Source organism: Acetobacter sicerae, assembly GCF_011516765.1.
In the GTDB taxonomy this organism is placed as follows: Bacteria; Pseudomonadota; Alphaproteobacteria; order Acetobacterales; family Acetobacteraceae; genus Acetobacter; species Acetobacter sicerae.
In genome coordinates, this window is sequence record NZ_JAAABN010000017.1 from 1 (window position 1) to 48297 (window position 48297).

The following is a 48297-nucleotide window of genomic DNA, read 5'->3' on the forward strand; positions in this document are numbered from 1 at the left end:
CAGACAAGTGTCTCGGGGGCATGCCCCCGAGACACTTGTCATCCCATCAACCCAAAGCCATAAAAAACGGGAACTCTCCTTTTGAGTGGTAACAAAAAGGGGGGCACGTCAGCCCCAATACGGTGTGACGAGGTATATTAATTGGTTCTCCAGTTGTTTTACTATACGGAGCAGAGTAATCTGGCATATCGGAAGAATATAGATGATAATATCCTAAGGTTAGACGAGTTGGAGTTCCTAGCTGTCAGGTTGTGAGACGTCATTGGCATAATCGAGGATTTCGTCGACCTGCTTCATGATGTCACGATTGGCTGGTTTGATGTAATCAGGATTACGAGACGCGGGATGTTTTTCAAGCCACGACATGATGCATTGGGCGGGAGTTATGCCGCCCAGAACACGCTGCGGGCGATGATTGTAAGCGAAACAGAAGCCTCTGAGCAGAATTTCCAGATCCTTATGGCTTGAGACACAGACCGGCAACACCTCTGTCGCGACACGGCCATTGAAGCGTTCGACCATTCCATTGGTCTGAGGAGAGTAAGCTTTGGTCCGACGTCGGTCGATTCCCATATCATGACAGGCTTTTTCGAAGGCATCCGCCGTAAAGCAGGAGCCACGATCGGTCAGAATATGGGTGATCCGGAAAGGAAAGGCGGTTTTGACAGCTTTGAGGAAATCGACGGAATTATCGGCATTCTCCGCGTCATAGACGGCCAGATGGACCGAGCGGGAGCATCTATCAATGGCAACATAGAGAAAACGTTTCCGCCGGTCTCCATCTGCTGTCTGCAATTTTGGCAGATGTTTCACATCGATATGGACATAACCTGGATCGTAATCCCGGAACTTTCCCTGTCCACGCACAGGTCCGGCTTTTTGTGCAGGAGGTAACCTGTTAAGTCCAGCATCTTTCAGAATACGCCAGATAGTGTCCCGTTTGAGATGCGGCAGGAAACGCCGCACGACGAAGGTCAGATCATCCAGACCAAAACCGGTCGAATGCCGAAGCTGACAGACAATGGCGCGCTCTTCCTCCGAGGCTTTCCAGGCCAGTTTCCAGGGACGGCTGCTGCGGTCCTGGCAGGCATCTGAACCACGCCTGCGCCACTTGCGGACAGTTTCATCGCTGATCCCGTAGCGTCTGGCGAGCACGGATGTCGGTTCTGACGAACGCGCTATGTCAGCCCGGACGGCTGGTGTCGTGCGTGCCTGTGGATGGATCTGAAGCATCATTCGCTCTCCTTGCAGACGGAAGAAAACCATGGAGCGTAACGCGGTATCGCCCACGCTACACCATCCCAATGACGTCTCACAACCTGACAGATACGCCCAGTCGTATAAAGGACCTTCTCCCGGGTCGCGAAGATCATGCCGGTGGGACGGCTGCGGATAACCGTCTGTTTATCGAAGCCGTGCTGTATCGTTATCGTGCAGGCATTCCCTGGCGTGATCTGCCTGTCCGGTTCGGGGGCTGGAAGAACGTGCACCGACGGCTGCGTCATGGTGTGAAAGCGGTATGATTGAACGGATTTTCCGGCATCTGGCAGCTGACCATGACAACGCATACATGATGATCAACAGCACGATTGTCCCTGCTCATCAGCATAGTGCGGGCGCCCGTAAAAAAGGGGCGCGGATCAGGACATCGGACGGTACCGTGGCAGACTGACCACCAAAATCCATGCCATTGTCGATGCTGCGGGAAAGACTGTAGCCCTTTCCCTGACTCCCAGGCAAAGGGCCGACATCATTGAAGCAGAGCCGTTGCTCGATGAAGTCGATCCCGAGGCCTTCATCGCCGACAAGGCTTACGACGCCGATCCCCTCATCGAAAAGCTTGAAGAACGGGGAATCACACCGATTATCCCATACAAGAAAAACCAGCGCAATCGCCGGAAAATCCTGTTCCCACTTTATAAAAAACGAAATGCCATCGAACGCTTCTTAGCCAGACAGAAGCAGTCAGAGGCATTGCAACGCGCTAAGACAAGCTGAAAATCAACCTTCCTCGAAGCTGTGCAACTTGTCTCCGCTATCATTGAAATTAACTGACGACACGCCCAAGCATCGCAGATCTGTCCCGCTCCGACACGAGGCAACGTCCGGCTCATTCTGTGTGATAATAAGGCCAACGCCCAAGAACATCTCGAAAGCAGCCTTGCAGCGAATTGAGCACAAATCAAATAAGGTAATTGGGCTCATGGGGAGAGCACGGACAAAACGTGTATACCATGCGAGCCCATCCGCAGCAAAGCTGCAGTAACAGTCTTGGGTCTCCTTTATGAGTCAGCCGCAAATTTCGACAAAAAATGCCCCATTCATCGACAGCCAAGCGAACAACTTCTTTCGTTGATCCCTTCCGGATAGCCGCCACTCAACTCCCCCCATGCAGTCGTCCCGCTACCTTCTGAGGCTTACTGTTGCAATGACTACAATTACATGAGCCACCTTATGATGACTCATATCATGCAGCAAAACCTAATCCCTCACAGTGTGAGAGCAGTTAACTGACGTTCGCCCTCAAATTCGTACAGAAGCGATATAGACTTGTAACGCTGTATTTCTGGAACCGGACCCTGCTAACCTCTGATAATGACGATAGAAACCCGGCATTTGCGCTATGCGATCGCAGCCCTGGAGCAAGGGAGCATCAGAAAAGCCGCCCTGAAACTGGGCGTGCGGCAGATGACGGTTGTGCGGCACATCGAGGCGCTTGAGACCCATGTCGGCTATTCCCTGTTTACAAGGAGACGAGACGGCGTTCACCCCACAGATGATGGCACCACTTTCATGCAGGCCGCACGACGTATCCTTCAGGACATGGAGAGTCTGACTGCCCATACGCGCTCCAGCCGCCATAAAAGAAGCGAGCGCATTGCCATAGGATTTTATACCTCTGTTTCGACCGGTAACCTGCGCGCCACACTGACCGAATTCCGCAGTCGTTACCCGGACCTCCAGTGGCGGCTGGTTGGGGGCACCCGGCGTGAACTTCTGGCGGCACTTGAACGGGGTCATATTGACATTGCCATCGTAACAGCCGGTGAATTGAACTGGCCGGAAGGGTCTCTTCCGCTGTGGCCAGAGCGATGCATTGCCGTCTTGCCCGCGAAACACCCTCTTGCTGGCGAGGCGGTGCTCGAATGGATGATGCTGAAAAAGGAGCGTTTTCTGGTCAGCAGTCTGGATCCAGGTCAGGAGCTGACACGGATCATTCGTGCATGTCTGGGCCGCGGCAGTCATCATCCGACCCTGATCGAGCATGATATCCCGTTGGCGTCTCTGCGACCTTTTGTCAGTGAGGACCGAGGGATCATGATCGATTGTGAAAGCAGCACAGGCGAGACATTGCCGGGGATCGTCTACCGGGAACTGCGTTTCGAAAACGCGCCGAGCGAGTTACGATTTGCCGCCTGCTGGTTGCGAAGCAATCCAAGCCGCCCCCTCACCTCCTTCCTCTCCCTGCTCAGGGAGCGTTACCCGGACCTGATCCCGCCGACTTCGTCCGAGCCACCCGTGAATGGCGCTGTTTCTGGAACGCCCGATCCGTCTCCATGAAACGTCCAACCATGAGCGGCACCAGTCTGGCCGCATCAGTTACGGCGTCCGTGGGCTCGCCGACAGTGCCCGAGACCAGTTCGACATAGAGCAGCAGATCCCGATGGATCTCCGCCGGCAATTCGATCGTCAGCTTCACGGGCCGACTGTCGGGGATGGCACTGATACGGAGTTTGGTCATGGGGATGCTCCTTCCTGCGGATGCCAGGGTTTGAGGACAAGATCGCGATTGACGATCAGGGTGAACGGAAGCCCAGGCCGGTCAGTCAGCGTGGGCTGCACGTCAATGCTGCGGTCGATCAGACGATTCCCCACCATGGAAAATCCGTTGCTGGCCCCGCTGCGGATCGCCTGAAACAGGTTGTTCTCGCCCCATGATGTGCCGGCTTCGGAACCGACGCTAAGCAGGGTCGTGACCAGAGCGGCCTTGAAGAGTTGGCCCCAGTGCTGGTCCACCAGATCCTTCAGGCCGGTCTGGCCAATCGCATCCGCGCCGGGCATCCTGTCGAGCACGATGCTGTCGCCATCAGGCCGGATAAGTCGCGTCCAGATGACCTGTGTGCGCTGCTGCCCGAACGAAATGCTGCTATTGTAGCTCCCGAACAGCGTGCTGCCTTGGGGAACCAGAAGATAGCGTCCGGTTGGACTGTCATAGACATTCTGCGTCACATGCCCAATGAGCTGGCCAGGCAGGTCGGAACTGACTTTGGTGTTCAGCGCGCCCGCAATCACTGTCCCAGCCTGAATCACGTAGGGGGAAGCCGGTGGCGTCAGACGATCGGGACTGACCGTGACACGATCAGGTTCTCCCGCCAGAAAGGCACGGTTTGCAGCCTGACGGTCATTCGCGCCAGATTGTGCAGCCGTTGCGTTACCCCCTGTTACTGGTGCGACGATGGGGTGTTCATTGTCCTGTCGCCCGCCATCACGTGTCTGCACGAACAGCTTGCTGCCGATGGCAGCCGCGACTTCCTGTTCGGCGCGATGGTCGCCCATGCCGGAGACAGGACCAGCCCGTCCTTCCTGCTGCGCTTTCAGGATCGGTTTACCCAGATCGCCAGGCAAGGGCGGTCCCAGTTTCGGTACTCCCGTATAATCCTTGGGCAAAGCATCCAGCCCGTCGGCCGAGGGACGCGCATCAGACTCCTGAACGGCTGACCCTGCCCCCTGACGACCGGAATTCTGGAGCGCATAACCGAGTGCCAGACCAATTCCGATCATCGCGGTGCCGGCCAGCCCCCAGACGACATAGCGCGACAGCCGGACGACCTTTGGCCGTTCCGCCCGCAGACGGAGGTCTGGCGTGGATGGCGGAACCGCCGGGCGCCTGCTTTCCATTCCCTCTTCCCGTCCGGCATCACGGTCCGCGTCCTGCTCGCCCGTCATGAGCGCCGTCCATCGGTACGGACAATCCGCACGCGCTGTTCAGACTGTTTGTCGCCCAGCCGCAGTTCAGCGGCGGCGAACAGACGGTCCACGATCATCCAGTTCTGGCGCACCCGGTAATTGACCAGTTCCGGTCCGCCATCGGCCCCCAGCACGAACAGTGGCGGTAGCTCGCCCTGCCCGATCCCCGATGGGAAAGCGATATAGACCTTATGCCCATCATCGAAGGCCCGGCTGGGAAGCCAGGGCGGCGTGCCGCCTTTGACCGGCTGGATGGCATAACGGAAATTCAGGGCGTTCAGATCCAGCCCCGCATCCACCGACGCAGCTTCATCGGCAGCGCTATCCTGCCGATGCAAAGCAATCAGATCGTCTTCGGGATAGTCCCAGGAGACCGATGCCATATAGGTAGCTGGCGTTGATCTCAATTCGGCAAGGTAGGTCCGTCGGTCGGTATTGACGATCAGATTGGTCGTAAGATCCGGCCGTGTTGGCTTCACCAGAATATGGATGCGTTTGGTCGCCCCTGTCCCACTCTCGGTATCGCCGATGATCCAGCGCACCGTATCCCCAGCGGCAACCGGCCCCGTGCCGACCAGTTTTTCGCCCTGCTGGAGCATGATGTCGGTGATCTCACCCGGCGCGGTGTAGACCTGATAGAGTGCGCCCGGACTGTAGGGATAAACCTGTACGGCATTGATAAATCCGGCCCGCGTGGGCTGAATGCGCGCTGCCAGATTGGCCTGCGTCACACGCGCAGTCGGGTCGGCGACTTCGGGGGACGGATGGACCGCTCGTCGTGATGGCAGAGGCTTGAGTTGCCCGGGCAAGGGAAGCGGTTTCGGGACTTCAACCACCTGAACCGGCTTCGACGGATCCGGCAGACGTGTCGCCTGCACGGCATCATCATAGCGGATAACGGGTGGATGATACTTCTGCGCGCATCCAGCCAGAGGCAGAACAAGCAGCGGCAGGACACGAAGAGCACGACGGATCATTGGTCCAGCTCCTTCGACCAGTTGATGGCGGAGACGTAAATCCCCAGAGGATTTTTTCGGAGGTGGTCGGCGTCACGCGGCGTGGTGAGCGTGATCACAACAATGGCGGTCCATCGCTCTGTGCCAACGAAAGCCCCATCGCGATAATGCCGCTCGACCCATGCAATCCTGAAACTCGTGGGCGACGCACGGATGACCGATGAGACATCCAGTTCAACCTGCTCACGCCCGACCCGGGCAAAAGGGTCATTCAGGCGCGCATAGTCATTCAGTGCGACGGCACCGGACGTTGTGGTGAAATCATACGCACGCAGCCAGTTCTGCCGCACCACCACGGGATCGGAGGACAGACTGCGGATATCCTCGATGAAGCGGGCCAGATACCAGGCAATCTGTGGATCGGTGGGCCTGTAGGACGTTGTTGCAGGGGCGACGACCTGTGCCTCGCCCAGATGATCTACCTGCACGACCCACGGCGTGACTGTGCCGCGCGCGGACTGCCAGACCAGTCCGGCGCCGAGTCCGGCGGACAGGAACAGCGACCCGAACGCCATCAGTCGCCAGCTCCGCGCCTGGACGCGGGCGGACCCAATGCGCTCATCCCAGATCTGCGCCGCTTTTTGATAAGGTGTGACCGGCTCGGGTGTTGCCCCGTAGCGCGTGGTGGAGCGACGGAACATCGTCCTTATTCCTTTTCTGACAGATCAATGGACGCCGATCCGCCTCCGCCATCGGCGGCGCGGATGACATGGGCCGCCTCGGCAGCATGGGTGGCGGCGTTGCCACGCTTCATATTGTGCGCCCAGCCCGGCGGCTCACCATCGGTGCGACCGGAGCCAGCCCCGCCCTCTCCACCACCACCTCCTGACGGACCGGTACCTGCCGGGCCACCACCGGCCGGAGAACCTCCTCCTGAGGGATTATCCCCGGATGGCGGGGGGCCACCGCCGTCAGAACCACCGGTTTCACCACCCTTCCCGCCCCCCATGCCCTGCGCGGCCCATTGGCTGCCGGCGGCGTAACTTTCCTTGAGAGATGAGCCTGCACGCGAGGCCGCCCCTCTGGCGGCATTCGCGACATTCCCGCCGACAGCCCGGCCCATACCTCCGATCCCGGCAGCCATGCTGCCCGCGCCACCAGATGCACCGGCCGCTCCAGCCGAATAGGCTGACGTGGCGGCCCCGGCGATCGTAGCCCCGCCACGTGCAGCAGCGGCGGTCGCGCCAACGGCTGCGGCACCGCCAGAAGCGACGGCTCCAACGCCCGCTACGGCAGCAGCACCCATGGCGCCCACCGCCATACCGGTGCCGACGGCAGCCCCCGCGCCAAGCTGGGGTGCGCCGGAGATCAGCCCATTGGCAATGCTGCCGCCAAAAATCGACAGGCCGACAATCGCGAGCGAGGCCAGCACCACCGAGGTCGCCTGTCCGACCGTGGGAACAGCATCGCCATAAGACGTTGCAAACTGCTTGAAGAGCACCGATGCGATGGCGGAGATCACCGCCAGCACCATGATCTTCACGCCCGACGAGACGACATTGCCCAGCACCTTCTCCGCCAGAAAGGCCGTGCGGTTGAATAGCGCAAAGGGGATCAGCACGAAGCCTGCCAGCGTGGTCAGCTTGAATTCGATCAGGGCGACAAAAAGCTGAACCGCCAGAATAAAGAACGCCGCCAGCACGATCAGCCAGGACAGGCAGAGCACGAAGATCTGGATGAAATTCGTAAAGAAGGCGACTGGGCCGAGCAGAGTGTGGGCAGAGTCCAACAAAGGGCGGGCGGCATCAAAGCCGGTGGACGCGAGGCGGCCAGGACGAAGAAAGTCCGCAAGAGCCAGCCTGCCTCCGCCTGCCCTCAGACCAAGCTGGGCAAAACTGTCAAACACCAGCTTTGACAGATGGTCGAAATTGTTAATCACGAAGGCGAAGAAACCGATATACAGCGTCTTCTTGACTAGGCGCTGGATGATGTCCTCATCCGCCGCCCAGGCCCAGAACAGCCCGGCCAGGGCGATATCCAGCGCGGAAAGAGATCCGGCCAGTGAGATGACGTTTCCTTTCACCAGACCGAACCCAGTATCGATCGTGGTGGTGAAGGTGTTCAAAAAGGTGTCGATCACCCCGACATCATTGGTGGCCATGGCGGTCAGTTCCCGCTGCTGCCGAACATCGACACCGTGCCGGGCACGTAGGCGTCATGCTGGGAGAAATGCTGATATTGCGCCTCGCTCTCCGCTTCCGTCGCGGCATCCCGCGCCTGCTGCAGGGCGGTGGCGCGACCGTTGGCGGCAAGTTCAGCCTGAATGTCGGATAGCTGACGGGATTGCAGAGCCAGAAGCTGGTTTCCAGCCTGCGCGGCCTGCAACGCGCCTGTCGAGGTCTGGCTGGAGGACACGAGCTGGCTCATGGCCGAACTGTCGCTGGGGATGTTGCCCACCACCCGCGCCTGCAGCTTCAAGGCATCCTCAAACCCACCCACGGAATTCTGCCAGCGGATCTGCGCCTGAGAAAACAGGGCGCTGTCGGACATGCCAGAAGAGACGGACGTATACGCCTGCTGGTATTGCTGCTCGACGGACTGGACGCTGTAAGCAATGTTCTGCGCCTGCGCGAGGAGTGCCGTCGTCTGGGAAATTGTTGATTGCAGCGTCGACAATGTCGAGAGTGGCAGGCTTGCGAGGTTCCGCCCCTGATTGACCAGCATCTGCGCCTGATTGGCGAGAGAGGTGATCTGGTTGTCGATCTGCTGGAGTGTTCGGGCCGCGATCAGCACGTTCTGGACGTGGTTCGCCCCGTCATAGACCGCCCATTGCGCGTGCGCCGGACGCAAGGCAGAGAACGTCCCGCAGACCGTCAGCAGTGCAGAAGTGAGAAGGACACCTCGGCGGAAATGTTTTTCGTGAGCGCGACCGAAAAATTCAGTCCAAGGCCGGAAAATTTTTTCCGTCATGGCACGCCCTCCGATCGGAGGGCTTCACGCAAAAGATCCGCCGCCCATGACACGCCACGCGCCTCAAACCACGCGGGGAGAAAACCGTCGCGGTCGTGTTCCGCCAGAACCGCATCGATCAGCCTGTGGTCGTCTTTGCCGGACGCGGCGCACAGGGCCAGAGCGACGGAACCGAGGCCGAGTTCAAACAGTCGGTTGCCACGCTGGGTCTGGCAGTAATATTCCCGCTTCGAGGCCGCGCGGGCGATAATGGCGATCTGCCGATCGTTCAGGCCGAAATCGCGATAGATGGCCATGATCTGCGGCTCGATGGCCCGCTCGTTGGGCAAGAATATCCGTGTCGGGCAGCTTTCTACCACCGCAGGCGCAATAGGAGAGTTCGCGATGTCCGAAAGCGACTGCGTGGCGAAGATGACACTGGCGTTCTTCTTGCGCAGGGTTTTCAGCCATTCCCGCAACTGACCGGAGAAATTCCCGTCGTCCAGAACGAGCCATCCCTCATCGATGACCAGCAGGGTCGGGCGGCCATCCAGCCGTCCTTCGATGCGATGGAACAGATAAGACAGCACAGATGACGCCGCGCCAGAGCCGATCAGACCTTCGGTTTCGAAGACCACCACATCCGCATCACCCAGCCGTTCGGCGTCCGCATCCAGCAGGCGACCATATGGACCACCCAGGCAGTATGAGGCCAGCGCCTGCTTGAGGGCGTTGGACTGAAGTAATGCCACCAGCCCGGATAGGGTTCGCTCCTGCATGGGTGAAGACGCCAGGGAGTTCAGGGCTGACCAGAGATACGCCTTGACGTCGGGCGTCAGCGTTACCCCCTCGCCGGCAAGGATCTGTCCCAGCCATTCGCTGGCCCATTTGCGCTCGTCTGGATCATCGATCCGCGCAAGCGGCTGGAGTGAGACGGCAGGAAACTGAGAATTATCATCCGTCAGGCCACCACCGAGATCATGCCAGTCTCCGCCCATACCAAGCGCGGCCGCCCGCATGGACCCGCCGAAGTCAAAGGCGAATATCTGCGCACCTACATAGCGACGGAACTGCAACGCCATCAAAGCCAACAGCACCGACTTACCCGCCCCCGTCGGTCCCGCGATCAAGGTGTGACCGACATCACTGGCATGAAGCGAGAACCGAAACGGCGTGGCCCCAGCGGTTTTGCCGTAGAACAGCGGTGCGGCCTTGAAATGTACGTCCTGATCCGGTCCCGCCCACACGGCGGAAAGCGGGATCATATGCGCCAGGTTCAACGTCGAGACCGGGGGCTGACGGACATTGGCGTAGACATGACCTGGCAGAGATCCCAGCCACGCCTCTACAGCGTTCAGGCTTTCCGTCATGCAGGTGAAGTCGCGGCCCTGAATGATCTTTTCCACGAGACGGAGTTTTTCAGCAGCAATACTGGCACTGCCATCCCACACCGTGACGGTGGCGGTGATATATGCCTGCCCGACGTCATCCGCACCAAGGGACTGGAGCGCCAGATCGGCATCGACTGCCTTGTTGGCGGCATCATTGTCCACCAGAACGGATGCTTCGTTGGTCATGACTTCGCGGACAATGGCCGCAATGCTCTTGCGCTTTGCAAACCACTGGCGACGGATCTTCGTCAGAATCTTGGTGGCATCGGTCTTGTCCAGCAGGATCGCGCGGGTGGACCAGCGATACGGCATGGCCAGCCGGTTCAGGTCATCCAGGATTCCGGGGAAAGTCCGGCTGGGGAAACCTGTGATGGTTAGAGTTTTCAGGTAGGCATCGCCGAGTTTCGGTTCCAGACCGCCCGAAAGCGGCTGGTCCACCAGCAGCGCGTCGAGATGCATGGGGATTTCCGGCACCCGGACCCGCTGGTTTCGGGTGGAAATGGTGGAATGGAGATAGGTGAGCGTCTCGCCGTCGTTCAGCCATGCGGCCTCGGGCATGAATCCGTCCAGCAGAGCAAGCAGCCGATCACTGCGATCGATGAAGGCATGGAGCATGCCATGCGGATCCGGTCCGTCACGTTCCCGCCCCTCATAGAGAAAGCGCGCTGCCCGGTCAGATGATTCAGCAGGCGGTAGCCAGACAAGCGTGAGAAAATACCGGCTCTCGAAATGCGCGCCCTCGTCCTCAAACTGCTCCCGACGTTCCATATCCACCATCTGACTGGCAGCGTCTGGGAAATCGCTTTCTGGGTAAATCGTGGCCGGGACGCGCTGCGCCTCCACGAACACCGCCCAGCCTGAACCCAATCTCCGCAAGGCATTATTGAGGCGTGCCGTCACACCCACCAGTTCAGCAGGCATTGCACTATCGAGATCGGGACCACGTATTTTTGCGGTGCGCTGAAAACTGCCGTCCTTGTTCAGAACGACACCACCCCCGACCAGCGCCGCCCAAGGGAGAAAGTCGGACAGGAGGGAATTCCGATTGCGATATTCACCAAGGGACATCATGGCCGACCTCCCTATGCCCGCAGCCAAGCGGGATAGCGAAGATGCCGCCGCCCCACCTCGATGAACAGCGGATCACGCTTGGCGCCCCAGACCGCGAGCGTGTGTCCTACAAGCCAGAACACCGTCCCGATCAGCCACAGCCGCAGACCCAGCGCGATAGCCGCTGCCAGTGTGCCGTTGGCAATGGCCACGGCACGGGGTGCCCCACCCAGCAGGATTGGATCGGTCAGGGAGCGATGCACCGGGACATGAAATCCTGGCACCGCGTCATCATCATATCCCGCCATCAGATTAGTGCTCCGCCCGAGAAGGAGAAGAAGGACAGAAAAAACGAGCTGGCCGCAAAAGCGATGGACAGACCAAAGACGATCTGGATCAGGCGACGAAAGCCGCCCGAGCTTTCCCCAAATGCCAGCGTCAGGCCGGTCACGGTGATGATAATCACCGAGACGATCTTCGCGACCGGTCCCTGCACGGATTCCAGAATCTGGTTGAGCGGCTCTTCCCATGGCATACCGGCCCCCGATGCCCAGGCCGATGACCCGAAGCAGAACGACAGCAGCATCGCTGTGCCGATCACACGACTATCGGGCAGGCTGCGAGCAGACCGGGCGACGGACTGGAGGCGTGAACGGGCCATCATGATGTCTCTCCCTTCCCGGAGAACGCTGTTTCGGAGGATGACAGGCTGGCCGGACGGATGCGGTAAGCGTCTGTCGCGGGATCAAGACCGTCGATTTCGGCCAGTTCGCTCAGGCGACGGGCGGTACCGCGCCCTGACAGCACGGCAATCACGTCAATGGTTTCGGCAATCATCGCGCGTGGCACGGTGACGACGGCTTCCTGGATCAACTGTTCCAATCGATAGAGGGCAGCCAGCACCGATCCGGCATGCAGAGTGCCAATTCCGCCCGGATGGCCGGTTCCCCAGGCCTTGAGCAGATCAAGGGCCTCGGGACCACGGACCTCGCCAATCGGAATACGGTCAGGGCGCAGGCGGAGTGCCGATCGCACCAGTTCGGACAGTGTAATGACACCATCCTTTGTACGCATGGCGATCAGATTGGCCGCCGTGCATTGCAGTTCGCGCGTATCCTCGATCAGGACCACGCGATCCTCTGTTTTTGCGACCTCGGCCAGCAACGCATTGGTCAGTGTGGTCTTGCCGGTCGATGTGCCACCGACCACGAGGATATTCCTGCGGGCCATGACCGCAGTGCGCAGCCAGTCCGCCTGCGCCTCTGTCATGATGTTGGCCGCGACATAATCCCCGAGCGTGAAGACCGCGACCGCCGGTTTTCGAATGGCGAAACTCGGCGCTGCAACAACTGGCGGGAGCAGCCCTTCGAACCGCTCACCCGTCGGCAGTTCAGCAGAAACGCGGGGGGCACCGGAATGTACCTCTGCTCCAACATGGTGGGCGACCAGACGCACAATGCGTTCGGCATCAGCGGCGGAGAGAATTTCCCCCGTGTCGGTCATTCCGCCTGCCAGACGGTCAGTCCACAGCCGACCATCCGGGTTCAGCATGACCTCGATCGTGGCAGGATCGGAGAGATGCGCGGCAATGGCAGGCCCCATCGCCGTACGCAGCATGGCGGAACTTCGCACCGTCCCGGGGGACAAAGGCTGATGAACTGTCATGAAAATCCCCGCTTTTTCAGAAACCTGGACACAGATCACAGGCGCGGGAAGTATTAAGAAGGGACCATTCCGCCAGTTTTCAACAGTGTTTCATCGGGCTGCGTAACGGGGCGCAACGAGGCGTAAAATTATCGGCGGGAAGCAACAGTCCGACAGATCCAACGACATAAAAAGTCAGTTCTGCCGTAATCCGAAGAGACATATCTCTGAGTCGATTCAACCTCAGGCGTGCCTTCAAATTCAGCCGTAAGCACAGACGCTGTTTCCGTTACGATGGATCTGGCTCCCCTCCGGCGGCATTGGACGGAAGAACATCTTCATGCAGGCGCCGGCCGGTTGCCAGACGCCTGCCGAGTGCTTCGATGAAGCCTTCATAACGCTCGGCCGCCTGCGCCCGTGCAGCAGCAGCCAAGCTTTCCGGCAACGCGGGCGTCATGATCATCCAGAAACGAATGAACTGGGCCAGCGTCTCGACGGTAATCCCGGTATCGCGCTCCAGCCGTGACAGGCGTTTATCGACACGGTCCAGCCGTCGGGTCAGTGCGGCCTGCCCAGTCCCCTCTTCAGGAGAGAAAAAGACAGACAAAGCCGTCTCGACCACGAGGGAACCGGACTGACGGCGGCGGATGGCCATCTCGCTGACAGCTTTGAACAGATCGGGATCGAGATAGACCGTCATCTGCTGCTTCTTGCGGGCACGTTTCATGGTCCACCGATCTCCATGCCATCATCGCGGTCAATGGCAGCCAGCCGGGCGACTTTCTGCAGATCGAGAAAGTCCCGGTCCCACCGTGTGCCGCGCTGGCTGGCCTCGGGTGGTCTGGTCTGTTCGCGCTGCTCATCCGTCTCATCATGGGGTGGAATATCGGCGGGGTCGGCATCCGGAGTGCGCTTGTGCCCGGCCCCCAGAGGTGTTTCCTCTTCCTGCGTTGGCTGTGTGGGAGCTGAGCCGTGTCCGGCTGTTTCAGGCAAGGGGCGCAGGGTCCAGTCATCCGGATGCGTTGGTGTTGACGCCTTTGCCTCGCCCGACTTGGGCGGTGGAAGCAATCGTTCCTTGAAGCGCGTATCAGCGTAATAGCGTGCCTTCTTGGCCCGGACAGGCGGGGTGCCAGCCGCCATGACAATTTCATCGGCTGGTGGAAGCTGCATGATTTCACCGGGCGTCAGGAGCGGGCGCGCGCTTTCCTGCCGCGAAACCATCAGATGCCCCAGCCAGGGGGACAGGCGATGCCCGGCATAGTTTTTCTGGGAGCGGATTTCGGTGGCGGTCCCCAGCGCATCCGAGACCCGTTTGGCAGTCCGCTCATCATTGGTAGCGAAGCTGACCCGCACATGGCAGTTATCGAGGATCGAGTTGTTCTGACCGTAGGCTTTCTCGATCTGATTGAGACTCTGGGCGATCAGAAAAGCCTTGATGCCGTAGCCTCCCATGAACGCCAAAGCGCTTTCAAAGAAATCGAGACGCCCGAGTGCGGGAAATTCATCCAGCATCATCAGCAGGCGATGATTATGCTTATGCGCGTTCAGATCCTCCGTCAGCCTGCGCCCGATCTGGTTCAGCATCAGACGGATCAGCGGTTTGGTGCGACTGATATCCGAGGGTGGCACGCTGAGATAAAGCGTGGAGGGCCGATGCCCTTTGACAATATCCGCAATCCGCCAGGCACAACGCGAGGTAACTTTCGCAACGACCGGATCGCGATACAGGCCTAGAAACGACATGGCGGTGGAGAGCACACCAGACCGTTCGTTGGGAGATTTGTTCAGCAGTTCACGGGCAGCGGATGCAACCACCGGATGCGGGCCATCCATGCCCAGATGCTTCGTCTGCATCATCGCAGCAAGCGTGGCTTCAATCGAGCGTTTCGGATCGGAAAGCAGGTTGGCAACACCGTAGAGCGTCTTGTCCTTCTCGGCATACAGAACATGGAGGATGGCACCCACCAAAAGGGAGTGTGATGTTTTCTCCCAGTGGTTCCGGCGTTCAAGCGATCCTTCGGGATCGACAAGCACGTCCGCGACATTCTGGGCGTCGCGTACCTCCCATTCCCCTTGGCGAATTTCAAGCAGCGGGTTGTAGGGATCAGAAGCAGGGTTGGTCGGGTCGAAGAGGATAACCCGGCTGAAACGCGCACGAAAGCCCGCAGTGATCTGCCAGTTTTCACCCTTGATATCATGGACGATAGTTGATCCGGGCCATGTCAGAAGGGTGGGAATAACAAGCCCGACCCCCTTGCCAGACCGGGTCGGCGCGAAACAAAGGACGTGCTCAGGACCGTTGTGGCGGAGATAGTCACGCCCATACTGCCCAAGAATGACACCGTCAGGATCGAGCAGTCCGGATTGTTGCAATTCCTCTCGACTGGCCCAGCGCGCACTTCCATAAGTCGCCGCCCGTCTCACCTCACGGGCACGGCGAACCGACAACGTGATGACAGACGCCAGTGCCAGCACACCACCACTTCCTGCGATCCACCCGCCCTGCTCGAAGATATCCGGGGCATACGCATCATAGGCGTACCACCACCAGAAGATCATGGGCGGCCAGTAGACGGGCCAATGATGCGCAAGCGTGAACCAAGGGAGGCCGAGTTGGGCCTGAAAGCCCAGTTTCCACGCCACCCACTGTGTCGCCCCCCACCACGAAGCGAGGATAATCAGAAGGGCGAGGCTAACCTGTCCCCATAAAATCCTCGATCCAGACATCACAATTTTCTCCTAACACACGACCGGAGAAATAGAAAATCTGAGTCGGACATGTTTTCAACAACGAGTGTCTCATCTGCGTAGTCGGGCGCAAAAATTTCGGCATATTATAAAATACATAATAAAGAATTATTGATTATGGAAATTTTTTACTTATATTCGGCAAATCGCTCCACATAGCATCAAATTCGTCTCGAAATAGAAGCGGGTCAACTTTTGAGATGACATCTGGAAACATCTTTGATGCAAATGGCAAAGCTGACAGGCCTTTTCTGTTTTCATGAGTCACTTTTTCCATCACGGATTGAATACCTATGTTGCCAATCACTTGGCTCAGAATCTCGAATTCGGACGCCGATATAACTGAATAAGGCGTCGTAATTAAGATATCATCCGCAATACCCTCTTCACTCAATAACCTGACAACGTGACCACGGAGCATTTCGGGAACGACTGAGCTAACAAAAAACCAGTCTTCAAGCGTAAGAACAATTGCATAAGTAGGCAGTCCATCGCGCTGCCACCGTGTAAAACCTTGGTAAGCACGATGAATGTTTTGATAATGCTGCACAATACCCGTTGCCATAATATGCAAATCTTCATCTAAGGTAGCGGTGTCCAATTTTGTTTTAGCTTCCAACCTAAGCCTTTTTGTTTTAGCTTCTATAAAGACGTGCCCTGTATTGTCTGACAACGTCCAATCAATACCATGCATCTTGTTACAGCCAATGGTATATGGCTCTTCATCCAAAATTGAAAAACGTTTATTCCCACAAGTTTTATTAAGAACTTCGCCGATGTACTGTTCAAAGGAATTTCCGTAAGGGTTACTAAAATCGGCTTCCTTAACTAAATCATAAAATACGCCAACCGTTATCCGTCGTTGTAAATGCCACGGCACAGGGCAGATCAATCGCTCAGGAAACATTTTATCGTAGCTTATAAGCGGTGTGTTAACCAATGGATTCCATGTATATACCCAATCTTGGTCATAACGTTGCTCATGACGCAGGTTTTCTTTTAGATCCTTTGTGGTAATTAAGAGGCGACGAAAAAATTCATTAGATGAGTCCTGATTAATACCCAGAAAAGAATAATCCTGATCACGACTCCCGTAGTCCCTGTTATGAAAAACTCCAGAAACTGCAACTCCTAGACGTATGAGTCTTTGCATATCCATACCGAGCTTACGAATTACAATTTCATTGACTTCATCATAACCATAAATTTTGTAGGCTCGAATTATGGGAGCTGCGCCGTCATCTATTTGCCATACAATCTGTCTATGAGCTATACGGTGTAATTCTAACATCGCATCAATGCTTCCCGTGGGATTACTATCAAATGCGACATCGTCCAAATGACGGAGCATATTGACGGCTTTCCCAAGATCAGACCAATTAGATAAACTCAAAGAACTGTCAGTGCTGCTGTTTAGAATTAACTCACGCACCAGAATATCCAACTCCCATGGAAATATGTGACCCTTTAAATCTCTACGGTGGCTAGGAATTTTCAAGAAATAATCCGACGGAAGCGGTTTATTATATAGTAAATTAAGATAAAATTGGCGAATATTAAGAAGCCCCGGTAACAAAGAGAATTTTCTCATATAATTTCTGAAAGGCTTATATTCGTCGTAAAAATTCATCTGCAAATCGGCCTTTTAATCATAGATACTTTAATTAATAAATTTATATATATTATTAATTTATTTTTTCAAACATCTCCATAATATCATGACTTGACCATTTGCCAAACATAAGTTTGACGGCCTAATGATTCCTTAAATGATCCTCCCACCTAATATCTGCATCAACAGATAATTTTAGTAGAGATCTCTGAATCTTCAGAATTCCTGTTCCCGGCACCTTCATCTAGATATCCAGTTTATGTGGCTGTGTCAGGATCACCGACATGGCCCTTGGGTGGATCGCACCGACTTCCTGATTAGCTTCTGTGGAGAGGAAGCCGAACAGGTCAACCGTCGTTTCGACTTCAGACAGTTTCCGCACTGAAGTCCATCAGCATCAGGTTCTGACAAAAAAGGCCTGCGGTTCTCCATCATTTCGCACAAACCACATGGGCCGCGATTTCCCGTCAGACGAGCACCCGGCTCCGAAAACACCGTTAGCGGTATCAGACAGCGATGTTTTACGCTTTCCCAGCGGGGCCACCACATCGAGAATGCACTACTGCCCTTGTTTGCAGCGACAGAAGTAACGCTGGAAGCAAAGGAGCCAGATAGCTGCTCCAGTTCATACGCGATGGCGTAGAGGTGGTACAGGATTATAAATAACACACTGCATTGCGGCAATGACCTGAACTCCGAACCGATTGCCATACGATCCCGGAATTTTCATTGACGCCAATCAGTCTGGTCGTTTCCAAAGCCGCGGATACCATCAAATCCCGATCCCCATGTCCCGCTTCCGTCCGAAGGACCAGTCCACGCCCCCGTCCTCCCGTGCAACACCGGAGACATGACGCCCGATCTGTTTCTCCAGCGATGGCGTCCAGGGGACAAGCTGGAACCCGAGGCCGCCGTCAATCATGGCGAAGCGCCCCGAGGCGAGAGTCAGCCGCTGCCGGTAAGTTCCTGTGACATACTCGCCGGCCTTGGCACTCTGGATGGGCTGACCAGTTTCGCGGGCCAAACGTTCGGCCACGTCCCGCATCTCCCGCGCCTGCATGGAGGCGACCATGCCACGCGGGTAGCGCACGCGCGCTCCGTCCTGTTGTGCGATCCCCTGCTCAACCAGATGAGCACTACGCTGGCGTAGCGCGTCACGGACCTCCCCCCCGAAACCACCCTTTCCCAGCGCTACCGGTTCGCGTGCGACAAGCTGGCGATCCAGCCATGTCGCGCCCCGCGCCCGCACCTGCTCGCCGATCGACAGATCGGAGCGCACCGCAAGTGTCGCCCGCCTCTGCCCCTTCGTATCCTCATAGGTCCGCAGTTCAACCAGCCCACCGTGCGGGACATCTCCGGCGGCTTCCAGTGATGGCAAATGGACATGATGCGTGCGCCCGTCCACGCCGTCGATCACCGCATAGGCACTCCCCTTCAACTCATCATCCAGACCACGCGCGACCAGACGTCCGATCACCGGCTCGGCCAGTTCTTCCCCAGCCAGTATCCATGACGACGAGGCCCGTTCGATCCCCTGTTCGCTCAGACCACGGTGCATACGTTTGATGATGTCATTGCGCTGCCCCATTTCGCGCAGGGTGGTTTCCGCCGTTTCATCCAGCCGCCATTGTCCACCCCCAACCTCATGGGCAAGGCCCATCCGTTCCAGTCGCCGCAGCCGTCCGACCTTCATGACCGCGAATGCGTCAGGCTGCCGGTCAGGCGACGGCGCCATGTCGATGATGCCGTGCTGGTTCGCGTCCTGCTGCAACTGGCGGTCCAGTTGGGTCCAGCGTTCCGCCTCGACCTGACGCTCGACGTTGCGGTGGATTTCATGGTCGGTGCGCGGCCCGAGTTCGAGCGTGACCAGGTTCTGGGCGCGGGCACGCAATCCCTCGCGGATGTAATCCTTCGAGATGACCAGATCCTCGCCGTCCTGATCCTTGCCCCGCACGATGATGTGGATATGCGGATTGTCGGTGTTCCAATGCGACACGGCAACCCAATCCAGCTTCGTGCCAAGATCCTGTTCGGCCTGGGTCATCAGTTCCCGCGTGAAGGTTTTCAGGTCCGCCATCTCGGCCGCATCCTCAGGTCCCACGATGAAGCGGAAATGATGCCGGTCGTCCTGACACCGCTCGGCGAATTCGCGCGCGGGCACATGGTCGCGCTCGGCCCCGAACAGCCGGGCCTTCTCTCCGTCCTTCGTCACCCCTTCGCGCTGGAGATAGGACAAATGGGCACGCAGGCTCGCCCGTGCGCCATGCCGGACCACCCGTGCCTTGACGATGGCAAGCCGGGTGCGCCGGGACAGGAGACGGTTGGCGCAGGTTGCCGCGCCCCTGCCCCGCCCGAAAGTGGACGGTCCCTTTACGGGACGCCCCGAGCTTGGACGGCCCATGCCTCCCGCCCGGTTGGTGGCAGCCAGCACGTGCCCGATGAAAGACCGCCTCTGGCGGGCACGGGGGGAGCGGATGCGACCCGGCCGGACCCGGAAATCGTCATCGCGGGCCATGAAGACCGCTACCTTGCGCTAACACATTGAAAATACTTACTTCACGCTGTCTGAAACCTTGGGATGGGAAAATGACCTTGTGAAAAACCCTGAAAAACCGCCCTCCCCAACCATGCCGCACCTTGCGGCTTTTATCTTGCATTAGCCCCCAAAGACCCGATCCCCAGCACAATCGCCGTTCCCCCGTCTTCCCGGCTCTCCGCGCCATCGGCATTGGCGCGTGCCCGATCATGGCGCCTGCTCCATGGAAATGGCCACGAACAGCGCCTCCGACGTGTCGCCCGATGCCTGAGGCATGTGCGGGAAATGGCCGGCAAACAACGTCTCGTTAGGCTGTTCGCGCGCAACGGAGACGCTGCTTTCGTGCAGACCGTCCGCAGGAAACGTGCGCCGGTCGAGCAGGTGCGCGACAGAGGCGACGTAGTCCCGTGTCTCGTGTGGGAGCGGCCGGCCCGTTGCAAGGTGGGCCTCATAACGGCCCGGTCCTGCGTTATAGGCCGCCAGAAATCCTGCATCCCCATAGCGGTCGTGCAGCAGGCGGAGATAGCTGGCACCGGCAAGGATGTTGTCCTGCGGGTCGAAAGGATTGCTTCCGAGCGCGAGATCGCGCCGCAACTCCTGCCATGTCGCAGGCATGATCTGCATGAGGCCCATCGCCCCTTTGGCGGAGATCGCATGGCTATCACGACCGCTTTCGACCTGCATCACCGCACGGATCCATTCGGGTGGCAGGGCAACCCGCTCTGCTGCCTGGCGGATCATTCCCTCGATGTCCTGCGCGCTGGCAGGATGCATCAAAACCACCAGCGAAGCCGTAAGCCCTGCACAGCACAACCGGGCGAAACTGGACCAGGTGCGAGCACTGGCATTGCGGTCACTCCGTCCCGCTCCTGCAATCAGGCGCATCATTCGCGTGCTCCCTGACGTTTCTGCGGGCGGTTCCAGACAAGCTGCCAGACCCGTCCACCCCGGCCCGACTGGAACAGGCTCGCGCGCAGGCCCTGTGCCAGAGAGGGATCATCGACCACCACGACGATATATTCGCCAGCGCGCTCGCCGGTGCGTGTCCAGCCCGCGCCAACTTCCGGGCCTTCGGCACTGTCACCGAGATGGATGCGATAATCCGGCGCGTTGCCGCCGTCCGGTGTCTCCACACGCACCAGCGTCAGTTCGGCATCCAGTGCGAGTGTGCGCAGACGTCCGGAAAAGCCATCAGTCGTGCGCGTGAAGAGTCCAATCTGCGCCATGTCAGTGATCCTTTGAGGTATGAGAAGGAGGCGGGCCGTCGGCAGGCGCAGGGCCTGCACCAACCCAGAGCGGCGTCGCGCGTCCGATCACGCTGCTGACCGGCAGGGGGCCGAAATACCGCCCGTCGAGACTGCGAGGTTCGTGCGCATTCATGACGAAGAGTTCGCGTACACCGAGACGGTGACAGCCCTGCCAGACGGGCAAGGGACGGCGCCGATGATCGGCAGGCAACGCGTCACCTGTAGCCCGACCATCGATCGTGATATGACTGCCGGCGCGGCAGACTGTCTGTCCGCCGACGGCCGCCACCGGTTTGAGCAACGGCACACCGCGCGGCAGATACCCGCCACGCGCCAGCATGTCGGCATCGCGTTCCGGCAGGTGGAGTGCGACCAGATCCCCGACTTGAGGAGCCCGCACCGGGTGCAGACGATACAGCCCTACGGGCACGCTGGCGGTCGCGTTCCAGATCAGCCGCGGCGTCGGATGCTGCGCCATCGACAGACCGACGCCAAATGCTGCGAAATACGTAGTGAAGAACCAGCCCCGCCGCGTCATGACACGATCCTCCGGCGTAGCCACGCAGCGTGTCGGGTTGCGGAATAGCTGGGAATATTCTGACCATCTGGTCGTGACCGCCCGAGCTGTCGCCAGTATTCCGGATCAACATCGACGGGATTGATGCCCTGCCGTTCCACCGTCTCGATCACAGACAGCACGGCGCGCACCTGCGGCCAGCCCGTGAACAGCAGCAGACGCTCCGCACCTGTGGGCACGAACGGCAGGCGGTCGCGCGGCTCGCCAGCCAGCGGCGCCCTGATGATATCGATGCAGCAGGTTGTCGTCCCGCAATCCGCCTGCGTCCAGCGTAACAGGGCGAAGACCGCACCGGGCGCAAAGCTCAGACGACGGCGATAGCGATCGATCGGGTGTGTTTCCAGAGCGTGCCCGAAGCGAAGCCACTGTTCGATGCGCTTCTCAAGCCAGGTCAGTTCGAGATGCGTCAGCACCTCGCACGATGGGTGCATCATGCGCGTTCTCCGGCAGGGAATGGAAGAAGGGATGCGAGACGATCAAGGGCGCGCTGCGCCATCTCGGCGTCGATCTCACAACCGACGTAGCGGCGACCGGCAAGACGGGCCGCGACACCCGCCGCGCCCGATCCGGCAAACCAGTCCCCGACCAGGCCATTAGGCGGGCAACTGACCCGGACGATCAGATCCAGCAGAGCCACGGGCTTCTCCGTGGGATGGATCGCGCGGCCATGTACGTTGCGGAAGCGTTGCACCGACCGGGCCAGACGGGGGCCGCCATCGACGCTGCGATACGATGCCGCACCGATCGCGCCGGTATGGGTGGGGCGCATCTTGCGGCGCACCACCCGCCCCCGCGCGTCGTCTGTCGTGGCAACGACGTTGTAGATGTCGCGCCAAGGGCTAGCCTCCGGATGGAACTGCACCAGCAGTTCATGCACGCGACGGAAACGATCTGCATGAAAGACGCTGCCGTTCTGCTTCTCCCAGACGATCTCCTGAGCCTGCCTCAAGCAGGCCGCCCGGAAATCCGGCGCGGTAGCCATGAAGCTGCGCAGAGAGCCGAAGACCCAGAGCGAGCCGTGAGGCTTCAATGCCTTTGCCGCCAGCGGCAGCCATCCACGCACGTGCCGATCCCACGCCAGCGATGTCTCGCCATAGGGCGGATCAGCGATGATCAGATCAAAAGGCCCGTGATCAGGCATCAGGAGCCGGCAATCGCCGCAAAGGAGGGTCATGACCAAATCCCCCGCTCCATACCGCCGCATCTGCCCGCCGCCATGGACCACTGCGCAGAACTGTCGGAAAATGTCGCGACAGAATCGTCGGTTTTTATGATAGTCGAAGACTCACGCACGCGCTCCAGCGCGGTGTACAAGTACAGAATAGTTATAATATTTAGTACCTTTAGAGAGCGCGAATTTCTCCTTTTATTCCAAATTGTTAGAGGGATTTCCCGTTCCTGATAGGTCGAGAATCCGATTCCTGATAGGTCGATGGGCATCAGGAGTCCTCCACATGGTTATCCACAAGCTCTTGTGGGTAAGTTTCTTTGCTGGGATCAGGGGAGAAGCGGAGAACCGGCACATTGCTGGCATCGGTCTCCAGACGCAGGCGGTAGCCCGGCAGGGTGTCCGCCGCGATAAGGCGACGGATTTCGAAAACGAACCGGGGATAAGGAGAGCGGGATGCGGATTTACGGTAAAGATGGGGCAGATCGAACGCCCAACCATCGGACTGCCGACCGGCATGACGGCGAACGAGGAGATACAGCCAGCGCTCGAACCCGCCGGTCAGGGCGAAGTAACGGGGATCAAGCGTGAGCACGCCCCGTCGACCGATGGCATCGCAGAGCCATTGGGGCAGGATCAGGTCCAGTTCTCCACGCCGTTCCTGCCAGGCTATCAGCCACGAGAAGCTCTGCGCGCCGTCACGGGTCTGGCGCAGCGATGTCGTCACTTGGGTTCCGTGCAGCCGGTCCAGCGCCGTCCGAAGGCGCTCATAACGAATGGCAGCCGGGTCGCGCCCGGTGAAGCGCAGCACCTCACTCATGCTGCCCTGCACGCGCGGTGAGACCGGAATACCCTGCCTGCGCGCGGCCACCAGCCGGGACACAGCCCAGATCAGGATATCGGCATCCCATATGGTTGCCATCGGACCGTCATCGCGACCTGACACCAGCATGGTGACACGCCCCATGATAAAGCTGACAGGCACATGCCGGGGGGATTTGCTCAGGCTGAAGAACGGCCATGACATGAGATCGATCAGCAGGCAGGGCGAGAGAACCGGTGGCATCGGACGCGCACTCATGGCCGACGCTCCAGCCTTCGGCTTCCGATCACACGGGCTTTTTCATAGGACTCTTCGGATGTGGATTTGCAGGCGACATTCTCGATCCAGTGCCGGATGTCGTTGACATGATAGAGAACCCGGCCGCCCATCTTGCGAAAGACGGGCCCACTACCCCGGCAGCGATAGCGCTCCAGCGTTCGTGGCGAGATGTTCAGCCGGTGGGCGGCCTGTGGGGTAGTGAGCAGTTGTTCGTCGAGAAAATTGTCCTGACGCGGATGTGACGGCGTCATGCTGGCCTCCGTCGGTTCGGGCGTGACTGGGCGCAGCGTGGACGGGAACTGTCGTGGCGGGGACGTACGCAGATTGGGGCCGTCTATGGGCGTACGTGCCGGGCGGCATCGTCCGGACGGTGAAGCAATCTACCGGGAGAGACGGAAACGGGCTGGTCTGAGAAGGGTGAGATATTCGCGCTCTTCGGCAAGCCGTGTTGCCTTACGCAGCAGGCGCCCAACACGTCCACGCTGGGAAGAGGTGTCCCATTGCCGTGCGTTCATGTGTCTTACGGACGGATCAAGAACCACACCGATATCGCGATGGGAGGCACCAGTTCGTCGTCCGGCATAGGCACAGATGGCATCTGCGATAAAACGCGCACGGTAAAGCGGCAGCCCCAGCGCCCGGGATAAAGGCGGAACGGGCATTCCGGAAAGATAGCGAATGAACCTGCGCACTTCTGCAATCCGCAGTTCTTCACCTCCGTCCAGAGGAATGAGGACTGCAGCGCGATCACGTGCTTTCGCATCACGGATCTGGACACGGTAGGTGTTTCCGTCGTGATGCAGGGCGAAAGATTTGCTCTGTAATCCCTGTCGTTCTGTGGCCATGGACGCAAAGAGAATGACTGGCAACCTACGGGAATCAAAGCCAGTAGGTGCTTCCACGATGACTGTGACACCGGGATAAAATTCCGGAGCCCAGAGCGCCGGTTCTATCCATGCGGGGATTTCCGGTTCAGCCGGTACAGGATAACCCCCAGTGGCGAGCAAACTGCTCCACCAGTTCATGTCGCGAACGAATACTCCTAAGCATCCCGAGTTGCCGACCAAGAGACTGATATCCCGTGACGTAAGCAGGAATCCGGCGCAACAGTTCATGCGCAAGCCCGGGCGCATCGAGGTGGTGCAGATGTGAGCGAAAACGTGGATCGTGCCAGTCGGGCTGTTTGTCCATGGCAGTTCTCTCCCATTCCCCGCCAGAACTACCGAGATGGCCAGAGCACGTCATAGATGCCGCGAGGAAAGCGCTGCATCCCGAGATGATGCATAACCGGAATGTTTTTAATAGACCTTCCTTCGATTTGCCAACGAGCACGACTGTTTTTCGATAAAAGCTCACTATTTTCAGGTGGATCTGTCAGCCGGGTTGCCTTTGGTACGCGTGTTGGAAAACGAGGCAGTGCTTCCTTGAATGATGGCATCATGACGATATCGTGAGCACTGAAAGCTGGGCTCACCACAAGAAGAAGGGCTGCGAAGCCCCCCGTCAGGCGGGGGGCTCTGCATCGCGTCGGGCAAGCGCCTCATTGAGTTCGCGCTCGATCTGTCGGCGCTCGCGACGGCTCAGGTGAAAGCTGGTCAGTTCGGCGCGCAGCATCTGGATATGGTCGTGATGCGTGGTCATCGTCCTGCTCCTTTCGTTTCTCGAAGACAGGACGGACGGCTCATGCCGGGGCGGACCGGGTCAGGGATCGCCGCAGGCGACCGGCTTGCCGGCGCGTGGGGGAGCCGATTTTGTTCGGTGCGCCCGGCACGGGTGCGCCGGGCAAAATTGGGGGGACCACGCGTCCTTGACCCGGTTCGCCCTCGCGCATGGTACAATGGGAAGACTGAGGGAAAGCCTCATGTTCCTCCTGCGTCTCACGTCGGGCGACCAGCGCTGCCGCCCGCGCTCCGGAAAAGCACGTGGGAAAAGAGGCCCGGAAGGCCCCGCCCGGGGAGACCGGGCGGGGTTGGTGGTGGGGAGCTTACTCCCCGTTCCGGCTGCGGGGCCGGGTCCAGATGAGGGTGTAGCCTTCCCCTTCCTCATCGGTGAACAGATTGGCGAAGATCGGGGCGGCGAAGGAGGGATCGTCCAGCTTCAGGCTCAGATAGGTGCGGCCTTCGCTGGAGCGGCGGGTCCATGCGGCGCCGAGTTCAACCCGTCCGAGGTAGACGCGGTAGTTGGGGGCGTTATCGTTGGCCCGGTTGGTTTCCGCCACCAGGCGGACGTTGCGGGCCTGCAGGGCCAGGGTGACGATTTCGCCTTCGAAGCCTTCGCCCACCTTCTTGAAGGAACCGATGTTAGCCATTGTCGTATCTCCATGCTGTTATCGGGCCGCGACCACCGTGGCCTCGATGGCGATCGACCAGCCGGAGGCGAGCGGCAGAGCACCCTTCAGGGCCGTAGCGCAGCGGAGGACGGCAGGGCCGGAACTTTCTTGTCTCGCGAGGAATGACGGCGCCCTCGGGGTCCTCATGCGGCCTGCCGCATGGGGTGGGGGTCCGTCAGGGGAAGAAAGTTTTGGCACGCCGTTGTGGCCAGCCGATCGAGGCGCAGCCGGTCTTCGGCTAGATCAGCCATCCGACCGAGGCCATGGTGTGCGGACCCGCCAGCCCCATGGAGAGACGATGCCGGCATGACCGGTCCGAGAGGTGGGGAACGTGCGACACAGGAGAATATCGCGCTCGCCCGGTGCGACCGTCTTCCATGCTGGTGGCGCGGATGCGGCCAGACACCCGCCCCCGACTGCCACGTCCCTGCTGCGAACGGTTCGGGCCGCATCCTCTGGACCCGTCGCTCCAACGAAGGCTGGCCAGCCGGTTGCCCGCTGGACGTTCCCTCCTTCGCCATTGCTGTTTCGATCTGTTCACTGATGAGGAAGGGGACCACCGCTCCCTCGTCCGCCGGTCTCGCGGTTGGAATGCGGTGAGAGGTCACACTCCCCGTCCCCGATCTCTCCGGGTGGGGCCTTCCGGGGCGCGGTCAATCCCGTTTGCTTCGACTGGCAGCGCAGGCAACGGGGAGCCCGACGGACAGTTCTGATCGATCGTTACCACGCGAAAAATCGGTTGTGGTACTGATCGTTTTCGGGATGCATAGAAAAAGACAATGGCGCTTACGCGCCACTGTCCTTGCGGAACCTCCAGACCGGGATACCCATCTGTTTGGCCTTGTCAGCCAGATTGTCCTGAATGCCCGATCCGGGGAATACCATGACCCCGACGGGCTGGACTTTCAGCAGAGCGTCGTTGCGCCGGAACGGGGCGGCCTTGCCGTGCCGGTTCCAGTCCGGCTTGAAAGCGATCTGCGCGACCTCGCGATGATCGGCCCAGCGGGAAGCGATGAATTCCGCTCCTTTCGGCGAACCGCCGTGCAGCAGCACCATGTCAGGGTGCTTCTCTCGCACCTTGTCGAGACGGTTCCAGATCAGGTGATGATCCTCGTAATCGAGCCCGCCGGTGACCGCGACCTTTGGTCCGGGAGGCACGAGCAGTTCGGTTTCGGCCTTGCGGCGGGCGTTGAGGAAATCGCGGCTGTCGATCATCGATGCCGTCAGGGTGCTGCGGCTGACCAGCGAACCAGAACGCGGTCGCCAGGGCGACATGGTCAGGCGCTCGAACTGGTCGCAGGCGAGGTCGCGGAAGATCTCGTAAGCGTTGCGTCGCTCCAGCAGGGTCAAGCCCTCGGCGATAAGGCGTTCCAGTTCCACGGAGCGAATCTCGCTGCCATCCTGTTCCTGCTGGCTGCGTTTCTGTGCCGCCTCGTTGCGATCCAGATCGCGCTCCACCTGCCCGACCATGCGGTGAAAGACGTTGACCGTGGACCAGAGCAGCGGTTCGAGATCGGGTTCCAGCCTTGTGTCGGTCAGCGTGGCGGACAGGGCGTCGAAGATATCGGCAACCGCACCCTCGATCTGGCTGGCGTCAGGCAAGGGCCTCGGGTCCGGCTCGTCCTCGAAGGGACGGTGGCCATAAAGCTGGAGTTCCGCCAGCACATGGGCGGTGGAAGAGGTGGCGTGTGCGGGTTCGAAATCGTCCTGTGTGCGGGTCATGGGTCTGTCCTCCGGTCTTGGCCGCGCCCCTCGCGGCCTTTCCGGGGGCGGAAAGCGGCAGACGAAGGCCGGGCCGGAACCGCGCAACGCGCGGCCGGAACGCAGTGGAGGATGGTAGGGAGCCGGCTATTTTGTTTCGCGATGCAAAGCGCAGCACGCGCGGCGGAAAATAGCCGGCTCCGCCATTGCAGGCCCGGCCTGGCTGACGCCCGCTCCCCTCCAGAAAAGGCCGCGGGCGCGCCCCATCCGGAAACAGGACAGCCCCGCACCACACCGGAAAGAAGATAACCCGCACACCCCCTTCCCGGCCCGCCTCAGTGCGTGAACGAATGCAGGAACTGCGCCACGTCCTGCGGGGCAAGCTGGGGATGCAGGATCGCCCGCATCGCCCCGCGCCCGAGATAGCGCAGATCATCGTTGAAATCCGCCAGACGCGGTGACAGCACGAGGCAGTCGATCCCGGCCTCCTGCGTCCGGGCCATCAGGGTCGCCGCCGCATGGTCTCCGGCCGGGTCGTCATCGCGCATCACGTAGAGGCGGCGCAACGTAGGCGGAAATGTCATGGCGGCGAGATGGGCCGAGGACAGGCACGCGGCCAGCGGCAGATCGGGCATGACGTCGTGGAGCGAGAGCACCGTCTCGATCCCCTCGCCTGCCGCCAGAACGTCGGACACCGTGCCAAAGCGCACGGCATTACCGCGCAGGTCGCCCATGGCCCGGCGAGGCATTTCGACAGGCGCCTTGCCGCGTCCATCGCGCGCCAGCCAGGTGCGATGCACACCGGTCACACGGCCTTCGAGATCGGCGACAGCGGCGATCATGGCAGGCCAGGTCTCGGTCGGGCTGTCAGCATCGGCGCGATAATAGCAGTCCGGGTGGAAACGCAGCGACGACAGGTCCGTCAGGCGGGTGAGATCACGATGGCGCAGCCAGGTTTCCGCCTGCGTCCCGGCAATCGGGCGGGACATGGCCCAGAGCCTTCGTGCCGCATCAGCGGTTCCTGATGCCTGCGGGGAAGCGTCATGCCGCCCGAACGCATCGGAACGACCGCGATCAGAGGTCGGTCGTGGCTGTGGTTGCGGCAGGCAGAGAAAGCGCCGGGCCTCGTCGGCGACATCACGAAAATCCAGCAGCCCGAGGCTTTCGCGGATGATGTCGAGCAGATCGCCATGCTGCCCTGTCGCGCCATCCGTCCATTTTCCCGCACGGCCCCGGCCGTCCGGTGCCCCATGCAGACGGACATAGAGCGACCGTCCCGGCGTGTTATGAACGTCGCCGACCAGCCAGTAATTGCCATGCCGTCGCCCGGCCGAGAGGTAATGGCGACACACCGCTTCGGCGTTCTCGGCCAGCCTGCGGGCCAGATCGCCAGCGTCCCATGCGTGCGCGTCTGTCATTGCACCCTCCCTGCAGGCTTGAAGACGCCATAATTCCCCCGTAACGGCAGGAGCAGCGGGTTTCGGCCCGACAGATAACGAAGGATAGTCCCATGAAGATTGCCGATCTGGTCGATCATATCGCCACCACCACCGACACGAGCAAGACCGATACCCGCAAGGTGCTGGACGCGCTGATCGAGACCATGACCGCTGCTGCCAAAGCGGGTGACGAAATCACCCTGCCGAACTTCGGCAAGTTCAAGATGAAAGAAGTCGCCGCTCGTGAAGGCCGCAACCCGGCCACGGGCGCGACCATCCAGATCGCGGCCTCGCGCAAGCTGGCCTTCACGCCTGCCAAGGCGCTCAAGGACAGCCTGAACGACTGACCTGCCGACAGGCAAAAGGCGGCGGACCTCGTCCGCCGCCCCTTCCCCATCATGCCGGTTTCTGATGATGGGCGCGTTCATCCGACCTTCTCCATCAGTTTGCGCGCCCTGCCCTCCAGATCGAGCCGTGTGTCCTGGTTGGTCTTCGTCCGCGCCAGCGCCGTAATCCCCTGCACGAAATCAAACACGCTCTCGGGCTTGCGCCCTTCCTCGTTCAACACCGTCTCGATGATTTTCGCGGTTTCCGGTTTTGAGAACCCGCGACGACGCAGGAACGTTTCACGATCATCATCGTTCTTCGCCACCAGAGCGCGACGCGAGGCCTGAATGCCCGAGATGAACGAGGCCGGACTGGCCGTGGCGAAACTCCGGAGCGCCGGCGTGGCCTGGTGCACGAAACGGGATGCTGCAAACTTACTATGCCGGATCGTGATCTGTTCGAAATTTTCCACACCCCACAGCATGCGGTTCTGGCATACTCCACGCAGATAGAATGACGCGATGCCGAGGCTTTTGCTGCCGACCTCGCTGTTCCAGGCATAGAAGCCCCGGAAATAGAGATCAGGATCGCCATTGGGCAAACGTCCTGCCTCGATCGGATGCATATCATCGACCAGAAACAAGAACACGTCCCTGTCTGACGCATACAGCGTCGTGGTTTCCTTGGTGATATCGACGTAAGGATTGTGGGTCATGGTCGCCCAGTCGATGACACCCGGCACCTTCCAGTTGGTATCGCCCGTACCATCGCCCGCGATCTTGCGCACCGCGCCCACCAGTTCGTGGTCCCAGATGCGGCCGTAATCGGGACCGGTTACGGCGCGCAGCTCGACGCGCCCGTCTTCGGTTTCCAGCGTTTTCACCAGCTCAGCCCGATGCGACAGCAGGCCATGCTGCAGGTTGATCGCCGCGAGTGGCGCTGGAAGATTGCGCAGGTAGGACGAGGGTGCGCCGACAAGGCTGCACATCTGGCCGAACGACCAGTGTGTGGGTGCGATCGGCTCATTCTGCCCCGGCACGGTCAGGGTGAGACGTTCGGCTTTGTCGCGGCTGGCCTCGACGCGGATGGCACGGCTTTCCACCGTGCGGGCCGTGGCGCGCTCGGCACGGGCAAGTGTGGCGGCGTGCAAATCGGACAGGGACAGGTAACGCTCGTCATCGGGGCGCGAGAACCACTCCGAAGACACGCGGGCATTGCGGCCGCCACGGGAGGGATCGATCCGGAAGCCACCGGACGCGGCGCCACGGGACGCAGGGGGCAGGATGGTGGTCGTGGTCATGGAAAACTCTCCTCTATGCCGGTTATTCGGCACAAAAGGCGAAGCCGCCCTCTCCCTCTTTCCGGGGCGCCGGACATGAAAAAAGCGGCTTCCGGGCACCGGAAGCCGCTGTCTCAAAGTTCCAAACCTCATAAAGGCTACTCGGCAGCGATAGCGTCCATCGTTGCCGTTTCAACCGGCACCTGCTCTGCGCCTCCTGCCGTGCGCAACGTCTCAGACAGCCAGCCCGAACCATCAAGCAGTCGCTCGGCCTCGCGGGCCATGTCGGGCTTCTTCAGATGCGCAATGCGCTCGACCGCCTCATCGCCGCGCGCTTCCCGCACCGCCTGCAGGATACGCGTCTTAGTCACCCGGCCGAGATAGTTCTCGACGGTCGGCTGCCAGCCCGCCTCCACCAGATCAAGGCTAAGGGCCGATGCCAGGCGGTCTGCCCGTTTGAGGCGCTCGGTCACGCTGCGCTGGGACACCGCGCCATAGGAGGGCATGCGCTCATAAAGCGCGTTAACGCCGAAGGACAGGCAATGGGCCAGCAGGGCGATGCGGCTGGTATCATCAAGCCCGGCAATCCAGCGCCACAGCGCATCCTCGTCCTCAGGCAGATCGTGCTTCCAGCCCTCGTTACGCTGACGCAGCGCATGGGCTGGCACACTGCCCGGCATGTCAGGTGAATGAACGGGCAGCGGGATTTCCCGGACATAGGCTTCAAGGCAGTCAGCCCCCGGTGTCTGCCAGTAAACATCGCGTACCAGTGTGTGCAGGAATTCGGTCAGGGCGATGTGCGGATTGCTGGCAAAGGCATCCCGCAGGGCCAGCGTGCGCCAGGCCGTCAGTTCGGTGAGAAGCCGGTCAGGCAGTGGTTTGATCCCGTCTTCTTCCTCGGGCTCAACGTCGGGAGAAGTGCTATCTCCCCCTCTGCCCCCGTCACCGCCATCATCAGCAAGACGTTCATCCCGCCCATTATACGCAGCATGATCGGTCTCTTCGGGCTCGGTCGGCATGTCCTCGGGCAGCACGAAGCCCCGCTCCACCTGCAATGTGCCATCGCTGGCGAGGCTGACGAAAGCGCCTGCCCGCGCCATGTCGGCAGGATCGAACGCCAGAGGTCGTTCCTCCAGGACAAGGATGGCCTGTTCGATCCCGCCCAGCCTTGCATCCACCTCGTCTGGATATTCATCGGCCTGGGCATATTCGGCCTCGATGGTTTCCTGCTCCGCACGCAGGACTTCGAGACGGGCGGCTTCCTCGTCGGAGAGCGACACTTCCGTGCCATCAATTTCCGCGAACTGCCGTGTGTGCCCCCACGGTAATGACAGGGCCGTCTCCACCCATTTCCAGCCCTCGGCACGAATATCTTCGGCGGCAGCGTGCAGTTTTTCCATGACCAGCCGGTCCAGAATGGCCGGATCCTGCAGCCAGCCCCCGTCGTCTGCCTCGAACAGGTCGCGCATGATGTGGCCACCGGCCGTGACATAGGCGTCCAGCCCGACGAAGCGGGCGCGCGCGTCCGATGCCCGGACGGTCTTTTCCGTCAGCATGCGGCGGATGACGTAGGGCTCGCGGTTATGGCTCTGGGACACGATCTCCCAGACCTGTTCCTGGCGGACATGATCATCGCTGATGGAAAAGGCCATCAACTGTTCCAGCCGCATCCCGTCCTGCTCATAGATTTCAAGCAACCTGTCGGACACGGTCATCAGCCGCAGACGCTGTTTAACCACGGCCGGTGCGACGAAGAACGCTGCTGCGATTTCCTCCTCGGACATGCCCTTCTCCAGCATGTCACGAAAGGCCCGGAACTGGTCCAGCGGATGCAGGGCCAGCCGCTGGACGTTCTCGGCCAGAGAGTCCTCCTCGGCGAGAATGGCCGACCCGGCCTCGCGCACCACGCAGGGCACCGGGGCGGTCTTCGCCAGTTTCTTCTGCTTCACCAGCAGTTCGAGCGCGCGAAAGCGCCGTCCGCCGGCTGGGACTTCGTAAGTGCCGGTCTCGGCCCCTTCGCCATCAAGCATGGGACGGACATTCAGGCTCTGCAGCAGCCCGCGGCGCTCGATGTCGCGGGCGAGTTCCTCAATCGACAGGCCGGACTTCACGCGTCGCACGTTGGACTGGGACAGCACCAGCCGGTTGAACGGGATGTCGCGGGACGAACTCAGGCTGATTTTGGGAATAGCGGTCGCCATGGCGAAAAGCTCCATGACGGGCGGACAGGAGACTCTCCCCTACCCTCTCAACCCGTCACGAAAATTCGCGCAGCCCTCTGACTCTGGTGTTCACACCGAAACAACCCCCCACCCACTTTTCCGGTAGGATAAGGTCAACAACCATCCGTGCTATGTGCGCAAAGGCGACAGAAAGCGTAAAGCACAGGTAAACGACCTGTAGTTAAAACAGTCCAATAAGTAGTCTACGACCCCAGAGCCAATTTGCCTTAGCCTCTCAAAAGGAAGATAAAAACATCGAATTCTTCGAAGTCAATCTTCTATTTCAAACAAAAATCCGAAAAAATTTTCCATCAGCGAATATACTCTTTGGCATAAAATACCGATATCCGTCTATTTTCCGTGCATAGGGTTGAATGCATCCGTTTCGACTTAAATATCCCCCCCCTCACCACTTATGTTCTCTGCTGTATTCATTTCAGTGATGCCGTTCAGCGAACTGTCAGCTTCATCTGGTATGATATCGGACATGTCGCAGTTTTTTTCACGTGTTAATACATACAGGCAGCATAATTTTATGTGTGATCGTGATGTTTATTATCTGGGTTCGCGCTCCAGATCAAAAAAAATGAGAAAAAATATAAAACATACATATATATATTATATCTTATTTATTTTACTTTCCCCTATTCTACTTTCAGAAGCGAAAGCAGAAAATATTACGTTCGCCCAAGCTGTTGAAGCAGCGTGGGCTGCCGATCCCAGTCGGACTGAACTGAATACAAACTATCGCTCAGCAGCAGCAAGAGCAGAAGCAGCCGGTTCCTGGTTTGCCGGCGGCCCAACTGTCTCGGGTCAGTATTTCGATGATCATGCCATAGGCAGCAACGAAGGATACACAACCTACCAGGGTGGTGTGTCTGTTCCTTTTTGGCTTCCTGGACAAGGTAGCGCAACTGTGGGAGTTGCCAGAGCAGAAGCGCTTACCATCCAGGAACGGCTGCATGTGGCGCGAATGGCGGTGGCCATGAGAGTTCTGGATACATCAGCCAACGTCGTTATGGCTCAGCGCCGACTGGCAATCGCACGCATCCAGAAAGACACACTGGAAAAAATCCGGGCCTCAGTAATCCATGGGAAGCACATCGGGGAGATGACTCTTGCCGATCAGCAGATCATCGCTTCTGAAATCGCAAATGCAGCCAATGAATATTCCCAGTCTGAAGAGCAGGTCGAGACAGCGACCTCAGCGCTTCGTATCTTGCTGGGTCGCCCGGCCGTCCCCGATATCCTCTCATTTGACAATGTGGCGTTAGCGCATCACGGACTCTTCTCTGCCGAAGCCCTCGAAAATAATGATCCTCGCGTCAGAGCCGCCCGTCAGGCCGTGCATACAGCAGAAGCTGGCGTGCATCTCGCCAAAACCTCTTTCATGCCGAACCCTGAAGTTGGCGTAGCTGCAGTTCACGAAAAACAGTATGGCAGCCCGTGGGACGACCGCGTGGGGGTAACAGTTTCCATCCCGCTTCCCAGCGATGTCCGCAACGTTCCCATGGAAGCGGACGCCCGCAACAAGCTGGCAGCGGCTATCAGTCAGGAGCAGCAGGCTCGCCGCAATGTCAGGCAGGAACTTGCTCAGGTTTTTTCTCACCTGACGGCCACGAAAGATATGTTCAGAAATTCTGTTCTGTCCGCTGAGAATATGAACAGGCGCGCAAATGAGATGAATCGATCATGGCAGGTCGGTGAGACATCATTGGTCGAACTGTTACGAGCCAGATCCGCTGCCAGCAGGGCTTTGCAGCTCCGCAATCAGGCGGAAGTTGCCTGGCACGCTGCCATCATACGAACATTGATCGCCGCAGGAGAATTCCAGTGACTATTTCATCTGTCTCCATGAAAGACTGGAAATATTTACTCTGTGTCATGATTATTTTTCGCATTACTGAGCCGCCTGCACGAGCCGCCGGCAGTGCGCCGATTGTCGTAATGGGAGAGGCGGCGCAGAAGAATTCTGCTCTGGTAATCTCGATCGCAAGGAGTGGTACACTCGCAAAAAATCTGGATGCAATGGGAACCGTCACAGCCGAGGCGGGGCATGTCGTCCGTATTCACCCAGCAGGGTCCGGTAAAGTTCTGAATGTTGCTGTGGTACCTGGTCAGCATGTGCATAAAGGAGAGACGCTTCTTACCTATCAGGATCATTCATTACATCTGGTCCGCCTTGAAATGACAAGAGCACAGGCGGCACTGACGACAGCGTATGCGGCCTCTCAGAATGCAGCGTCAGCCTACCACCGGGGGTATGAACTGGAAGGCACAACAGTTGCAGCAGGAGAGACCAGGCGTCGCCTGGCCATATTCCAGGCAGCAAAAGACGATGTTATAGCCCGACAGGCTGATGTCGATACGCTGAAGCATCAACTTGAAGAAGAATACAACTCCGTTACGGAATCAGATAAAGCCCAGACCAGTCCGCTGGACGAGACATCGTCAATCATTGCCCCGACCACAGCAGAAGTACAGAGTGTGTTCGTTGGCGTTGCTGACGACATTTCCCCTGCGACGGAACTGATAGGCCTGACAGACATGTCATCGGTATGGATTGTTTCTGACATCCTGCCTCAGGATGCCGCTCAGGTGGTCCAGGGCGGCGAGCAGACCACCGAACTTACATCGGACACAGGGACGACATTACTGAAATCGAAAATAACTTCGGTAGGGAGTATGGCGGATCCGGTCACAGGCCTCGTCCGCGTCATAAGCACGGCCCCCAATCCAGATGGCAGTCTTCATCCAGGCATGTTTCTCAATACCCATCTGCCAACACGCGAAAAGACGGCAGGCATCATTGTGCCGGAGAACGCTGTCACAGAAATCAACGGCGTAAGCACTGTATTTGTGCCGGTGAGTCCAAACCGGTTTCGAGCACAGGACGTGCATGTTGGTGCTACGGGCAATGGACAGAAAGTCATTACCTCTGGCCTCTCCGCAGGTGAGCGGATCGTAACGCAAGGCGCATTCGCCCTGAAGGCGGTGATGCTGGTGTCAGATATGAATGATGGAGACTGAAAGCGTCATGCGTAGCGTTCTCTCCGCCCTGCAGACCCGACGCTGGCTAGTCCTTGGGGTAATCTTCCTGACATTCATCGCCGGGTGTATGATCGTGCGTGGCCTTCCCGTGGAAGCCGTGCCCGACATTTCGCCCCGGCAGGTGCTCGTTTCCGTTGTTGCTCCCGGCCTCGCTACGGAAGAAGTCGAACGGCTGATCACCTTTCCGATCGAGGCCAGTATGGCCGGCATCCCGGAGATGACAGATCTACGGTCGGTCTCCCGTTCAGGAGTCTCGGTCGTTTACATCCAGTTCGCGGATGAGACGGACATCAATCTTGACCGTGCTCGTGTGGAAGAACGGATTCAGCAGGCCAGAGGCATGATATCTGTGCCGGGAGTCAGTGTGAATATCGGGCCTCTGGCAACAGGGCTTGGTGAAATCATGCAGTTGCAGATCAAAGGCGACGGTTATTCGCTGATGGATCTGAACCGTCTGATGACATGGACTGTCGCACCGCAGTTGAAACTGGTTCCGGGCGTCGTGGACGTGAACGTGAACGGTGGTGCCGAACAGACATTTCAGGTCGCTCTCGATCAGGCCCGCCTTATGGCACTGGGTGTGTCAGTTGATGACGTCTTCCGGGCGGTGGATGGCAATAACTCCGCATCAGGAGGTGGATGGATTGAGCATGGTGAAGAACAGCAGATCGTTGTCGGACGCGGCCTGATCGGTTCACTTGATGACTTTGGGTCCATTCCCGTCCGGGCCAACACTAACGGTTCCGCCATTTTCCTGCGGGATGTCGGGCACATTTCCATGGGACCGAGAACACGACTGGGTGCCGTCACCCGTGATGGTCAGGGCGAGGTTGTCATTGGCGTCATCATGATGCGCATGGGAGCGAGTTCCGACACCACCTTAGCCGCCATCGAAGCAGCACTTCCCGGCATTCGTCAATCTCTTCCTAAAGGTGTGACGCTTGACCCTTATTACGTGCGTTCAACGCTGACAGACAGCACCATCAGGACCGTGAAAGAAAATCTTGTCGTTGGAGCACTCCTGGTCATCAGTGTTCTGATCGTGGTGATCGGTGACTGGCGGGCGTCACTGGTCATCGCGTCAGTCATCCCGTTTGCGCTCGTCTGTGCAATGGCTGGCATGCGATGGTTCGGAATTTCCGCCAATCTACTCAGTCTTGGCGCCATCGATTTCGGCATGATCGTCGATAGTTCTCTCGTCGTGGTCGAAAATCTCATGACCCATCGCGCTTGTGACCGGGCCAGTGGGCAGAATACACCGCTGGCTTCCCTCGCAGTCTCAGCGGCAACCGAAGTACTCCGTCCCGTAAGTTTCGGCATTCTTGTCATTGTGATGGTCTACCTGCCGATCCTGACATTGCAGGATATCGAGGGCAAAATGTTCCGCCCCATGGCGCAGACGGTCATCATGGCGCTGTTGGCCTCTCTGCTCTATTGTATTGTCGGGATACCGGTGATTGCGGCTTTGGCGATGAGGTCTGCAAGCCATCATGACGATACCCGTCTGGTTGCTTTTCTTCGTCGTGGTTATGGTCCCATGCTGAACTGGTGTGAAAACCGACCACGGACCCTGTTTGGCACAACTTTCACGATTTTTGCTTTTTCTGTCTATATCGGTCTGCATCTGGGTGGGGAGTTCATTCCATCTCTGGACGAGGGTGCCCTGACTGTGACAACGACGCGACTGCCCGGTATTTCACTGCCCGAGGCTCTGAAGGAAGTCAGCCTTCAGGAGCGTATCCTGCGTCGCTTTCCCGAGGTCACCAGCGTTGTCAGCAATACAGGAACATCAGCCATTCCTACTGATCCGATGGGCGTTAACGAGACAGACAGTTTCATTTTTCTGAAGCCACCATCACAGTGGACCACGGCGCATACGCAGGAGGGGCTCGTTACGGCGATGAGTCAGGTGCTGAGCACTGAACTGCCCGGAATGGGGCAGTCATGGAGCCAGCCAGTGCAGATGCGGATGGATGACCTCCTGTCCGGTGTCAGGACCCAGATTGCCGTTTCGATCTATGGGGATGATCTCGCTACGCTGGCGCGGCTGGGGGACAGGGTAGCGAGTGTCATGAAAACCATTCCCGGTGCGGCTGACGTGGCTCCACAGGGAGACGGCACCGTTTCTTTCATCCATATCGACATTGATCGTCGAAAGGCGGCACGGCTGGGTATTTCCCAGCAGGAACTTCTGAACGTGGTCGAAGCAGTCGGTGGTCATATTGGACGGCCGGTCACAGTTGGTAACGCCCTGATCAGCACGCAGGTCCGTTTCGATCCAGCCCAAGCAGGCACACGTGACCAGATTGCCCGCCTGAGGGTACGCCGCGCCGATGGCCGTGGAGCGGTCCTGCTTTCAGAAATTGCGGAGGTCTCTGTAAAGGACGGTCCTCCCCGCATCAGCCGGGATAATATCCGCCGTCGTCTGATCGTGCAGGCCAATGTTCGTGGGCGAGATCTCAGTTCCTTTGTTGCCGAAGCACAGAAGACAGTCAGCAGAAAAATCACCATGCCTCCCGGTTATCGCATCGTGTGGGCGGGTCAGTTCCAGAACCTGAAGTCAGCCATGGCACGTCTGGGAGTTGTCGTGCCGATTGCATTGGTATTGATTTTTGCCCTGCTTGTCGTTGCGCTGAATTCCGTCTGGCTGGCCGGGCTTGTTTTCGTCAATCTGCCAGTTGCCGCGACAGGTGGCATCCTGGCCCTCGCTCTGCGTGGCCTGCCATTCAGCGTCTCCGCGGGGATCGGTTTTATTGCGCTGTTCGGTGTGGCGGTTCTGAATGGCGTGGTACTCGTCACCGCCATTAATTCCCTGCGCGTGGCAGGCCGGGATGCTGCTCGTGCCGCGTATGAAGCCGCGGAAGAACGTTTCCGGCCGGTCATGGCGACAGCGCTGGTCGCCAGTCTTGGTTTCATTCCCATGGCAGTCTCGACCAGTGCCGGTGCCGAAGTTGAACGCCCTCTGGCGACCGTCGTCATTGGTGGTCTGATCTCCTCGACACTCCTGACATTGCTTGTGCTGCCCTCTCTCTACGCACGTATCATGAAAAATCGCATCGCATGAAAATCCTGATTATCGAAGACGAACCCGCTCTGGGCTCGGCCGTAAGAGACCGCGTCCGCCAGGCCGGACATGTCGTCGACTGGTTCAAAACCCTGACCGATGCCCGGGCAGCCCTGATTGCCTCTTCTTATGATTTCCTACTACTGGATCTTGGTCTTCCAGACGGTAATGGTCGGGATCTGCTACGGGAAATCCGGCGGGACTGTTCATCTCTGGCCATCCTGATCACCACAGCTCAGGATCAGGTCAGTGACAGGATCGCGGGGCTGTCAGAAGGCGCAGATGATTATATTGTCAAACCTTATGATCTCGACGAACTCGTTGCCCGTATCGACGCTGTTGCCAGGCGTTACGCGGCCCTTCCAGACAATGTGGTCATGGTGGGCACTATCAGAATAGACCTCGCGCGCCGTCAGCTTGAACGCGATGGCCAGACAGTTGATCTGTCTGCGCGTGAATGGGCTATTGTCGAACTTCTTGCGCGCCGGCCTGGAGCAGTCTGCAGTCGTGAGCAGATTGAAGACGCCCTTTATGGTCTTAGTGACGATGTGGAAAGCAACGCCATTGAAGTTTTCGTCAGCAGGATAAGGAAGAAAACCGGACCTGGTCTGATCATGACAGTCAGGGGTAGAGGCTATTGTCTCGCGGAGAACACGTCCCGATGAAGCGCTGGAGTCTGGCGTCCCGTATCGTGTCCGGAACACTGATCATCGTGCTTGGCGCACTGGTGCTTCTCAGTATTCTTGTTGCGGCCTTTACCCGCTATGAAGTTACGGAGCGTCTTGACAACTCGTTACAGGAAGTGGCCGAGCGTCTGGAGTTTGTCATCAGTGAACTGGACAAAACCGACAGGGCTTCCGTCACCCCAGGTGGTCAGATTGCGCAACTCCCCGGGGTGAACCGGCGAACGCTGGCCTACCAGATCACCACATCGGACGGTCGCCTTGAGGTCAGGTCACAGAATGCGCCGGAGACACTATTCGTACCACGTCTGAAGTCAGGATTTTACAACATCTCATTATTCAGAGTGTATGTCGTACCATCAGCGTCTGGTCGCCATTACATTCTGGTGGGTGAGCCGACTTTTCACAGAAATGAAGCTGTCAGGCGGGCTATTCTGATTTCAGTTCTGCCAATGGTAATATTTTTCCCGGCGATCTGGGTTCTGGTCCGCTGGCGTGTCCGTCGCGCCATGCGTCCTCTGACCAGCCTTCAGCAGGAAATCAGGAGCCGGGGAGGATCGAATCTGGCCCCCGTTCCCCCATTGGATCTCCCCGAAGAACTGGTGTCCATTCACTCGGCCGTCAATCTTCTGCTTGAACGTCTGAAAATGGCGCTTTCGACAGAGCGCGCTTTTGCGGCCAACGCAGCCCATGAACTACGCAATCCAGTAGGAGCGCTTCTTGCACAGGTTCAGGTTCTCAGGAATTTTCTTGTAGGGTCGGACTATGAAGAGCGTGCAACGATCATCATGCAGCAGGCCCGCAGAATTGGCCGGATGATGGAAAAGCTGCTTCAGCTTTCAAGAGCGACATCAGGGATCGCTCTGACCGGGAACATGTTCGATCTGGTGCCTGTCATTCGATTTCTGGCAGAAGAACTTGAGCGGGAAAAAAACCAGCCGATTGAATTTTCTGGAGCATCTCATCTCATGATCCGGGGCGATATGGATGCAACAGGTATCCTGTTTCGCAATCTTCTCGAAAACGCCGTTCTTCATGGTTCATCTGCGCAAGCCGTCAGTGTGATCATCACGCAAGATCATAAAGTCCTGATCTGCAATGATTGCGAACAGCTGCCATCTGAAATTTTGCGGGATATGGAAAAGCCTTTCGTCAGAGGAAAGACCGATGCCGAAGGCAGCGGCCTCGGCATGGCGATTGCGCGACAGATAGCTCAGCAGCTGCATGCCGACATGGTGGTGAGTTCGCCTATACCTGGAACGGACAGAGGCGTCCTGGTGACAGTTCGATTGCAGATCAGCGAGATCGAGGAGTGCATCTGAACAGACCAGAAACTCTGAGGCTCTATCCATCAAAATCCCGGAAAGAAAATCTTTTTTCTCCATAGTATATGCAGACTCGAGGTCGTGCAGTGCGCCATAAGATTAGGTCGCATCAATTATGACCGTTTGTGGTTCAGCGGATTTTTTCGCTGTCTCGGCAATCATCCGAACAAATATTCCCAGACGCCCCAGCGCTTGCCAAGTATTGCACCAGAATACTGAAGACGAAGTATCCACACCGCGCATTTCACTTTGACCGTAGAGTCCATGCCTGACTTTTCACTACGCAGCTTGTCCCAAAACAATTCCTCCCACTGCACTGATAGCGACCACGACCAGCGGGGGCGCCCGCCAGACTGTCAGTAAAACAAAGCCGACAAGCACAAGCCCGAAATCGCCCGACGATTTGACGGCGCTCGTCCAGACCGGCGTGTACAACGCAGCGCCCAGCAGGCCCACCACAGCGGCATTGACACCTCGCATGATCGCCTGTGCTGCTGGACGACTACGCAAGGAATCCCAGAAGGGTAATACCCCGATGAGGATCAGGATCCCTGGCAGAAAGATGCCGAGCAGAGCCAGGAAGGCACCCGCTACACCGTGGGGTGGCAACTTGACGATCACACCGAGATAGGCGGCAAACGTGAAGAGTGGTCCCGGAACCGCCTGTGCAGCGCCATAACCGGCAAGAAAGGCGTCGTCACTGACCAGACCTGGTGTCACAAAGGCTTCATGGAGCAATGGCAGCACCACATGACCGCCGCCAAACACGAGCGCGCCAGATTGGTAGAAGGCATTGAACAATGAAAGTCCCCCCGGCGCACCATGCTGGCCGAGAACAGGAGGAGCGAAGAGCAACGCTCCGAAGGCCAGAAACGCGGCCATTCCGACACGGCGCGACACAGGCATGGCGACATGTCCGCTATCCGATGGCGAAATGGTGCGACAGAGCCACAGGCCGACAACGCCCCCGAGGGCAATAGCGCCGATTTGGGCAAACGGCGAGGTAACAAACAGAATAATGAGTGCGGCTAACACCGCGATAGAAGCACGCACCCGATCCGGACAAAGAGTTCGAGCCATGCCCCACACGGCCTGTGCAACGATGGCCACGGCGACGAGTTTCAATCCATGCAAAAGACCGAGGCCAATCGGTCCCCCGAGTGCGCCCGCGCTATAGGCGAAGAGAACAAGGACGAGCGCCGAGGGCAGAGTAAAGCCGGTCCACGCCGCGAGGCCACCGAGATAGCCCGCCCGCATTAGACCGATGGAAAATCCCACCTGGCTGCTCGCCGGACCGGGCAGAAACTGACAGAGCCCCACGAGATCCGCATAGGCGCGTTCATCAAGCCACCGCCGTCGGACGACAAACTCATTGCGGAAATATCCGATATGCGCGATTGGGCCACCGAAGCAGGTAACGCCCAGTCTGAGGAAGATGAACAGAACTTCCCATGCTGCGGCCGTCCGTTGACGTTCTGGCGCTGCGCCAAAGGGCACGATGGTCATCGGGTTGGGCCCTTTGTCTTCCGGACAAGTGCGAGACAGGTATCATGCGCACTTTAAGAGCATCATGCTGGCATGATCGACTTCATCAATCAAAAAAGGCTGTATAAATCAAGCGAGGAATCATAATCATCCCTCCCTCAATAAGGCGGAACATAACCCGGCGCTGTCGGGTAGGCAGGCGCTGCGGAACCAACGGTCGCTGCGACAACCCCTGCGATAAGACCGGTTGCTGCGGCCATCAGAAGATACTGTCCGCCTGACTGCATCCAGTAGTAACCCGCGGGAGGTGCCCAGAGCCCCCGCCGCCCGCGCCAGTCACTGACCATCCAACGCGGCTCACGCGGACCGGAATAATAGTCGCCTCTCCGCCAGTGTTTCATGTGGCCATAGCCATGTCCACCGCCCCCACCATGGTGGTCATGCTCGCCGCGTGCCCAGGGAGGGTCTGCGTAGGCAGCGGAACAGGTCATAAGCAGACTAACTGACAGGAGAGTTGTCGTGAATCGTTTTGTCATAGGCACCTCCATATGAAGCTCAGGAAGAAAGCGCGGCCTTACGGCTTTTGTGTGGACAGAGGATTGGCGGCTTGATCTCCACGCAGAAGCATGCGTCCTAAAACCCCGTCTTTCAGAATGACCTGATGGAAAATCGCCGCCATGCCATGGCCTGTGGCAATCGTGACAATCAACCACGCATTCCAGTGATGGATGTTTTGAATCCAATGGAGAAATGGCGCGGGGAAGCGGACAAATGGTGAGGGCATAAGAAAGCCGAAAAAACTCATGGCCTGCCCTGCCCCCCATCGCCAGAGGTAGCCGAGCACGATTTCAGCCAGAAGCAGCACGTAGAGCGTATATTCCACGCCCAGCGCAAAGAAACGGTCGAGCGGCCGCAGCAGGTCCGATAGATGCCGGCCTTTCGTCAGGCGCCAGGCAATGCGGAACGCCATGATTGCCGTCAGCAGGATGCCCGCTGTCAGATGCGCAATGACCATCAGATGATGAACCGGTTTTGCTGGCCAGCCCCAGCTTTCGCCAAGAGCGAACTGAAACAGCACCAGAAAGGCGGTTGCCCAGTGAAGGGCAATCGTCGGCCTGTCATAGCGCTGGGTATGCGTGATATCCGGCATCGCGTCGGGCATGCCTTTCTCCCAGATAACGGTGAAGAAACTGTAATTCATATCACACCAAACCTGACGGGAACCTGAACAAGAAGTCATGATAAATAATAAATTCCATTGAAAATAACTCGCAGTATTAGAATTAATTATTTGTTGTCATGCGGAAATTGAAGACCTATTCCTAAACACAATTCAGATTGCCAATGGATAATCTTATGTCGCGACTTCATCCTCTCGCTGAACGTCATGCTGTCGAGAAACTGGGCTGGCTGCGCGCGGCCGTCCTTGGCGCCAATGATGGAACACTCTCCACCGGAAGCCTGATTGTTGGTGTTGCCAGTTCTCACGCGACACACGGCAGTATCCTCATCGCAGGATTATCCGCGCTTGTGGCTGGCGCCCTCTCCATGGCGGCCGGGGAATATGTTTCGGTCAGCTCCCAGCGGGATTCTGAACAAGCCGACATCGCCCGTGAAAAACAGGAACTGGCCACGGACTGGGACGGAGAAGTGACTGAATTGGCAGGGATCTATCAGCAGCGTGGGCTGGATGCAGATCTCTCCCACAAGGTGGCCGTCGCCCTCATGCAGCATGATGCCATCGGCGCTCATGCCCGAGATGAACTGGGCCTTTCGGAAGCCACAGCGGCCAGACCCATCCAGGCGGCCTTCGCCTCGGCTTCTGCCTTTTCGTCAGGGGCGGTGCTGCCAGTTCTGGCGGCTGTTCTGGCCCCCGTGGCCTGGGTGTCCTGGAGTGTCTCCCTGACATCCGTCGTGGTTCTCGCCGTTCTAGGTATCGTTGGTGCAGTCGCCGGTGGCGCAGCCCCTTTGCGCCCGGCGCTGCGCGTGACGTTCTGGGGTATTATGGCAATGATCGTCACCGGCGGCATCGGACACCTGTTCGGCGTGTAACGCAGAAACAGGTGTCAAGTGAGACCTGTGTAGCGCCCTTGACCCCGCCCAATATATCCATGATAGTTGATATATGGATACCGATTCTGCCATCGCCGCGCTCAATGCCCTCTCGCAGTCTACGCGACTAGAAATTTTTCGTCTGCTGGTGCGCCATGAACCGGACGGCCTGCCTGCCGGTGAAGTCGCCCGTCAGCTCGATCTGCCGCAGAACACCATATCGGCCCATCTCGCGACCCTGACGCGCGCTGGTCTGCTGACCTCGCAGCGCCACAGCCGGCTGATCGTCTATCGCGCCTGTCTTTCCCGCCTGCGCGACCTGATGCTCTTCCTCGTCAGGGATTGCTGCGCGGGCAGCCCCGAACTCTGCGCGCCCTTGGTCGCAAACCTGTCCTCCTGCTGCCCATCTCCGGAAACCTGCTTATGACCGTCACGATCTGGCACAACCCGGCCTGTGGCACGTCGCGCAATGTACTCGCACTCATCTGCAACAGCGGAGAGGAGCCCCGGATTGTCGACTATCTGAAAACCCCACCCAATCGCGCCGAACTGGTCGATCTGATCGGCCGCATGGGGGTGCCGGTGCGCGCGATCCTGCGCGAAAAGGGTACCCCCTATCACGAACTCGGCCTTGATGATCCAGCCCTGAGCGACGATGCGCTGTTCGACGCCATGATGGCGCACCCGATCCTGATCAACCGGCCCATCGTCATCACCCCGCTCGGTGTCGCGCTCTGCCGCCCGTCTGAGACGGTGCTGGATATCCTTCCTTCTTCGCAGCGTGGCGCATTCGCCAAAGAGGATGGGGAGAAGATCGTGGATGAGGCCGGAAAGCGGATCGTCTGATGCTAGCCCTTGTTATTTTCATTGCCACGCTCGTATTCGTCATCTGGCAGCCGCGCGGTCTGGGCATCGGCTGGAGTGCGATGGCTGGTGCCACTGTTGCCCTGGCGACAGGTGTGATCCACTGGCATGATATCCCCGTCGTCTGGCACATCGTCTGGGACGCAACCTTTACCTTTATCGCGCTGATCATCATCTCGCTGCTGCTGGATGAGGCCGGGTTCTTCCACTGGGCCGCCCTGCATGTGGTGCGCTGGGGCAAGGGGCGGGGCCGCACGCTGTTCCCGCTGATCGTGGTGCTGGGTGCGGCCATCGCGGCCGTGTTCGCCAATGATGGCGCGGCCCTGTTGCTCACGCCCATTGTCATCGCCATCCTGACCCAGCTGCGCCTGAGCCCCGCCGCTGCCCTGGCCTTTATCATCGCCACGGGCTTCGTCGCGGATACGACCAGCCTGCCGCTGGTGATTTCCAATCTGGTGAACATCGTCAGCGCCAATTTCTTCGGCATTCCGTTTGACCACTACGCCGCGATCATGGTCCCGGTCGATCTGGTCGCCCTTGGTGCAACACTTGCCGTGCTGTGGCTCTCTTATCGGCAGCAGGTACCCCAGACCTACCCCGTTACCGAACTGCCCGCACCCGCCACGGCCATTCGTGACCGCCATGTGTTCCGGGCGGCTTTTCCCCTGCTGGCCCTGGTTCTGGCCGCCTATTTCCTGACCGCCCCGCTGCATATCCCGGTCTGTATCGTGGCCTGTCTGGCCGCCGGCACCCTGCTGGGGCGCGCGGGATATGGGCGGGTCATTCCCATCCGCCGCGTACTGCGCGGTGCGCCGTGGCAGATCGTGATTTTCTCGCTGGGCATGTATCTGGTGGTTTACGGGCTGCGTAATGCCGGGCTGACCGATTATCTGGCGACAGCCCTGGTCTGGCTTGGCCACCGGGGGCCGTTTATCGCCACGATCGGCACCGGCTTTGTGGCGGCTATCCTGTCCTCGGTCATGAACAACATGCCCAGTGTGCTGGTTGGCGCACTGGCGATCGGGCAGGCGCAGGACATTACGCCACTGACCCGTGACCTGATGGTTTACGCCAACGTCATCGGCTGCGATCTCGGCCCCAAATTCACCCCGATCGGCAGTCTGGCAACATTGCTGTGGCTGCATGTGCTGGCCTCCAAAAACTATCGGGTCACATGGGGGCAATACATGAAGGTCGGGCTGGTCCTCACGCCGCCCGTCCTACTGATTACGCTTGCTGCGCTCGCCTGCTGGCTGCCCGTCGTGAAACAGCCATGACGATTAAAGGAACCGATGACGCTATGACTGCTCCTGACCTACCTGCCCTTAATTCAGATTATCTTAAGCAGGTCGATTTTGCTCAACTTGAGCCTCAGCCACGTGTTGAGCATCCACCACGTATCCTCCTGCTTTATGGCTCCCTGCGCTCCCGCTCCTTCAGTCGCCTGCTTGTGCTGGAAGCAGAACGTATCCTGAAACTGCTGGGAGCAGAGACGCGAGTGTTCAATCCGACTGGCCTTCCGGTGGCGGACGCAGCACCCGTCACCCATCCCAAGGTTCAGGAACTGCGCGAGCTTTCGATCTGGTCGGAAGGGCAGGTCTGGTGCAGCCCTGAACGACACGGTACCATCACGTCTGTTTTCAAAAACCAGATCGACTGGCTGCCCCTGTCCGAAGGGGCTATTCGTCCGACGCAGGGGCGTACGTTGGCGGTCATGCAGGTCTCCGGCGGATCGCAGAGCTTCAATTCGGTGAATGCCCTACGGGTTCTGGGACGCTGGATGCGGATGTTCGCAATTCCCAACCAGTCCAGCGTGCCGATGGCCTATACGCAATTCGCCGATGATGACCGCATGATACCGTCACCACTCTACGACCGCGTGGTGGATGTCATGGAAGAGCTGATGAAATTTACGTGGCTGCTGCGGGATCGGACCGATTATCTAACCGACCGCTATAGCGAGCGATGCGAAGCTTTCAAACTGCCGGAAAAGCTCTGAAAACTGGAAAGATGAGCATCCTATTTTTCCAGCATTTCTTGCGCGATCACCCAAATCGAACAACATTGCCACCATCAACGATCAGTGCATCGCGACGTTCAAGACGGAGCTACCCGAAGACGATCCGGGTCGACCAGGGCTCGGAATTCGTTTCGCGCGATCTGGATCTAGGGGCTTATGTCAACAATGTCACGCTGGACTTTCCCCCGACCCGGCAAACCGACGGACAATGCGTTCATTGATACATCACGCGAACGTGAAAACCGACAAAAACGCGCCTGATTACTTTTCCGTCTGTTTCCTATGTGTTTCCTGCGGTGAATTTTAGGCACAAAAAAAGCCACCTGATTGGGTGGCTTTTCTTCTGTCTTTTCAGACGAATAGTGCGTGGTTGCGGGGGCAGGATTTGAACCTGCGGCCTTCAGGTTATGAGCCTGACGAGCTACCGGGCTGCTCCACCCCGCGGTGGTTTATGTGATGTGTTGATTGATGTGGATTGGAAGACCTGGCGGCGACCGACTTTCCCACG

At 58.7% G+C, this 48297-nt stretch carries 47 protein-coding genes, 1 tRNA gene and 3 pseudogenes; 15 read left to right on the forward strand and 36 right to left on the reverse strand.

Features of this window, described 5'->3' with window-relative positions:
- Positions 1-237 precede the first annotated feature (237 nt).
- Positions 238-1233: an IS481 family transposase gene (locus tag GVI59_RS14760; RefSeq protein ID WP_173574959.1), complete on the reverse strand. Its 996-nt coding sequence runs from the start codon at positions 1231-1233 to the stop codon at positions 238-240.
- Between the two features lie 71 nt (positions 1234-1304).
- Here GVI59_RS14760 and GVI59_RS14765 point away from each other — a divergent pair.
- A pseudogene (locus GVI59_RS14765) lies at positions 1305-1998 on the forward strand (IS5 family transposase).
- Positions 1999-2595: 597 nt separating this feature from the next.
- A complete protein-coding gene (locus tag GVI59_RS14770; protein WP_173574928.1) occupies positions 2596-3561 on the forward strand; it encodes a LysR family transcriptional regulator in 966 nt (321 codons plus the stop codon).
- On the opposite strand, the gene GVI59_RS14775 is transcribed toward GVI59_RS14770, so the two are convergent.
- The 27 genes and pseudogenes from GVI59_RS14775 to GVI59_RS19080 all read right to left on the reverse strand — a co-directional run bounded on the left by GVI59_RS14775 (position 3470) and on the right by GVI59_RS19080 (position 26424).
- Positions 3470-3742 (reverse strand): DUF2274 domain-containing protein, encoded by a 273-nt coding sequence (locus GVI59_RS14775; protein ID WP_173574929.1) that lies wholly within the window; start codon positions 3740-3742, stop codon positions 3470-3472. The two genes, GVI59_RS14770 and GVI59_RS14775, sit on opposite strands and share 92 nt — an antisense overlap.
- Positions 3739-4899 (reverse strand): TrbI/VirB10 family protein, encoded by a 1161-nt coding sequence (locus GVI59_RS14780; RefSeq protein ID WP_173574960.1) that lies wholly within the window; start codon positions 4897-4899, stop codon positions 3739-3741. The genes GVI59_RS14775 and GVI59_RS14780 overlap by 4 nt, the downstream gene beginning before the upstream one ends.
- 44 nt (positions 4900-4943) lie before the next feature.
- Positions 4944-5945, reverse strand: coding sequence for a P-type conjugative transfer protein TrbG (gene trbG, locus GVI59_RS14785; protein WP_173574930.1), 1002 nt, complete (start codon positions 5943-5945; stop codon positions 4944-4946).
- Positions 5942-6625: a conjugal transfer protein TrbF gene (gene trbF / locus GVI59_RS14790; protein WP_173574931.1), complete on the reverse strand. Its 684-nt coding sequence runs from the start codon at positions 6623-6625 to the stop codon at positions 5942-5944. The genes trbG and trbF overlap by 4 nt, the downstream gene beginning before the upstream one ends.
- 5 nt (positions 6626-6630) lie before the next feature.
- Positions 6631-8085 carry a P-type conjugative transfer protein TrbL gene (gene trbL / locus GVI59_RS14795; protein ID WP_173574932.1) on the reverse strand — a complete coding sequence of 485 codons (1455 nt, stop codon included), beginning with the start codon at positions 8083-8085 and terminating at the stop codon, positions 6631-6633.
- A 5-nt stretch (positions 8086-8090) separates the two neighbouring features.
- Positions 8091-8894, reverse strand: coding sequence for a P-type conjugative transfer protein TrbJ (gene trbJ, locus GVI59_RS14800; protein ID WP_173574933.1), 804 nt, complete (start codon positions 8892-8894; stop codon positions 8091-8093).
- The gene (trbE, locus tag GVI59_RS14805; RefSeq protein WP_173574934.1) at positions 8891-11335 is read right to left on the reverse strand and encodes a conjugal transfer protein TrbE; all 2445 of its coding nucleotides are present in this window, start codon (positions 11333-11335) and stop codon (positions 8891-8893) included. The genes trbJ and trbE overlap by 4 nt, the downstream gene beginning before the upstream one ends.
- An 11-nt stretch (positions 11336-11346) precedes the next feature.
- Entirely contained in the window at positions 11347-11622 is a 276-nt protein-coding gene (locus GVI59_RS14810; protein WP_173574935.1) for a VirB3 family type IV secretion system protein, read from the reverse strand.
- Entirely contained in the window at positions 11622-11978 is a 357-nt protein-coding gene (locus GVI59_RS14815) for a TrbC/VirB2 family protein (RefSeq protein ID WP_173574936.1), read from the reverse strand. Before GVI59_RS14815 ends, GVI59_RS14810 begins: the two co-directional genes overlap by 1 nt.
- The gene (gene trbB / locus GVI59_RS14820; protein ID WP_173574961.1) at positions 11975-12931 is read right to left on the reverse strand and encodes a P-type conjugative transfer ATPase TrbB; all 957 of its coding nucleotides are present in this window, start codon (positions 12929-12931) and stop codon (positions 11975-11977) included. The genes GVI59_RS14815 and trbB overlap by 4 nt, the downstream gene beginning before the upstream one ends.
- Positions 12932-13247: 316 nt before the next feature.
- A complete protein-coding gene (locus tag GVI59_RS14825; protein WP_173574937.1) occupies positions 13248-13685 on the reverse strand; it encodes a CopG family transcriptional regulator in 438 nt (145 codons plus the stop codon).
- A complete protein-coding gene (locus GVI59_RS14830) occupies positions 13682-15685 on the reverse strand; it encodes a conjugal transfer protein TraG (protein ID WP_173574938.1) in 2004 nt (667 codons plus the stop codon). Before GVI59_RS14830 ends, GVI59_RS14825 begins: the two co-directional genes overlap by 4 nt.
- A 136-nt stretch (positions 15686-15821) precedes the next feature.
- Positions 15822-17336, reverse strand: a complete 1515-nt coding sequence (locus GVI59_RS14835) for a hypothetical protein (RefSeq protein WP_173574939.1) — start codon at positions 17334-17336, stop codon at positions 15822-15824.
- Between the two features lie 229 nt (positions 17337-17565).
- Positions 17566-17870 (reverse strand): annotated as a pseudogene (locus GVI59_RS14840) (SOS response-associated peptidase family protein); the annotation flags it as partial.
- Between the two features lie 220 nt (positions 17871-18090).
- Complete coding sequence (locus GVI59_RS14845; protein ID WP_173574940.1) at positions 18091-19833, reverse strand: relaxase/mobilization nuclease domain-containing protein; 1743 nt, start codon at positions 19831-19833, stop codon at positions 18091-18093.
- Positions 19834-20061: 228 nt separating this feature from the next.
- Positions 20062-20742, reverse strand: coding sequence for a lytic transglycosylase domain-containing protein (locus GVI59_RS14850; protein WP_173574941.1), 681 nt, complete (start codon positions 20740-20742; stop codon positions 20062-20064).
- Positions 20739-21080 carry a DUF736 domain-containing protein gene (locus tag GVI59_RS14855; protein ID WP_173574942.1) on the reverse strand — a complete coding sequence of 114 codons (342 nt, stop codon included), beginning with the start codon at positions 21078-21080 and terminating at the stop codon, positions 20739-20741. The genes GVI59_RS14850 and GVI59_RS14855 overlap by 4 nt, the downstream gene beginning before the upstream one ends.
- A gap of 1 nt (position 21081) precedes the next feature.
- Positions 21082-21639 (reverse strand): S26 family signal peptidase, encoded by a 558-nt coding sequence (locus tag GVI59_RS14860; RefSeq protein ID WP_173574943.1) that lies wholly within the window; start codon positions 21637-21639, stop codon positions 21082-21084.
- A complete protein-coding gene (locus tag GVI59_RS14865) occupies positions 21636-22112 on the reverse strand; it encodes a DUF2840 domain-containing protein (protein WP_173574944.1) in 477 nt (158 codons plus the stop codon). The genes GVI59_RS14860 and GVI59_RS14865 overlap by 4 nt, the downstream gene beginning before the upstream one ends.
- Entirely contained in the window at positions 22109-22852 is a 744-nt protein-coding gene (locus GVI59_RS14870) for a DNA-methyltransferase (protein ID WP_173574945.1), read from the reverse strand. The genes GVI59_RS14865 and GVI59_RS14870 overlap by 4 nt, the downstream gene beginning before the upstream one ends.
- Positions 22853-23117: 265 nt before the next feature.
- A complete protein-coding gene (locus tag GVI59_RS14875; protein WP_173574946.1) occupies positions 23118-23927 on the reverse strand; it encodes a replication initiator protein A in 810 nt (269 codons plus the stop codon).
- Positions 23924-24199, reverse strand: a complete 276-nt coding sequence (locus GVI59_RS14880; RefSeq protein WP_077929770.1) for a helix-turn-helix transcriptional regulator — start codon at positions 24197-24199, stop codon at positions 23924-23926. Before GVI59_RS14880 ends, GVI59_RS14875 begins: the two co-directional genes overlap by 4 nt.
- 129 nt (positions 24200-24328) lie before the next feature.
- Positions 24329-24973 carry a DUF2285 domain-containing protein gene (locus GVI59_RS14885; protein WP_162993472.1) on the reverse strand — a complete coding sequence of 215 codons (645 nt, stop codon included), beginning with the start codon at positions 24971-24973 and terminating at the stop codon, positions 24329-24331.
- On the reverse strand, positions 24921-25193 hold the full coding sequence (locus GVI59_RS19455) for a transcriptional regulator domain-containing protein (protein WP_406586838.1): 273 nt from the start codon (positions 25191-25193) through the stop codon (positions 24921-24923). Before GVI59_RS19455 ends, GVI59_RS14885 begins: the two co-directional genes overlap by 53 nt.
- 258 nt (positions 25194-25451) lie before the next feature.
- A complete protein-coding gene (locus tag GVI59_RS14890; protein ID WP_173574947.1) occupies positions 25452-25589 on the reverse strand; it encodes a hypothetical protein in 138 nt (45 codons plus the stop codon).
- Between the two features lie 343 nt (positions 25590-25932).
- Entirely contained in the window at positions 25933-26256 is a 324-nt protein-coding gene (locus GVI59_RS14895; RefSeq protein ID WP_077929768.1) for a DUF736 domain-containing protein, read from the reverse strand.
- Between the two features lie 18 nt (positions 26257-26274).
- Positions 26275-26424, reverse strand: a complete 150-nt coding sequence (locus GVI59_RS19080) for a hypothetical protein (protein WP_242013136.1) — start codon at positions 26422-26424, stop codon at positions 26275-26277.
- A gap of 159 nt (positions 26425-26583) precedes the next feature.
- Between GVI59_RS19080 and GVI59_RS14905 the strand changes: the two genes are divergently transcribed.
- Positions 26584-26877: a hypothetical protein gene (locus tag GVI59_RS14905; RefSeq protein WP_173574948.1), complete on the forward strand. Its 294-nt coding sequence runs from the start codon at positions 26584-26586 to the stop codon at positions 26875-26877.
- Positions 26878-27063: 186 nt separating this feature from the next.
- On the opposite strand, the gene GVI59_RS14910 is transcribed toward GVI59_RS14905, so the two are convergent.
- Together GVI59_RS14910 and GVI59_RS14915 are read right to left on the reverse strand one after the other, a co-directional pair.
- The gene (locus tag GVI59_RS14910; RefSeq protein ID WP_173574949.1) at positions 27064-27999 is read right to left on the reverse strand and encodes a DUF2493 domain-containing protein; all 936 of its coding nucleotides are present in this window, start codon (positions 27997-27999) and stop codon (positions 27064-27066) included.
- Between the two features lie 314 nt (positions 28000-28313).
- Entirely contained in the window at positions 28314-29396 is a 1083-nt protein-coding gene (locus GVI59_RS14915; protein ID WP_173574950.1) for a DUF7146 domain-containing protein, read from the reverse strand.
- A gap of 74 nt (positions 29397-29470) precedes the next feature.
- Between GVI59_RS14915 and GVI59_RS14920 the strand changes: the two genes are divergently transcribed.
- Positions 29471-29764 (forward strand): HU family DNA-binding protein, encoded by a 294-nt coding sequence (locus tag GVI59_RS14920; RefSeq protein ID WP_173574962.1) that lies wholly within the window; start codon positions 29471-29473, stop codon positions 29762-29764.
- Positions 29765-29841: 77 nt separating this feature from the next.
- On the opposite strand, the gene GVI59_RS14925 is transcribed toward GVI59_RS14920, so the two are convergent.
- Together GVI59_RS14925 and GVI59_RS14930 are read right to left on the reverse strand one after the other, a co-directional pair.
- Complete coding sequence (locus GVI59_RS14925) at positions 29842-31044, reverse strand: DUF932 domain-containing protein (protein WP_173574951.1); 1203 nt, start codon at positions 31042-31044, stop codon at positions 29842-29844.
- A 137-nt stretch (positions 31045-31181) separates the two neighbouring features.
- Positions 31182-33224, reverse strand: coding sequence for a ParB/RepB/Spo0J family partition protein (locus tag GVI59_RS14930; RefSeq protein ID WP_173574952.1), 2043 nt, complete (start codon positions 33222-33224; stop codon positions 31182-31184).
- 436 nt (positions 33225-33660) lie between these two features.
- Here GVI59_RS14930 and GVI59_RS14935 point away from each other — a divergent pair, with 436 nt between their 5' ends.
- Genes GVI59_RS14935 through GVI59_RS14955 form a run of 5 tightly spaced genes read left to right on the forward strand, consistent with a single transcriptional unit; the run spans position 33661 to position 41365 of the window.
- Positions 33661-35082, forward strand: a complete 1422-nt coding sequence (locus GVI59_RS14935) for a TolC family protein (RefSeq protein WP_242013137.1) — start codon at positions 33661-33663, stop codon at positions 35080-35082.
- Entirely contained in the window at positions 35079-36275 is a 1197-nt protein-coding gene (locus tag GVI59_RS14940) for an efflux RND transporter periplasmic adaptor subunit (protein WP_338422109.1), read from the forward strand. The genes GVI59_RS14935 and GVI59_RS14940 overlap by 4 nt, the downstream gene beginning before the upstream one ends.
- Positions 36262-39360, forward strand: coding sequence for an efflux RND transporter permease subunit (locus tag GVI59_RS14945; protein WP_242013138.1), 3099 nt, complete (start codon positions 36262-36264; stop codon positions 39358-39360). The genes GVI59_RS14940 and GVI59_RS14945 overlap by 14 nt, the downstream gene beginning before the upstream one ends.
- Positions 39357-40025 (forward strand): response regulator transcription factor, encoded by a 669-nt coding sequence (locus GVI59_RS14950; RefSeq protein ID WP_035379714.1) that lies wholly within the window; start codon positions 39357-39359, stop codon positions 40023-40025. Before GVI59_RS14945 ends, GVI59_RS14950 begins: the two co-directional genes overlap by 4 nt.
- Complete coding sequence (locus GVI59_RS14955) at positions 40022-41365, forward strand: sensor histidine kinase (protein ID WP_173574953.1); 1344 nt, start codon at positions 40022-40024, stop codon at positions 41363-41365. Before GVI59_RS14950 ends, GVI59_RS14955 begins: the two co-directional genes overlap by 4 nt.
- 282 nt (positions 41366-41647) lie before the next feature.
- Here the strand turns inward: GVI59_RS14955 and chrA are convergent, their stop codons facing one another.
- The 3 genes from chrA to GVI59_RS14970 all read right to left on the reverse strand — a co-directional run bounded on the left by chrA (position 41648) and on the right by GVI59_RS14970 (position 44054).
- A complete protein-coding gene (chrA, locus tag GVI59_RS14960) occupies positions 41648-42874 on the reverse strand; it encodes a chromate efflux transporter (RefSeq protein ID WP_173574954.1) in 1227 nt (408 codons plus the stop codon).
- Between the two features lie 137 nt (positions 42875-43011).
- Positions 43012-43389, reverse strand: a complete 378-nt coding sequence (locus GVI59_RS14965; RefSeq protein ID WP_237596164.1) for an RcnB family protein — start codon at positions 43387-43389, stop codon at positions 43012-43014.
- Between the two features lie 38 nt (positions 43390-43427).
- On the reverse strand, positions 43428-44054 hold the full coding sequence (locus GVI59_RS14970) for a cytochrome b (RefSeq protein WP_173574956.1): 627 nt from the start codon (positions 44052-44054) through the stop codon (positions 43428-43430).
- 155 nt (positions 44055-44209) lie between these two features.
- Between GVI59_RS14970 and GVI59_RS14975 the strand changes: the two genes are divergently transcribed.
- From GVI59_RS14975 to GVI59_RS18800, 6 genes and pseudogenes are all read left to right on the forward strand, one after another.
- Positions 44210-44905: a VIT1/CCC1 transporter family protein gene (locus GVI59_RS14975; protein WP_077929756.1), complete on the forward strand. Its 696-nt coding sequence runs from the start codon at positions 44210-44212 to the stop codon at positions 44903-44905.
- Positions 44906-44978: 73 nt separating this feature from the next.
- Complete coding sequence (locus GVI59_RS14980; protein WP_173574957.1) at positions 44979-45332, forward strand: ArsR/SmtB family transcription factor; 354 nt, start codon at positions 44979-44981, stop codon at positions 45330-45332.
- Positions 45329-45751, forward strand: a complete 423-nt coding sequence (gene arsC, locus GVI59_RS14985) for an arsenate reductase (glutaredoxin) (protein ID WP_086898150.1) — start codon at positions 45329-45331, stop codon at positions 45749-45751. The genes GVI59_RS14980 and arsC overlap by 4 nt, the downstream gene beginning before the upstream one ends.
- The gene (locus GVI59_RS14990) at positions 45751-47046 is read left to right on the forward strand and encodes an arsenic transporter (RefSeq protein WP_277876407.1); all 1296 of its coding nucleotides are present in this window, start codon (positions 45751-45753) and stop codon (positions 47044-47046) included. The genes arsC and GVI59_RS14990 overlap by 1 nt, the downstream gene beginning before the upstream one ends.
- A 23-nt stretch (positions 47047-47069) precedes the next feature.
- A complete protein-coding gene (gene arsH / locus GVI59_RS14995; RefSeq protein WP_173574958.1) occupies positions 47070-47768 on the forward strand; it encodes an arsenical resistance protein ArsH in 699 nt (232 codons plus the stop codon).
- A gap of 110 nt (positions 47769-47878) precedes the next feature.
- Positions 47879-48026: pseudogene (locus tag GVI59_RS18800) on the forward strand (IS3 family transposase); the annotation flags it as partial.
- 130 nt (positions 48027-48156) lie between these two features.
- Here GVI59_RS18800 and GVI59_RS15000 read toward each other — a convergent pair.
- A tRNA-Met gene (locus GVI59_RS15000) sits at positions 48157-48233 on the reverse strand.
- Positions 48234-48297: the final 64 nt, after the last annotated feature.

Excerpts from the sequence above, each read along its gene's own strand:
- GVI59_RS14760 (WP_173574959.1), bottom strand. The coding sequence starts at position 1,233 with ATGCTTCAGATCCATCCACAGGCACGCACGACACCAGCCGTCCGGGCT.
- GVI59_RS14770 (WP_173574928.1), top strand. The coding sequence starts at position 2,596 with ATGACGATAGAAACCCGGCATTTGCGCTATGCGATCGCAGCCCTGGAG.
- GVI59_RS14775 (WP_173574929.1), bottom strand. The coding sequence starts at position 3,742 with ATGACCAAACTCCGTATCAGTGCCATCCCCGACAGTCGGCCCGTGAAG.
- GVI59_RS14780 (WP_173574960.1), bottom strand. The coding sequence starts at position 4,899 with ATGGAAAGCAGGCGCCCGGCGGTTCCGCCATCCACGCCAGACCTCCGT.
- trbG (WP_173574930.1), bottom strand. The coding sequence starts at position 5,945 with ATGATCCGTCGTGCTCTTCGTGTCCTGCCGCTGCTTGTTCTGCCTCTG.
- trbF (WP_173574931.1), bottom strand. The coding sequence starts at position 6,625 with ATGTTCCGTCGCTCCACCACGCGCTACGGGGCAACACCCGAGCCGGTC.
- trbL (WP_173574932.1), bottom strand. The coding sequence starts at position 8,085 with ATGGCCACCAATGATGTCGGGGTGATCGACACCTTTTTGAACACCTTC.
- trbJ (WP_173574933.1), bottom strand. The coding sequence starts at position 8,894 with ATGACGGAAAAAATTTTCCGGCCTTGGACTGAATTTTTCGGTCGCGCT.
- trbE (WP_173574934.1), bottom strand. The coding sequence starts at position 11,335 with ATGATGTCCCTTGGTGAATATCGCAATCGGAATTCCCTCCTGTCCGAC.
- GVI59_RS14810 (WP_173574935.1), bottom strand. The coding sequence starts at position 11,622 with ATGGCGGGATATGATGATGACGCGGTGCCAGGATTTCATGTCCCGGTG.
- GVI59_RS14815 (WP_173574936.1), bottom strand. The coding sequence starts at position 11,978 with ATGATGGCCCGTTCACGCCTCCAGTCCGTCGCCCGGTCTGCTCGCAGC.
- trbB (WP_173574961.1), bottom strand. The coding sequence starts at position 12,931 with ATGCTGCGTACGGCGATGGGGCCTGCCATTGCCGCGCATCTCTCCGAT.
- GVI59_RS14825 (WP_173574937.1), bottom strand. The coding sequence starts at position 13,685 with ATGAAACGTGCCCGCAAGAAGCAGCAGATGACGGTCTATCTCGATCCC.
- GVI59_RS14830 (WP_173574938.1), bottom strand. The coding sequence starts at position 15,685 with ATGTCTGGATCGAGGATTTTATGGGGACAGGTTAGCCTCGCCCTTCTG.
- GVI59_RS14835 (WP_173574939.1), bottom strand. The coding sequence starts at position 17,336 with ATGAATTTTTACGACGAATATAAGCCTTTCAGAAATTATATGAGAAAA.
- GVI59_RS14845 (WP_173574940.1), bottom strand. The coding sequence starts at position 19,833 with ATGGCCCGCGATGACGATTTCCGGGTCCGGCCGGGTCGCATCCGCTCC.
- GVI59_RS14850 (WP_173574941.1), bottom strand. The coding sequence starts at position 20,742 with ATGATGCGCCTGATTGCAGGAGCGGGACGGAGTGACCGCAATGCCAGT.
- GVI59_RS14855 (WP_173574942.1), bottom strand. The coding sequence starts at position 21,080 with ATGGCGCAGATTGGACTCTTCACGCGCACGACTGATGGCTTTTCCGGA.
- GVI59_RS14860 (WP_173574943.1), bottom strand. The coding sequence starts at position 21,639 with ATGACGCGGCGGGGCTGGTTCTTCACTACGTATTTCGCAGCATTTGGC.
- GVI59_RS14865 (WP_173574944.1), bottom strand. The coding sequence starts at position 22,112 with ATGATGCACCCATCGTGCGAGGTGCTGACGCATCTCGAACTGACCTGG.
- GVI59_RS14870 (WP_173574945.1), bottom strand. The coding sequence starts at position 22,852 with ATGACCCTCCTTTGCGGCGATTGCCGGCTCCTGATGCCTGATCACGGG.
- GVI59_RS14875 (WP_173574946.1), bottom strand. The coding sequence starts at position 23,927 with ATGAGTGCGCGTCCGATGCCACCGGTTCTCTCGCCCTGCCTGCTGATC.
- GVI59_RS14880 (WP_077929770.1), bottom strand. The coding sequence starts at position 24,199 with ATGACGCCGTCACATCCGCGTCAGGACAATTTTCTCGACGAACAACTG.
- GVI59_RS14885 (WP_162993472.1), bottom strand. The coding sequence starts at position 24,973 with ATGAACTGGTGGAGCAGTTTGCTCGCCACTGGGGGTTATCCTGTACCG.
- GVI59_RS19455 (WP_406586838.1), bottom strand. The coding sequence starts at position 25,193 with ATGACGTGCTCTGGCCATCTCGGTAGTTCTGGCGGGGAATGGGAGAGA.
- GVI59_RS14890 (WP_173574947.1), bottom strand. The coding sequence starts at position 25,589 with ATGACCACGCATCACGACCATATCCAGATGCTGCGCGCCGAACTGACC.
- GVI59_RS14895 (WP_077929768.1), bottom strand. The coding sequence starts at position 26,256 with ATGGCTAACATCGGTTCCTTCAAGAAGGTGGGCGAAGGCTTCGAAGGC.
- GVI59_RS19080 (WP_242013136.1), bottom strand. The coding sequence starts at position 26,424 with ATGAGGACCCCGAGGGCGCCGTCATTCCTCGCGAGACAAGAAAGTTCC.
- GVI59_RS14905 (WP_173574948.1), top strand. The coding sequence starts at position 26,584 with ATGACCGGTCCGAGAGGTGGGGAACGTGCGACACAGGAGAATATCGCG.
- GVI59_RS14910 (WP_173574949.1), bottom strand. The coding sequence starts at position 27,999 with ATGACCCGCACACAGGACGATTTCGAACCCGCACACGCCACCTCTTCC.
- GVI59_RS14915 (WP_173574950.1), bottom strand. The coding sequence starts at position 29,396 with ATGACAGACGCGCACGCATGGGACGCTGGCGATCTGGCCCGCAGGCTG.
- GVI59_RS14925 (WP_173574951.1), bottom strand. The coding sequence starts at position 31,044 with ATGACCACGACCACCATCCTGCCCCCTGCGTCCCGTGGCGCCGCGTCC.
- GVI59_RS14930 (WP_173574952.1), bottom strand. The coding sequence starts at position 33,224 with ATGGCGACCGCTATTCCCAAAATCAGCCTGAGTTCGTCCCGCGACATC.
- GVI59_RS14935 (WP_242013137.1), top strand. The coding sequence starts at position 33,661 with ATGTTCTCTGCTGTATTCATTTCAGTGATGCCGTTCAGCGAACTGTCA.
- GVI59_RS14945 (WP_242013138.1), top strand. The coding sequence starts at position 36,262 with ATGATGGAGACTGAAAGCGTCATGCGTAGCGTTCTCTCCGCCCTGCAG.
- GVI59_RS14950 (WP_035379714.1), top strand. The coding sequence starts at position 39,357 with ATGAAAATCCTGATTATCGAAGACGAACCCGCTCTGGGCTCGGCCGTA.
- GVI59_RS14955 (WP_173574953.1), top strand. The coding sequence starts at position 40,022 with ATGAAGCGCTGGAGTCTGGCGTCCCGTATCGTGTCCGGAACACTGATC.
- chrA (WP_173574954.1), bottom strand. The coding sequence starts at position 42,874 with ATGACCATCGTGCCCTTTGGCGCAGCGCCAGAACGTCAACGGACGGCC.
- GVI59_RS14965 (WP_237596164.1), bottom strand. The coding sequence starts at position 43,389 with ATGACAAAACGATTCACGACAACTCTCCTGTCAGTTAGTCTGCTTATG.
- GVI59_RS14970 (WP_173574956.1), bottom strand. The coding sequence starts at position 44,054 with ATGAATTACAGTTTCTTCACCGTTATCTGGGAGAAAGGCATGCCCGAC.
- GVI59_RS14975 (WP_077929756.1), top strand. The coding sequence starts at position 44,210 with ATGTCGCGACTTCATCCTCTCGCTGAACGTCATGCTGTCGAGAAACTG.
- GVI59_RS14980 (WP_173574957.1), top strand. The coding sequence starts at position 44,979 with ATGGATACCGATTCTGCCATCGCCGCGCTCAATGCCCTCTCGCAGTCT.
- arsC (WP_086898150.1), top strand. The coding sequence starts at position 45,329 with ATGACCGTCACGATCTGGCACAACCCGGCCTGTGGCACGTCGCGCAAT.
- GVI59_RS14990 (WP_277876407.1), top strand. The coding sequence starts at position 45,751 with ATGCTAGCCCTTGTTATTTTCATTGCCACGCTCGTATTCGTCATCTGG.
- arsH (WP_173574958.1), top strand. The coding sequence starts at position 47,070 with ATGACTGCTCCTGACCTACCTGCCCTTAATTCAGATTATCTTAAGCAG.